At 71.6% G+C, this 55,025-nt stretch carries 55 protein-coding genes and 1 tRNA gene (2 of these 56 running past the window's edge); 32 read left to right on the forward strand and 24 right to left on the reverse strand.

Annotation, left to right across the window (positions count from 1 at the left end; all coding sequences use genetic code 11):
- Together K8F61_RS17910 and K8F61_RS17915 are read left to right on the forward strand one after the other, a co-directional pair.
- Positions 1–700: the end of a bifunctional metallophosphatase/5'-nucleotidase gene (locus K8F61_RS17910; RefSeq protein WP_231820147.1), read on the forward strand. Its footprint begins 1,400 nt before the window's first position; 700 of the gene's 2,100 nt are visible here — the last part of the coding sequence; its start codon lies off the left edge, out of view; its stop codon occupies positions 698–700.
- 233 nt (positions 701–933) lie between these two features.
- Entirely contained in the window at positions 934–5,577 is a 4,644-nt protein-coding gene (locus K8F61_RS17915) for an ExeM/NucH family extracellular endonuclease (protein WP_231820148.1), read from the forward strand.
- 111 nt (positions 5,578–5,688) lie between these two features.
- Here K8F61_RS17915 and K8F61_RS17920 read toward each other — a convergent pair whose 3' ends face one another.
- Together K8F61_RS17920 and K8F61_RS17925 are read right to left on the reverse strand one after the other, a co-directional pair.
- Positions 5,689–6,084 (reverse strand): type II toxin-antitoxin system VapC family toxin, encoded by a 396-nt coding sequence (locus tag K8F61_RS17920; RefSeq protein ID WP_231820149.1) that lies wholly within the window; start codon positions 6,082–6,084, stop codon positions 5,689–5,691.
- The gene (locus K8F61_RS17925; RefSeq protein WP_231820150.1) at positions 6,081–6,356 is read right to left on the reverse strand and encodes a type II toxin-antitoxin system Phd/YefM family antitoxin; all 276 of its coding nucleotides are present in this window, start codon (positions 6,354–6,356) and stop codon (positions 6,081–6,083) included. Before K8F61_RS17925 ends, K8F61_RS17920 begins: the two co-directional genes overlap by 4 nt.
- Positions 6,357–6,443: 87 nt before the next feature.
- Here K8F61_RS17925 and K8F61_RS17930 point away from each other — a divergent pair, with 87 nt between their 5' ends.
- The 5 genes from K8F61_RS17930 to vapC all read left to right on the forward strand — a co-directional run bounded on the left by K8F61_RS17930 (position 6,444) and on the right by vapC (position 10,421).
- Positions 6,444–7,010: a DUF3817 domain-containing protein gene (locus tag K8F61_RS17930; protein ID WP_067242267.1), complete on the forward strand. Its 567-nt coding sequence runs from the start codon at positions 6,444–6,446 to the stop codon at positions 7,008–7,010.
- Positions 7,007–8,611, forward strand: coding sequence for a glutamine-hydrolyzing GMP synthase (gene guaA, locus K8F61_RS17935; protein WP_067242270.1), 1,605 nt, complete (start codon positions 7,007–7,009; stop codon positions 8,609–8,611). The genes K8F61_RS17930 and guaA overlap by 4 nt, the downstream gene beginning before the upstream one ends.
- Before the next feature lie 135 nt (positions 8,612–8,746).
- On the forward strand, positions 8,747–9,691 hold the full coding sequence (locus K8F61_RS17940) for an L-lactate dehydrogenase (RefSeq protein ID WP_418888055.1): 945 nt from the start codon (positions 8,747–8,749) through the stop codon (positions 9,689–9,691).
- A gap of 107 nt (positions 9,692–9,798) precedes the next feature.
- On the forward strand, positions 9,799–10,017 hold the full coding sequence (locus K8F61_RS17945; RefSeq protein WP_067242273.1) for a type II toxin-antitoxin system VapB family antitoxin: 219 nt from the start codon (positions 9,799–9,801) through the stop codon (positions 10,015–10,017).
- On the forward strand, positions 10,014–10,421 hold the full coding sequence (gene vapC, locus K8F61_RS17950; protein ID WP_231820152.1) for a type II toxin-antitoxin system VapC family toxin: 408 nt from the start codon (positions 10,014–10,016) through the stop codon (positions 10,419–10,421). The genes K8F61_RS17945 and vapC overlap by 4 nt, the downstream gene beginning before the upstream one ends.
- A 36-nt stretch (positions 10,422–10,457) precedes the next feature.
- On the opposite strand, the gene K8F61_RS17955 is transcribed toward vapC, so the two are convergent.
- Positions 10,458–11,129, reverse strand: coding sequence for a DNA alkylation repair protein (locus tag K8F61_RS17955; RefSeq protein ID WP_231820153.1), 672 nt, complete (start codon positions 11,127–11,129; stop codon positions 10,458–10,460).
- Between the two features lie 209 nt (positions 11,130–11,338).
- Between K8F61_RS17955 and K8F61_RS17960 the strand changes: the two genes are divergently transcribed.
- Positions 11,339–11,764: a YciI family protein gene (locus K8F61_RS17960; RefSeq protein ID WP_067242282.1), complete on the forward strand. Its 426-nt coding sequence runs from the start codon at positions 11,339–11,341 to the stop codon at positions 11,762–11,764.
- Between the two features lie 10 nt (positions 11,765–11,774).
- A complete protein-coding gene (locus K8F61_RS17965) occupies positions 11,775–13,067 on the forward strand; it encodes an RNA polymerase sigma factor (protein ID WP_231820154.1) in 1,293 nt (430 codons plus the stop codon).
- Between the two features lie 69 nt (positions 13,068–13,136).
- On the opposite strand, the gene K8F61_RS17970 is transcribed toward K8F61_RS17965, so the two are convergent.
- Positions 13,137–14,060, reverse strand: coding sequence for a Bax inhibitor-1/YccA family protein (locus K8F61_RS17970; RefSeq protein ID WP_067242288.1), 924 nt, complete (start codon positions 14,058–14,060; stop codon positions 13,137–13,139).
- Positions 14,061–14,118: 58 nt separating this feature from the next.
- On the opposite strand from K8F61_RS17970, the gene K8F61_RS17975 reads away from it, so the two are divergent.
- The 3 genes from K8F61_RS17975 (at position 14,119) to K8F61_RS17985 (ending at position 18,934) form a co-directional block, all read left to right on the forward strand.
- On the forward strand, positions 14,119–15,156 hold the full coding sequence (locus tag K8F61_RS17975) for a glycerophosphodiester phosphodiesterase family protein (RefSeq protein WP_231820155.1): 1,038 nt from the start codon (positions 14,119–14,121) through the stop codon (positions 15,154–15,156).
- Between the two features lie 135 nt (positions 15,157–15,291).
- Complete coding sequence (locus tag K8F61_RS17980) at positions 15,292–17,736, forward strand: ATP-dependent helicase (protein WP_231820156.1); 2,445 nt, start codon at positions 15,292–15,294, stop codon at positions 17,734–17,736.
- Positions 17,737–17,758: 22 nt separating this feature from the next.
- Positions 17,759–18,934, forward strand: coding sequence for an SseB family protein (locus K8F61_RS17985; protein ID WP_067242299.1), 1,176 nt, complete (start codon positions 17,759–17,761; stop codon positions 18,932–18,934).
- Positions 18,935–18,962: 28 nt separating this feature from the next.
- Here the strand turns inward: K8F61_RS17985 and K8F61_RS17990 are convergent, their stop codons facing one another.
- Both K8F61_RS17990 and K8F61_RS17995 read right to left on the reverse strand, forming a co-directional pair.
- Complete coding sequence (locus K8F61_RS17990) at positions 18,963–19,427, reverse strand: MarR family winged helix-turn-helix transcriptional regulator (RefSeq protein ID WP_231820157.1); 465 nt, start codon at positions 19,425–19,427, stop codon at positions 18,963–18,965.
- Positions 19,420–21,075: an MDR family MFS transporter gene (locus tag K8F61_RS17995; RefSeq protein ID WP_231820158.1), complete on the reverse strand. Its 1,656-nt coding sequence runs from the start codon at positions 21,073–21,075 to the stop codon at positions 19,420–19,422. Before K8F61_RS17995 ends, K8F61_RS17990 begins: the two co-directional genes overlap by 8 nt.
- Positions 21,076–21,247: 172 nt before the next feature.
- Between K8F61_RS17995 and K8F61_RS18000 the strand changes: the two genes are divergently transcribed.
- From K8F61_RS18000 to K8F61_RS18020, 5 genes are read left to right on the forward strand one after another with little or no spacing between them, the layout of a single operon-like run.
- Positions 21,248–21,865, forward strand: coding sequence for a SipW-dependent-type signal peptide-containing protein (locus K8F61_RS18000; RefSeq protein ID WP_231820159.1), 618 nt, complete (start codon positions 21,248–21,250; stop codon positions 21,863–21,865).
- 7 nt (positions 21,866–21,872) lie between these two features.
- Positions 21,873–22,538 (forward strand): SipW-dependent-type signal peptide-containing protein, encoded by a 666-nt coding sequence (locus K8F61_RS18005; RefSeq protein ID WP_067242312.1) that lies wholly within the window; start codon positions 21,873–21,875, stop codon positions 22,536–22,538.
- A 10-nt stretch (positions 22,539–22,548) separates the two neighbouring features.
- On the forward strand, positions 22,549–23,175 hold the full coding sequence (locus K8F61_RS18010; RefSeq protein ID WP_231820160.1) for a S24/S26 family peptidase: 627 nt from the start codon (positions 22,549–22,551) through the stop codon (positions 23,173–23,175).
- On the forward strand, positions 23,172–23,876 hold the full coding sequence (locus K8F61_RS18015; RefSeq protein ID WP_231820161.1) for a hypothetical protein: 705 nt from the start codon (positions 23,172–23,174) through the stop codon (positions 23,874–23,876). Before K8F61_RS18010 ends, K8F61_RS18015 begins: the two co-directional genes overlap by 4 nt.
- On the forward strand, positions 23,873–24,394 hold the full coding sequence (locus tag K8F61_RS18020) for a hypothetical protein (RefSeq protein WP_231820162.1): 522 nt from the start codon (positions 23,873–23,875) through the stop codon (positions 24,392–24,394). The genes K8F61_RS18015 and K8F61_RS18020 overlap by 4 nt, the downstream gene beginning before the upstream one ends.
- 11 nt (positions 24,395–24,405) lie before the next feature.
- On the opposite strand, the gene K8F61_RS18025 is transcribed toward K8F61_RS18020, so the two are convergent.
- Together K8F61_RS18025 and K8F61_RS18030 are read right to left on the reverse strand one after the other, a co-directional pair.
- The gene (locus K8F61_RS18025; RefSeq protein ID WP_231820163.1) at positions 24,406–25,050 is read right to left on the reverse strand and encodes a hypothetical protein; all 645 of its coding nucleotides are present in this window, start codon (positions 25,048–25,050) and stop codon (positions 24,406–24,408) included.
- A 56-nt stretch (positions 25,051–25,106) separates the two neighbouring features.
- Positions 25,107–25,787 carry a YqaJ viral recombinase family protein gene (locus tag K8F61_RS18030; protein WP_231820164.1) on the reverse strand — a complete coding sequence of 227 codons (681 nt, stop codon included), beginning with the start codon at positions 25,785–25,787 and terminating at the stop codon, positions 25,107–25,109.
- 323 nt (positions 25,788–26,110) lie between these two features.
- On the opposite strand from K8F61_RS18030, the gene rplJ reads away from it, so the two are divergent.
- Together rplJ and rplL are read left to right on the forward strand one after the other, a co-directional pair.
- Entirely contained in the window at positions 26,111–26,626 is a 516-nt protein-coding gene (rplJ, locus tag K8F61_RS18035) for a 50S ribosomal protein L10 (protein WP_067242328.1), read from the forward strand.
- 44 nt (positions 26,627–26,670) lie between these two features.
- Complete coding sequence (gene rplL / locus K8F61_RS18040) at positions 26,671–27,060, forward strand: 50S ribosomal protein L7/L12 (protein ID WP_067242331.1); 390 nt, start codon at positions 26,671–26,673, stop codon at positions 27,058–27,060.
- Between the two features lie 158 nt (positions 27,061–27,218).
- Here the strand turns inward: rplL and K8F61_RS18045 are convergent, their stop codons facing one another.
- Positions 27,219–28,244 (reverse strand): LacI family DNA-binding transcriptional regulator, encoded by a 1,026-nt coding sequence (locus K8F61_RS18045; protein ID WP_067242334.1) that lies wholly within the window; start codon positions 28,242–28,244, stop codon positions 27,219–27,221.
- Between the two features lie 285 nt (positions 28,245–28,529).
- On the opposite strand from K8F61_RS18045, the gene K8F61_RS18050 reads away from it, so the two are divergent.
- From K8F61_RS18050 to K8F61_RS18075, 6 genes are all read left to right on the forward strand, one after another.
- Positions 28,530–29,852, forward strand: coding sequence for an ABC transporter substrate-binding protein (locus K8F61_RS18050; protein WP_067242337.1), 1,323 nt, complete (start codon positions 28,530–28,532; stop codon positions 29,850–29,852).
- A gap of 73 nt (positions 29,853–29,925) precedes the next feature.
- Positions 29,926–31,059: a carbohydrate ABC transporter permease gene (locus K8F61_RS18055; RefSeq protein ID WP_067242340.1), complete on the forward strand. Its 1,134-nt coding sequence runs from the start codon at positions 29,926–29,928 to the stop codon at positions 31,057–31,059.
- Entirely contained in the window at positions 31,056–32,024 is a 969-nt protein-coding gene (locus K8F61_RS18060) for a carbohydrate ABC transporter permease (protein WP_219085467.1), read from the forward strand. The genes K8F61_RS18055 and K8F61_RS18060 overlap by 4 nt, the downstream gene beginning before the upstream one ends.
- A 186-nt stretch (positions 32,025–32,210) precedes the next feature.
- Positions 32,211–32,861, forward strand: a complete 651-nt coding sequence (locus tag K8F61_RS18065; RefSeq protein ID WP_084344248.1) for a phosphatase PAP2 family protein — start codon at positions 32,211–32,213, stop codon at positions 32,859–32,861.
- Positions 32,862–32,900: 39 nt separating this feature from the next.
- Positions 32,901–33,509 (forward strand): GNAT family N-acetyltransferase, encoded by a 609-nt coding sequence (locus K8F61_RS18070; protein ID WP_231820165.1) that lies wholly within the window; start codon positions 32,901–32,903, stop codon positions 33,507–33,509.
- Between the two features lie 35 nt (positions 33,510–33,544).
- Positions 33,545–34,396: an alpha/beta fold hydrolase gene (locus K8F61_RS18075; protein ID WP_231820166.1), complete on the forward strand. Its 852-nt coding sequence runs from the start codon at positions 33,545–33,547 to the stop codon at positions 34,394–34,396.
- Between the two features lie 125 nt (positions 34,397–34,521).
- Here K8F61_RS18075 and K8F61_RS18080 read toward each other — a convergent pair.
- Positions 34,522–34,609, reverse strand: a tRNA-Ser gene (locus K8F61_RS18080).
- 133 nt (positions 34,610–34,742) lie between these two features.
- On the opposite strand from K8F61_RS18080, the gene K8F61_RS18085 reads away from it, so the two are divergent.
- Together K8F61_RS18085 and K8F61_RS18090 are read left to right on the forward strand one after the other, a co-directional pair.
- Positions 34,743–35,531, forward strand: coding sequence for a tyrosine-protein phosphatase (locus K8F61_RS18085; protein WP_067242355.1), 789 nt, complete (start codon positions 34,743–34,745; stop codon positions 35,529–35,531).
- Between the two features lie 41 nt (positions 35,532–35,572).
- Positions 35,573–36,892, forward strand: coding sequence for an LssY C-terminal domain-containing protein (locus tag K8F61_RS18090; protein ID WP_231820167.1), 1,320 nt, complete (start codon positions 35,573–35,575; stop codon positions 36,890–36,892).
- A 12-nt stretch (positions 36,893–36,904) separates the two neighbouring features.
- Here K8F61_RS18090 and moaC read toward each other — a convergent pair whose 3' ends face one another.
- Positions 36,905–37,381 carry a cyclic pyranopterin monophosphate synthase MoaC gene (moaC, locus tag K8F61_RS18095; RefSeq protein WP_231820168.1) on the reverse strand — a complete coding sequence of 159 codons (477 nt, stop codon included), beginning with the start codon at positions 37,379–37,381 and terminating at the stop codon, positions 36,905–36,907.
- A 55-nt stretch (positions 37,382–37,436) separates the two neighbouring features.
- Positions 37,437–37,685 (reverse strand): MoaD/ThiS family protein, encoded by a 249-nt coding sequence (locus tag K8F61_RS18100; protein ID WP_067242365.1) that lies wholly within the window; start codon positions 37,683–37,685, stop codon positions 37,437–37,439.
- Positions 37,686–37,774: 89 nt separating this feature from the next.
- Between K8F61_RS18100 and K8F61_RS18105 the strand changes: the two genes are divergently transcribed.
- Both K8F61_RS18105 and K8F61_RS18110 read left to right on the forward strand, forming a co-directional pair.
- Positions 37,775–38,965 carry a ThiF family adenylyltransferase gene (locus K8F61_RS18105; protein WP_231820169.1) on the forward strand — a complete coding sequence of 397 codons (1,191 nt, stop codon included), beginning with the start codon at positions 37,775–37,777 and terminating at the stop codon, positions 38,963–38,965.
- Positions 38,962–39,375, forward strand: coding sequence for a molybdenum cofactor biosynthesis protein MoaE (locus K8F61_RS18110; protein ID WP_067242367.1), 414 nt, complete (start codon positions 38,962–38,964; stop codon positions 39,373–39,375). The genes K8F61_RS18105 and K8F61_RS18110 overlap by 4 nt, the downstream gene beginning before the upstream one ends.
- Before the next feature lie 29 nt (positions 39,376–39,404).
- On the opposite strand, the gene moaA is transcribed toward K8F61_RS18110, so the two are convergent.
- From moaA to K8F61_RS18135, 5 genes are read right to left on the reverse strand one after another with little or no spacing between them, the layout of a single operon-like run.
- Entirely contained in the window at positions 39,405–40,502 is a 1,098-nt protein-coding gene (gene moaA / locus K8F61_RS18115) for a GTP 3',8-cyclase MoaA (protein ID WP_269456630.1), read from the reverse strand.
- Between the two features lie 37 nt (positions 40,503–40,539).
- On the reverse strand, positions 40,540–41,610 hold the full coding sequence (locus K8F61_RS18120; RefSeq protein ID WP_231820170.1) for a sulfate/molybdate ABC transporter ATP-binding protein: 1,071 nt from the start codon (positions 41,608–41,610) through the stop codon (positions 40,540–40,542).
- The gene (locus K8F61_RS18125; RefSeq protein ID WP_418888091.1) at positions 41,607–42,452 is read right to left on the reverse strand and encodes an ABC transporter permease; all 846 of its coding nucleotides are present in this window, start codon (positions 42,450–42,452) and stop codon (positions 41,607–41,609) included. Before K8F61_RS18125 ends, K8F61_RS18120 begins: the two co-directional genes overlap by 4 nt.
- Positions 42,452–43,282: a molybdate ABC transporter substrate-binding protein gene (gene modA / locus K8F61_RS18130; RefSeq protein ID WP_231820171.1), complete on the reverse strand. Its 831-nt coding sequence runs from the start codon at positions 43,280–43,282 to the stop codon at positions 42,452–42,454. Before modA ends, K8F61_RS18125 begins: the two co-directional genes overlap by 1 nt.
- Positions 43,279–43,686, reverse strand: a complete 408-nt coding sequence (locus K8F61_RS18135) for a TOBE domain-containing protein (RefSeq protein ID WP_231820172.1) — start codon at positions 43,684–43,686, stop codon at positions 43,279–43,281. The genes modA and K8F61_RS18135 overlap by 4 nt, the downstream gene beginning before the upstream one ends.
- 229 nt (positions 43,687–43,915) lie before the next feature.
- On the opposite strand from K8F61_RS18135, the gene K8F61_RS18140 reads away from it, so the two are divergent.
- From K8F61_RS18140 to K8F61_RS18150, 3 genes are all read left to right on the forward strand, one after another.
- Positions 43,916–44,455 (forward strand): nucleoside deaminase, encoded by a 540-nt coding sequence (locus K8F61_RS18140; protein ID WP_231820173.1) that lies wholly within the window; start codon positions 43,916–43,918, stop codon positions 44,453–44,455.
- 111 nt (positions 44,456–44,566) lie between these two features.
- Positions 44,567–46,042: an NCS2 family permease gene (locus K8F61_RS18145; protein ID WP_219085458.1), complete on the forward strand. Its 1,476-nt coding sequence runs from the start codon at positions 44,567–44,569 to the stop codon at positions 46,040–46,042.
- A gap of 136 nt (positions 46,043–46,178) precedes the next feature.
- Positions 46,179–47,357, forward strand: a complete 1,179-nt coding sequence (locus K8F61_RS18150) for an MFS transporter (protein WP_231820174.1) — start codon at positions 46,179–46,181, stop codon at positions 47,355–47,357.
- A 287-nt stretch (positions 47,358–47,644) separates the two neighbouring features.
- On the opposite strand, the gene K8F61_RS18155 is transcribed toward K8F61_RS18150, so the two are convergent.
- The 7 genes from K8F61_RS18155 to allB all read right to left on the reverse strand — a co-directional run.
- Positions 47,645–48,400: an SDR family oxidoreductase gene (locus K8F61_RS18155; protein ID WP_231820175.1), complete on the reverse strand. Its 756-nt coding sequence runs from the start codon at positions 48,398–48,400 to the stop codon at positions 47,645–47,647.
- The gene (gene xdhC, locus K8F61_RS18160) at positions 48,397–49,386 is read right to left on the reverse strand and encodes a xanthine dehydrogenase accessory protein XdhC (RefSeq protein ID WP_231820176.1); all 990 of its coding nucleotides are present in this window, start codon (positions 49,384–49,386) and stop codon (positions 48,397–48,399) included. Before xdhC ends, K8F61_RS18155 begins: the two co-directional genes overlap by 4 nt.
- A gap of 12 nt (positions 49,387–49,398) precedes the next feature.
- Entirely contained in the window at positions 49,399–51,780 is a 2,382-nt protein-coding gene (gene xdhB / locus K8F61_RS18165) for a xanthine dehydrogenase molybdopterin binding subunit (RefSeq protein ID WP_231820177.1), read from the reverse strand.
- On the reverse strand, positions 51,777–53,279 hold the full coding sequence (locus tag K8F61_RS18170) for a xanthine dehydrogenase small subunit (RefSeq protein ID WP_067248601.1): 1,503 nt from the start codon (positions 53,277–53,279) through the stop codon (positions 51,777–51,779). Before K8F61_RS18170 ends, xdhB begins: the two co-directional genes overlap by 4 nt.
- A 123-nt stretch (positions 53,280–53,402) precedes the next feature.
- Positions 53,403–53,561, reverse strand: a complete 159-nt coding sequence (locus K8F61_RS18175) for a hypothetical protein (protein ID WP_157518267.1) — start codon at positions 53,559–53,561, stop codon at positions 53,403–53,405.
- 241 nt (positions 53,562–53,802) lie between these two features.
- Positions 53,803–54,555, reverse strand: a complete 753-nt coding sequence (locus tag K8F61_RS18180; protein ID WP_067248604.1) for an IclR family transcriptional regulator — start codon at positions 54,553–54,555, stop codon at positions 53,803–53,805.
- A gap of 120 nt (positions 54,556–54,675) precedes the next feature.
- Positions 54,676–55,025, reverse strand: the end of a protein-coding gene (allB, locus tag K8F61_RS18185) for an allantoinase AllB (RefSeq protein ID WP_231820178.1). It continues 1,045 nt past the right edge of the window; 350 of the gene's 1,395 nt are visible here — the last part of the coding sequence; the start codon falls outside the window, past its right edge — the gene reads right to left on this strand; it ends in the stop codon at positions 54,676–54,678.

Raw genomic sequence — 55,025 nt, forward strand, 5'->3', positions numbered from 1 at the left:
GCTGCAGTACACCTACGACCCCGCCGCCGCGGCAGGAGCGCACATCCGCACGGCGACGCTCGACGGCGCACCGCTGGATCCCGCCGCCGTCTACACCGTCGCGGCGAACTCCTTCCTCGCGGCGGGAGGCGACAACTTCGTCACCTTCGCCGAGGGCGCCGACCGGAAGGACACCGGGCAGATCGATCTGGAACTGCTCGTGAACTGGTTCCGCGACAACGGCACCGCCGAGCCCGACCTCGCTCAGCGCGCCGTCGGCGTGGTCCTGGGCGGCGCCGGTGAGAGCGGCTTCGCGGAGGGCGGGCCCGCCACTGTCGACCTGTCCTCGCTCGCGTTCAGTGCGGGCGAGCCCGCGCCGGGGCCGGTCACGGTCTCGCTGGGAGACACGCTGCTCGCGACCGCGGAGATCGACACCGCGATCGTCGACACGACCGACGAGGTCGGCCGGGCGAGCCTCGCGCTGACGCTGCCGGCGGGCGTGTCCGGGGAGCAGGCGCTGACGATCCGGGTGGAGAGCACGGGCACGGAGGTGCAGGTGCCGATCACGATCGTCCCCGCCGCACCGGTCGTCCCGCCGGCGCCGCCGGCTCCTCCGGTGGACGTGCTGCCGCCGACCGGCGCGGACCCGGTTCCGTTCGTCCTGCTCGCTGCGGCCCTGCTCGGTCTCGGCGGCCTCGTGCGGCTCCGCCGGCGGGCCTGACCCGACCGATCCGACGACGGCGACCGGAGCGATCCGGTCGCCGTCGTCGTGTCCGCGGGCGTCACGGCGGCGCGCAGATGAGCAGCAGATGACGAGTTGGCCAACATCCTTGAGCGGTGTCGGAGACCGCCTCTAGTGTCAGGGTCGTGCGCCGTCGCGCCCGTCGAAGTGCGCGATCCGTCACCGGGGGGTTCACCGGAATCCGCCGTCCCGTATCCGAGGAGACAGCCCTGATGATGTCCGTCCCCGACGAGAACCGCGACGTTCCCGTCTCGCAGCACCGGCTTCGCGCCCCGTCCCGCGCGCACGCCGCCCGTCTCGGCGTCCTCGCCGCGAGCACCGTCTTCGCCCTCGGGGCCGGCGCCCTGGTCGCCGCCCCGGCCTATGCCGACACCGCGGGCACCGGCGTCGTGATCAACGAGGCGTACCTGTCCGGCGGCAGCGCCGGCGCCGCCTTCACGAACAAGTTCGTCGAGCTGTACAATCCCACCGGAGCCGCCGTCTCCCTGGACGGCCTGTCGCTCCAGTACCGGTCCGCCACCGGGACGGGCAACGCCAACGGCGTGGTGGCGCTGACGGGGGAGATCCCGGCGGGCGGGCACTACCTGGTCCAGGGCGGCAGCAACGGCGCGAACGGCGCGGCCCTGCCGGCTCCCGACGCGACCGGCAACCTCAATCCCTCCGGAACGACGGGAACGCTGGCCCTGGTCGAGGGCACGACCGCCGTCGCACTCCCGACGGGCTCGGTCGTCGGGGCTCCCGGCGTCATCGACCTGCTCGGCTACGGCACCTCGAACACCTTCGAGGGCGCGGCGGCGACGCCCCCGGCGGGCAACACCGACGTGAAGTCGCTGAACCGGACGGACGGCACCGACACGGACGACAACCGTGCGGACTTCTCGCTCTCGGCGACGATCACCCCGGAGAACTCCGGTGGCACCGATCCCGGCCCGGGCACGGATCCGACGGAGGCGACGATCGCCGAGGTGCAGGGCGCCGGAGACGTCTCGCCGTTCGACGGCCAGGCGGTGACCGTGCAGGGCATCGTCACGGGCGACTACCGCACGGGCGGCTACCGCGGGATCGTCATCCAGACCGAGGGCACCGGCGGCGAGGTGAAGACCGAGGGCGCCTCGGACGGGATCTTCGTCTTCCTCGACGCGCTCGCCCCCGAGCTCGCGATGGGCGATCTCGTCTCGGTCACCGGCTCCGTCTCGGAGTACTTCGGCCAGACCCAGATCACGCCCGCGGCCGTCTCGGACGTCGCTGTGGTGACCGCGGGCGTCGGCACCCCGGCACCGGTGGTCCTGCCCGACACGGTGCTCGGCGCCGACCGCGAGGCGTACGAGAACATGCTCGTGGCCCCGGCCGGCGCGTACCGGCTCGCGTCCAGCCACCAGCTCTACAACTACGGGACCCTGTGGCTGAGCGCGGGTGAGGCGCCCCTCGTCAAGAGCACGGAGACCACGCGTCCCGGCGACGAGGCGAACGCGATCGCGGCGGCCAACCGTGCGCACCGGATCCTCCTCGACGACGGATGGTCGCTGCAGGTCACGAACCAGGGGCACCCGGGCGACCAGCCGTACTTCACGGCCGACACCGTGGTGCGAAACGGCGACGCCGTGACGTTCCCCGCCGAGGGCAGCATCCTCCAGTACGGGTTCGACGACTGGCGGCTCCAGCCGGTCGTGCCGATCGACGACGCGAGCGACGCGAGCCACAAGCCGACCTTCACAACGCTCAACCCACGCCCCGAGGCGGCGCCGGAGGTGGGCGGCGACCTGCAGGTCGCGTCGTTCAACGTCTACAACTACTTCACGACGCTGACGAGCGAGAACCCGGACGCGCGCGGCGCCGCCACGGCGGAGCAGTTCGCGATCCAGAAGTCGAAGATCGTCTCCGCCATCAACGGCCTGGACGCCGAGATCGTGGCGCTCATGGAGATCGAGAACGGCCCGAAGCTCGGCAAGCCGCTCGACGCGGCTCTCGCCGACCTCGTCGCCGGGCTCAACGCGGACGCGGGCTCCGAGGTGTGGGACTACGTGCGCACCCCCGCCGCGCTCGACAATCCGGCGATCACGGACTACATCTCCAGCGCCATCATCTACAAGAAGGCTGCGGCGACCCCCCAGGGGGACAGCGCCACGGTCGTGGACGAGACCGTGTGGGGCAACGCCCGCGAGCCCATCGCGCAGGCCTTCGACGTGGACGGGCGGATCGTGACGGTCGTCGCCAACCACTTCAAGTCGAAGTCGCCGCCGAAGAACGCCGGACCCGAGCCGGCCGACGGTCAGGGCTTCTTCAACGCCGACCGGGTCGCGCAGGCGCAGTCGCTGCTGGCCTTCACGGAGGACCTGAAGGCCCGTGCGGGCAGCGAGGACATGCTGCTCATCGGCGACTTCAACGCCTACGGCAAGGAGGACCCGATCGACGTGTTCGCCCAGGCGGGCTGGACCGACCTCGTCCCCGCACAGGCGCCGGGGCAGTTCACGTACACGTACGACGGCGAGCTGGGGTCGCTCGACCATGTGATCGCCTCGCCGTCGCTCGCTCCGTCCATCACGGGCACAGCGGTCTGGAGCATCAACTCGCCGGAGTGGGGCGACCGCGGGTACGCATACCCGGCCACGGAGGCCGGCACGCCCTTCCGCTCCAGCGACCACGACCCGATCCTCGTGGGAGTGTCCACCGAGATCCCTCCCATCGACATCGATGTGGTGACGGTGAATGACTTCCATGGTCGGATCGAGGCGGATGGTGCGTCGGCGGGGGCTGCGGTGTTGGCGGGGGCTGTGCAGCAGTTCCGGTCGGAGAATCCGAATACGATCTTCGCTGCGGCGGGGGATCTGATCGGGGCGTCGACGTTCACGTCGTTCATTCAGGATGACAATCCGACGATCGATGCGTTGAATGCGGCGGGTCTGGATGTGAGTGCGGCGGGCAATCACGAGTTCGATCAGGGGTGGGCTGATCTGCGTGATCGGGTGCAGGATCGTGCGGAGTGGGAGTATTTGAGCGCGAACGTGTTCCTGACGGAGACGGGTGAGCCCGCTCTGGCACCCAGCTGGGTCAAGGACGTGCAGGGCGTGAAGGTCGGGTTCGTCGGTGCGGTGACCGAGGACCTCGACACGCTGGTGTCGCCCGACGGCATCGCCGAGCTCGAGGTGCGCAGCATCGTCGACTCCGTCAACGACGCCGCGGCGGACCTGAAGGACGGAGACCCCGCCAACGGGGAGGCGGATGTCATCATCCTCCTCGTGCACGAGGGGGCGACCACGGTCGAAGCCTCGAGCATCACGCCGGACTCCCGCCTCGGGGAGATCGTGTACGGGGTCGGCCCGGACGTGAACGCGATCGTCTCGGCGCACACGCACCTCGCGTACAACCACGTGATCGACGGTCGTCCCGTCGTGTCCGCGGGCCAGTACGGCGAGAACGTCGGCCTGATGGACATCAAGGTCGACGCGACCACCAAGGAGCTGATCTCGATCACCAACGAGGTGAAGCCGCTCACCAAGGACAAGCAGCCGCTGTACCCGGCCGTGCCGGAGGTCCAGGCCATCGTCGACGAGGCGAAGGCCATGGCCGACGAGCTCGGCGCGGTCAAGGTCGGCGACATCACGGCGGACTTCAACCGCGCACGCCAGAGCGACGGCAAGACGGAGAATCGCGGCGGGGAGTCGACGATCGGCAACTTCGTGGCGGACGTGCAGAAGGAGGCGACCGGAGCGCAGATCGCGCTGATGAACCCGGGCGGCGTCCGCGCGAACCTGTCCTACGCCTCGTCGGGCGACGGGGATCCGGATGGCAACGTCACCTACCGCGAGGCGGCCACGGTGCAGCCGTTCGCCAACACCCTCGTGACCCTGTCCCTCACAGGCGCGCAGCTCAAGAGCGTGCTGGAGGAGCAGTGGCAGCCGGAAGGGGCCGCGCGTCCGTTCCTGAAGCTCGGGATCTCGAAGGGGCTGACATACACCTACGACCCCGCGGCCGCGGCCGGGTCCCGGATCACGGGCATCACGCTCGACGGGGCGCCGATCGACCCCGAGGCGTCGTACACCGTGGCGGCGAACTCGTTCCTCGCGGCGGGCGGCGACAGCTTCTTCACGCTCGCCCAGGGCACGGACAAGAAGGACACCGGAAAGGTGGACCTGGCCTCGATGGTCGACTGGTTCGCGACGAACGGCACCGCGTCTCCGGACCTCGCCCAGCGCGCGGTCGGCTTCGCGGTCAGCCCCGCGGACGAGGACGGCTACACGGCCGGCGACCAGGTCACGGTCTCGCTGTCGTCGCTCGCCTTCAGCGCGGGGGAGCCGGCGCCCGGCGAGGTGTCGCTGTCCCTCGCCGAATCCGTCGTCGCGACCGCTCCGGTGGACACGACGGTGGTGGACGCGTCGGATGAGGCGGGCCGCGCCACGCTGACGTTCACGGTGCCCGAGGGCGTGACGGGGGCGCAGTCGCTCTCGATCGCCGTCGCGGGGACCGGGACGACCGCCTCCGTGCCGATCACCATCGCCGACACGCAGCCGGAGGAGTTCGCCGGCACCATCGCGCTCGACTCCTCGAAGGTCGGCGCGGGCAAGGCGGTGACCGTGCGCGGCTCCGGCTACGCGGCGGGGGAGACCGTCACGGCGACGCTGCGGGGCAAGAAGGGCACCACGGTCGACCTCGGCACGATCGAGGTCGGCGCCGACGGCTCCTTCACGGCCCGGCTCACCGTGCCGGCCTCCACGCACCCCGGCCCGTACACCCTCGCGGTGGCGCAGGCCGACGGCGACGAGGCGACGGCGACCCTGCACGTGAACCGCGGCAAGGGCGGATCCGTCGTCCGCGACATCCTCGACTGGCTGTGGGACCTGCTCGACGGCTGGTGGTGATCGCGGCCGCATGAGACGACGGAGGCCGTCGGGAGCGATCCCGGCGGCCTTCGTCGTGTCGGCGCGGGGGCGTGAGAGTCCGCCCGAGACGCGGACGCCGCGGCGTCGTCCTCAGGCCCAGGGCAGGCAGGTGACCTCGGGGAACGAGAGGATCCGTTCGTCTTTGGTGACGAGAAGGAGCCCCTCCTGCTGCGCCTGAGCGACGAGCATCCGGTCGAACGGGTCGCGATGCTCCCAGTCGAGCTCGCCGGCCGCCCTCGTGTGGTCGACGCTCAGCGGCAGCTCCGCGGCGAGCAGCGCGCTCAGGAGATGGTTCCACCGGGTGAGGATCCGGTTGCCGTGCGGAAGCCGGCCGCTGCGGGCCTTCTGCGCGATCTCGAACGCACTGGCCGCGGAGACGAAGAGCGCGGCGGCCCGGGTCATCTCGTCCCGCACGGCGACCGGGATCCGGTCCGGGTCGGTGGCGAGCCAGACGAGGACGTGGGTGTCCAGCAGATACGTCGTCATGGCGCGGTCTCGCCGAGCGGATCCCCGGCGCCCCCGCCTTCCCAGGCGGCGAGCTCGCTGTCGGGCAGGTCGCCGAACAGCGAGTCTGTGGGGATCGGGGGCAGCTCGGGGAGCAGCGGTCGATCGAGCTGCCGCTTCGGCGGCGAGGCGGCCTCGATCCGAGCGATCGGCGTTCCTGCGCGGGCGATGACGATCTGTTCGCCCGCCTCGACGCGGCGGAGCAGCTCCGACAGACGCGTCTTGGCATCCTGGACGTTGACGATCGTGGTCATGCCCCGATTCTACCTGGTCTGGTCTGCCTGACCAGACCAGGTCGATGCTCGATCGGAGGGCCGCGGCACCGCGACTAGACTGGAGGCATGCCCGAACCGAAAGTCGCCAGCTTTCCGGCGATCCGCGGTGCGCTGAAGTTCTACCAGATCGCGTCGATCATCACCGGTGTGATGCTCATCCTGCTGCTGGCCGAGATGATCGCGAAGTACAGCCCGATCCACGTCGAGCTGTTCTCCGGCGGATCCGGCGGGCTGCTCTGGTTCGCGCCTGTGATCGCGGGAGAAGGATGCCAGTGGTACTCGCTGTTCGTCCCCGGAGGGATGGGGTGCGAGATGACCTCGGCCGGCGACGGCTTCAACCTGTCGCTGTTGATCCTCATCGCCCACGGATGGTTCTACGTCGTCTACCTCTTCGCCTGCTTCCGGGTGTGGAGCCTGATGCGCTGGCCGTTCCTGCGGTTCATCACGCTGGCGCTCGGCGGCGTCGTCCCCCTGCTGTCCTTCTTCATGGAGGCGATCGTCGCCCGCGAGGTGAAGGCGTACCTCGCCCGTCGCGAGCAGGACGAGGCCGCCCGCGCGGACGCGTCCTCTGAGACCCCCTCCCCGTCGGATCCCGCCTCCGACGCCCGTCCCACCACGGAAGGTGCCCGGTGACCGAGACAACCCCCACCGACGGCGCGGCCAACGCGACCGTCCAGCGCCCCGCGCTGGTCGTCGACTTCGGCGCCCAGTACGCGCAGCTGATCGCGCGCCGCGTGCGCGAGGCCGGCGTCTACAGCGAGATCGTGCCGCACACCGCGACGGCCGAGGAGATCGCGGCCCGCAATCCGGTCGCGCTCATCCTCTCGGGCGGCCCGTCGTCCGTCTACGAGGACGGCGCGCCGCAGCTGGACCCCGCCGTGCTCGAGCTCGGCGTGCCGACGCTCGGCATCTGCTACGGATTCCAGTACATGGCCCAGGTGCTCGGCGGCGAGGTCGCGAACACGGGGCTGCGCGAGTACGGGGCCACGGATGCGATGATCCCCGTCAACGACAGCTCCCTGCTCGGCGGCGAGCCCACGGAGCAGAACGTCTGGATGAGCCACGGCGACCAGGTCTCCCGGGCGCCCGAGGGCTTCGAGGTCCTCGCGACCACGCCGTCCACGAAGGTCGCCGCCTTCGCGGACGAGCAGCGTCGGCTGTACGGCGTGCAGTGGCACCCCGAGGTCAAGCACTCCGACCACGGCCAGGCCGTGATCGAGAACTTCCTGCACAAGGGCGCGGGCCTGCCCGCCGACTGGAACAGCGACAACGTGATCGCGGAGCAGATCGAGCGGATCCGCGCGCAGGTCGGCGACGCCCGCGTCATCTCGGCGCTGTCCGGCGGGGTCGATTCCGCGGTCTCGACGGCGCTCGTGCACAAGGCCATCGGCGACCAGCTCACCGCCGTCTTCGTCGATCACGGGCTGCTGCGCAAGGGCGAGCGCGAGCAGGTCGAGAAGGACTACGTCGCCTCCACCGGGGTGCGCCTGATCACCGTGGACGCCGCCGACACGTTCCTCGGCCACCTCGCCGGGGTCACCGACCCCGAGGAGAAGCGCAAGATCATCGGCCGCGAGTTCATCCGCGCGTTCGAGAAGGTGCAGCGCGAGCTCGTCGACGAGGCCAAAGCCGAGGGCGCGCCGATCAAGTTCCTCGTCCAGGGCACGCTGTACCCGGACGTCGTGGAGTCCGGCGGCGGCGCGGGCACCGCGAACATCAAGTCGCACCACAACGTGGGCGGGCTTCCGGAGGACCTCGACTTCGAGCTCATCGAGCCGCTGCGCACCCTGTTCAAGGACGAGGTCCGTGCGATCGGCCGGGAGCTCGGGATCCCCGAGGCGATCGTCGGTCGCCAGCCGTTCCCCGGCCCGGGTCTCGGCATCCGCATCATCGGCGAGGTGACGCGCGAGCGGCTCGACGTGCTCCGGGAGGCGGACGCAATCGCGCGTGAGGAGCTGACCCTCGCCGGTCTCGACCAGGAGATCTGGCAGTGCCCGGTGGTGCTGCTCGCGGATGTCCGCTCCGTCGGCGTGCAGGGCGACGGCCGCACGTACGGTCACCCGATCGTGCTGCGCCCCGTCTCCAGCGAGGACGCGATGACGGCGGACTGGACACGCCTGCCGTACGAGGTGCTCGCGCGGATCTCGAACCGCATCACGAACGAGGTCCGCGAGGTCAACCGGGTGGTGCTCGACGTCACGTCGAAGCCGCCGGCCACCATCGAATGGGAGTGAGCTCCCGATGACGCGGAGGGGCGCGGACCGTCGAGGTCCGCGCCCCTCCGCGTTCTGCGCGTCACGGGCGCCGGGTCCGGACCGGGGGGCCCGTCGGGTCGACTGCGCGAGAGTGGGTCGGGCAGGATGAAGAGCATGGCGAACGGACGCACGAAGCTCACGGTGGTCGGCGCGGGGAGCGTGGGGGTGAGCGTCGCGTACGCGGCGCTGATCCGAGGCAGCGCCGCCGAGGTCGCGCTCTACGACATCGCGACCGAGAAGGTCGACGCCGAGGTTCTGGATCTCGCCCACGGCACCCAGTTCACCCGGTCGTCGGTCAGCGGAGGGTCCGACCTCGCCGTGGTGGACGGCAGCGATGTCGTCGTGGTGACCGCGGGGGCCAAGCAGCAGCCGGAGCAGACGCGGATGGAGCTCGCGGGGACGAACGCCCGGATCCTCTCCTCGCTCCTGCCCGCGCTCGTCGAGCGCGCGCCGGAGGCGGTGTTCGTGATCGTGACCAACCCGGCCGACGTCATGACGGTCGTCGGCCAACGGGTCACCGGACTGCCCCCTCAGCGGATCTTCGGGTCGGGCACCGTGCTGGACACCTCGCGGCTGCGGTGGCGCCTCGCGCAGCGGGCCGGGGTCAGCACGGCGAGCGTGCACGCGGACATCGTCGGCGAGCACGGCGACACCGAGTTCCCGCTGTGGTCGACGGCGACGATCGGTCCGGTCCCGATCCTGGACTGGCCGGGCGAGGAACCGTTCACGTCGCAGGAGCTGGACCGGATCGCGGTGGAGGTCCGCGATGCGGCGTACGCCGTGATCCGGGGGAAGGGCGCCACGAACCTCGCGATCGGAGTGAGCTGCGCCCGGATCGCGGAGGCGGTGCTGCATGACGAGCGCGCGGTGCTCCCGGTGTCGACGGTGCTCGACGGCGTCCACGGGATCAGCGGCGTCGCGCTGTCCGTGCCGTCCGTCGTGGGCGCGGACGGCGCGGTGCCGCTCGCTCGGACGCCGATGACGACCGCCGAGGAGGAGCGGCTGCACGCCTCCGCGGACGCGATCCGCGCCGCCGTCGACGCCCTCGCCCTCGGGTGAGGCCGGCTGCGGACGAGGGTGTCACGGGCCAACGAGCCGGCGTGAGGGGCCCCCACGACGACCCGGTGGGCCTCGTCGCTGGTGTATGCGAGGTGTATCCTTGGTGTATGACGCGCACGAACATCGACATCGACGATGACCTGGTGAAGGAGGTCATGGGGCGGTATAACCTGTCGACGAAGAAGGAAGCGGTGAACTTCGCGCTTCGTCGTCTCGTCGGCGTGCCGTTGACTAAGGACTTTCTGCTGAGCCTTCGCGGCACAGGATGGGACGGCGACCTCGATGAGATGCGCGACGATCCTCCGGTGATCTGGGACAAGGCGTGATCCTCGTCGACTCCTCGGTCTGGATCGACTACCTCAGGGACGCTCCGGTCCCCGTCGTGGACGAGCTGGAAGACCTGATCCGCTCCGGGGCCGATATCCGTATCACGGAGCCGGTGATCATGGAACTGCTCGCAGGCTCTTCGCGCAACGGGGACGCCGTCGAGTCACTGGTCAACGGTCTGCCCCTGCTCCGGACCGATTCGATGGTGGACTTCCGAGCGGCCGGTGAGCTGTTCCGCGCGTCCCGCCGGAACGGTCGTCCGATCCGCAGCCTGGTCGATTGCCTGATTGCCGCGATCGCTATCCGGCACGACGCCGCGCTTCTGCACAAGGATCGTGACTTCGCGTTCCTCGCAGAGATCAGCCCGCTGCGTCTGCATCCGTCGGTACCGCCGCCCGACTGAGTCCTCCGCCGCGAAGCGACTCCTCCCACGGGGCGGTCAGCCGAGGTGCTTCAGCGCTTCCCGACGCGACAGGGGAGAGAGCCCGGGATGGCTCGCGACGAAGGCGCGGACCCACTCCGGATCCGTCCGCGCGTACTCCCGCAGCGCCCACCCGATGGCCTTGCGGAGGAAGAACCCGGCATCGGGGATGTTGGGCTCGATGACCGCGGTGAGCAGCGCGCGGTCCGTGCGCTCCCTCCGGCCGAGCTGGGAGATGATCGAGGCGCGGCGGATCCACGGGTCCGGGTCCCGTGCCCAGGACCGCAGCAGAGCGGTCGCCGCCTCGGGGTGTGCGTCGAGCAGTTCGGCCAGCCGGTGCGCGACCTCGTCGACGTGGTCCCACCACGCGCCGGAGCGGATCATCTCCTCGTGCACGTCGAGCATGTCGGGGCGTCCCCTGACCGGTCGCAGGCCCATGAGCTCGGTCGCCGCGTAACGCTCCTCGCGGTGCCCGGCCTCGCGCCAGAGCGTCAACGCCGCGGCGCGGAGCGCCTCGGGGTCGGTCGTCCCCCGAGCGGCCCGCCGGGTGAGCGCGCGCACCGCCGGGACCCGCACGCCGAGGAAGGGCATCTCCGATTTCATGTAGGCCTGCTGTCCCGAAGCGAGTGCGGGGTCGGCGGCCCGGCGCAGGGCATCCCGGATGTCGCTCACGAGCAGGTTCGGCTCCACGCGCCGATTCTAGGCCGGGAACGAAGGGCGGTGACGTCGCTCCGAGGCGGCCGAGAACCGGGCGAGAAAATTACTCGAGAAATTTCGTCGCGGATGTCGATCCGGCGTCTTCTCGTTCGACGTCTGGAATGAGAGGGTCGAGAAGCGGCCCTCCGACCAGCACCGCGGACCCCGATCGGGGCCCGGTATCCCCAGAAGGAGAAGAGACGATGAAGTTCATGCTGATCATGCGCGCCACTGACGAGGCCGTGGAGGCGTACGAGGACACGCCCTTCGAGCAGGTCATCGAGGCGATGGGCAGGTACAACGAGTCGATGATGAAGGCCGGCGTGCTGCTGGCCGGCGAAGGGCTGACCGACGCGGCCGAGGGCTTCGTCGTGGACTTCAGCGCGGAGAAGCCCCTGATCACGGACGGCCCCTACGGCGAGACCAAAGAACTGTTCAACGGCTTCTGGATCATCGAGACCGCCACCCGGGAGGAGGCCGCGGAGTGGGCCTCGCGCGCCCCGCTCGGCCCGGGCGCCTTCCTCGAGGTGCGTCGCGTCACCGAGTTCTCGGACTTCCCCGAGGACAACGAGTGGATCCAGAAGGAGGCCGGCTGGCGCGAGGAGCAGGCCCAGAAGGCGCAGGACTGAGCAGGATCCCGTGAGCGATTCCGCAGAGGCGACGGCGCACCCCACCGGATCCGGTCCGGCGGAGCGCGCCGTCGCCGCGGTCTGGCGCATCGAGTCCGCCAAGATCGTCGCCACCCTGACCCGCTACGTGGGCGACTTCGGCCTGGCCGAGGACCTCGCCCAGGAGGCGCTCGTCGACGCGCTCGCCCAGTGGCCGCGCGACGGAGTCCCCACCAACCCCGCGGCGTGGCTGACCGCCGTCGCCAAGCGCAAGGCCGTCGACGGATGGCGGCGACGGGAGAGGTACGACGACCGGGTCGCCACGATGGCCCACGACCTGGAGCGGGAGCAGGCGGAGGCGGCGGACGCGCCGCCGTGGGACCCGGACGCGATCGACGACGACGTGCTGCGCCTCGTGTTCGTCGCGTGTCACCCTGTGCTGTCGCGCGACGCGCAGGTCGCGCTGACGCTGCGCGTCGTCGGCGGACTGTCCAGCGAGGAGATCGCGCGGGCCTTCCTCGTCCCGACCGCGACCGTGCAGCAGCGGATCGTGCGCGCGAAGAAGACGCTCGGTGCCGCGCACGTGCCGTTCGAGGTGCCCGCCCGTGAGGAGTTCGCCGCCCGTCTGGGGGGAGTGCTCGGGGTCCTCTACCTGATCTTCAACGAGGGCCACGCGGCCACCGGCGGATCCGAGTGGATGCGCCCTGACCTCGCACGTGAGGCCACCCGACTGGCCCGCGGGCTCGCCGAGCTCGTTCCCGCCGAGCCCGACGCGCACGCGCTCGTCGCGCTCATGGAGCTCACCGCCGCGCGCTTCCCGGCACGGGTCGACGCGCACGGGGATCCCGTCCTCCTCGCCGATCAGAACCGGGCGCTGTGGGACCGCGGACGCATCGCGCGGGGCCGGGCGGCGCTGGCCCGCGCGGACGCACAGGGACGTGGCCGCGGCGCCTACGCGCTGCAGGCGGCGATCGCGGAGACGCACGCCGTGGCGTCGTCGGTCGAGGAGACGGACTGGGATCGCATCGTGCTCCTCTACGAGGCGCTCGGGCGACTCGCGCCCTCTCCGGTGATCGAACTCAACCGTGCCGCCGCCGTCGCGATGGCGACCGGGCCCGCATCAGCCTTGCGCATCATCGACGCGCTGGTGGAGAGCGGGGCGCTGCGCGGATACCACCTCCTGCCCGCGACGCGCGGGGAGATGCTGCTCAGACTCGGACGCGAGGACGAGGCGCGCTCGGAGTTCGCCGTCGCCGCGGGGCTCGCCGGGAACGACCGCGAACGGGCGCTGCTGGAGGCGAAGTCCCGCGGCGAGCACGACTGACCCGCGCCCGCGGGACGACGAAGGGGCCGTCCTCCGTGGAGGACGGCCCCTTCGCGGGAGCGGGTCGCGTCAGTTGTTGCCGCGAGCGATCGCGATGATGCGCAGGATCTCGACGTACAGCCAGACGACGGTGACCATGATGCCGAAGCCGCCGAGCCAGCCGTAGACGCGGGGAGCGCCGTTGCGGACGCCCTGCTGGATCTGGTCGAAGTCCAGAACGAGCGAGTACGCGGCCATGAGAACGACCAGGACGCCGATGATGAGGCCCCACGGGATGCCGAACGGACCGGGGGCGCTGTGCATCCCGAAGCCGTCCTTCACGACGCCCGTGAGCATCAGGATCAGGTTCAGCACCGAGAACGCCAGGTAGCCGAACATGGCGACCATGAAGATCTTGGTGGCGCGCTTGGAGGCGCGGATCTTGCCGCTCGCGAAGAGCGCGAGGGTGACGCCGACGACGGCCACCGTGGCGACGGTGGCCTGCATGACGATGCCCGGCCACAGGACCTCGAAGTACGCCGAGATGCCGCCGACGAAGAGGCCCTCGAAGGCCGCGTAGGCGAAGATCAGCGCGGGGCGGACCTTCTTGCGCGACGTGAACGTGACCACCATGGCGAGCACGAAGCCGCCGAGGCCGCCGATGACCCACGGCAGCAGGTTCACGGCGGGGCGGTTGTACGGGTCCGGCACGGGGGCGGCGATGCCGCCGAGGGTCAGGAACCACCCGACCGCGGCCGTCACCAGCAGGATGCCGAACAGGCCCGCGGTCTTCCAGACGGTGTCCTCGACCGTCATGCGGCCGGTCTCCAGCGCACCGGCCGGCGGTGCCGCGTACATCCCGTCGAGCTGGGCGTTCACGGCAGCGTCCATGGTGGCGTGCGACATCGACGCCGTCTGCGCGCCCTGCGTCGCACCCGGAGCACCGGGATAGGTCGCGACGTTGCGCGGATCCGGCTCCTTGAACGCCGGGTTGTTGAACGCGAAATTGCTCATGACTGGCCTCACTCCCAGGGGTTAGTCAACGCTTTCCTCAACGATACCGGAGCAGGCTATGAACAGGGTGTCCTACGCTGAGAGCGTGATCCGATCCGCGCCGCAGGGCCCGCTCGTCATCGGCCATCGCGGTGCGCCGGGCTACCGGCCGGAGCACTCCCGCTCCTCGTACGAGCTGGCGCTGGCGCTCGGCGTCGACGCGGTCGAGCCGGATGTCGTGGCGACCGCGGACGGCGTTCTCGTGGTCCGCCACGAGAACGAGATCTCCGGCACCACCGACGTGGCCGATCACCCGGAGTTCATGGACCGTCGCACGACCAAGACGATCGACGGAGTCGCCCAGACGGGGTGGTTCACGGAGGACTTCACCTGGGCGGAGCTGGCCACGCTGCGCTGCCGCGAGCGGCTGCCGAAGGTGCGTGCCGCGAGCGCCTCGTTCGACGGGCGCCAGCCGATCCTCCGGCTCTCCGACGTGCTGGACCTCGTGCGCGCCGCCGCTGAGGAGCAGGGCCGACGGATCGGCGTCGTGCTGGAGATCAAGCACGCGACCTACTTCGCCGGGATCGGCCTGGACCTCGCCCCGCTCGTCGCGCGCGATCTCGTCGCGGCGGGGTGGACCGGGGGAGACCTCCCGCTGTGGATCGAGGCGTTCGAGCGGACCGTCCTGGACGAGCTCCGCGCGGCCCTGCCCGCTGCGGGGGTCGCGGCGGACTACGTCTACCTGATCGAAGCCGCCGGCAAGCCGTACGACCTCGTCGCCCGCGACGGCCGGCTGGCCGCGAGCTATGCGGACGCCCTCACGCCGGCGGGGCTGGACGCCCTCGTCGGCGCGGTCGACGGGATCAGCGTGGACAAGAAGGTGCTGCTGGCCGCTCAGGGACCCGCGACGGTGGGCGAGGCGCACGACCGCGGGCTGGTCGTCTTCACCTGGACGTGCCGGCCGGAGAACGCCTTCCTCGACCGGCGCTTCCGCGGTCCCGGCGGCAAGCCGGCGTTCGGCGACTACGAGGGCGAGTGGCTGCGGATCGCGGCGTCGGGCGTCGACGGCGTCTTCGTCGACCATCCGGACCTCGGTCTGGAGGTCTTCCGGTCCTGAGGCTGCTCAGGCCTTCAGGACGCGGATCACCTCGCCGACGACCTGAAAGTCCTTGATGTTGCTGGCCGGTGCCGGGGCAGGGGCCGGTGCCGGGGCGGGGCCGGTGTCGGACGCGGCGCCTAGACTCGTTAGGTCATGACCGAAGCCCCTCTCATCGTGCCCGGAACCGGCTCGCAGGCGCCGGGATCCGCTCCCGCCGACGACCTGCTCGCCGGCCTCAACCCGCAGCAGCTCGACGCCGTCACCTACCGCGGCCCCGCGCTGCTCATCGTGGCCGGTGCGGGTTCCGGGAAGACCAGCGTGCTCACCCGCCGGATCGCGCTCCTGCTGCGCCAGCGGGAGGCCTGGCCCAGCCAGATCCTGGCGATCACCTTCACCAACAAGGCGGCGGGGGAGATGCGCGAGCGCGTGCAGCAGCTCGTCGGCGACGCGGCGCGGGGGATGTGGATCTCCACCTTCCACTCCGCGTGCGTGCGCATCCTGCGGCGCGAGGCGCAGCAGTTCGGCTTCACGTCCGCCTTCACCATCTACGACTCCGGCGACTCCCGCGCCCTCATCAAGCGTCTCGTCAAGGAGCACGAGGCCGACGCCTACGGATACACCCCGGCGGCGGTCCAGTCGCGGATCTCGAAGCTGAAGAACGAGCTGCAGGACGCGGAGTCCTTCGCCCGGCAGGCGAACCTCGCCGATCCCGCGGAACGGGTCTTCAGCGAGGTGTTCGCCGACTATCAGCGTCAGCTCCAGAAGGCCAACGCCTTCGACTTCGACGACCTCATCGGCCAGACCGTCTTCCTGTTCCGCGCCTTCCCGCACGTGGCGGACACGTACCGCCGCCGGTTCCGGCACATCCTCGTGGACGAGTACCAGGACACCAACCACGCCCAGTACGCCCTCATCCACGAGCTGACACGGCCCGTCCAGGGCGACGCTCCGGACCCGTATGCCTCGAACGGCATGATGATCTTCGAGCCGGAGACGACTCCCGCCGAGCCGGGGGCGTCGCTCACGGTGGTGGGCGACTCCGACCAGTCGATCTATGCGTTCCGCGGCGCCGACATCCGCAACATCAGCGAGTTCGAGCGTGACTTCCCGGGCGCGAAGGTGATCCTGCTGGAGCAGAACTACCGCTCGACCCAGAACATCCTCTCCGCCGCGAACGCGGTCATCAGCAACAACTTCGACCGCAAGGAGAAGAAGCTGTGGAGTGATCGGGGAGCGGGGGAGCGGATCGTCGGCTTCACCGGCTACTCGCAGCACGACGAGGCGCAGTTCGTCGCGGACGAGATCGAGGCGATCCATCGCGCCGGCACGCCCTACTCCGAGATCGCGGTGTTCTACCGCACCAACTCGCAGTCGCGCGCGCTGGAGGAGATCTTCATCCGCTCGGCGCTGCCCTACAAGATCATGGGCGGCACGAAGTTCTACGAGCGGGCGGAGATCAAGGACGCGCTCGCCTACCTCGTCGCCGTGGCCAATCCGGCCGACGAGATGGCGGTCCGCCGCATCCTCAACAAGCCCCGTCGCGGGATCGGCGAGGTGTCCGAGACCGCGATCGCCCGTTTCGCGGAGGAGCACGGCCTCACCTTCCGGGACGCCCTCGCGCATCCCGCGCAGCTCGGCTTCGGTCCCAAGATCCAGGCCGCGATCGCCCAGCTGGACGCGGTGCTCCGGGAGGCGACGGAGATCATGATCCCCGCCTCGGGCGAGGTCGCGGCGCCGACGTCGGTCGCCGAGGGGCTGACGCTGCTGCTGTCGAAGAGCGGGTACATGGACGCGCTGCGCGCGAGCAGGGACCCGCAGGACGAGGCCCGGCTGGAGAACCTCGACGAGCTCATCGCCGTGACGAGGGAGTTCGCCCGCAACAACCCCGAGGGCACGATCGCCGACTTCCTCACCGAGGTCGCTCTCGTGTCCGACGCCGACGACCTGGACGACTCCAGCGGCGTGGTCTCGCTCATGACGATGCACACCGCCAAGGGGCTCGAGTACGACGCGGTGTTCGTCACCGGCGTCGAGGAGGACCTGATCCCGCACCGGATCTCGGCCGGCGAGCCGGGCGGTCCGCAGGAGGAGCGCCGCCTGTTCTACGTCGGCATCACCCGTGCCCGCAAGCGCCTGCATCTGTCCCTCGCGATGACGAGGGCGCAGTTCGGCGAGGTGTCGGTGGCGATGCCCAGCCGCTTCCTCCAGGAGATCCCGGCCGAGCTCATCGACTGGCGGCAGTCGCCCGGGGACGTGAACTCCCGCGGCGGGACCCAGTCGCGCGCGCTGAACGCCCGGCGTCCCGCGGGCCGCGGCGGCGACCGGTTCGGGGCGCGGGAGCTGCCCCGTCGTGACACCGACGGGCTGAAGCCCCTCTCGACCGCCATGGACAAGTTCCCGAACCGCGTCACGGGCAAGGTGCGCGACAACGGCGACCTCGAACTGGCGGCGGGAGACCGGATCCGTCACGACGACTTTGGTGAGGGGCGGGTGGACCAGGTCACGGGCGAGGGCGCGAAGCGCGTCGCCCACGTCCGGTTCGACACCGCGGGAGCCAAGAAGCTGCTGATCAAGATCGCCCCGATCGAGAAGCTCTAGGCGCGGCGGCTAGGCTGGCCCGATGGGTCTTTTCTCGCGCCGCAAGAAGCAGGACGACGTCGTCAGCACCGCCGCCGAGGCACCCGCGGAGGAGACGCCCGCGGGCGTCGCTCCCGGGGACGGGACGGTGGCCGGATCCACGGACGCTTCCGAGGCCACCGACGCCCCGACGCCGGACGCGGTCCCGGAGGTCACGGTGTCGGTGCAGGCGTTCCGGGGGCTCGGGTCGCCTGCCGGGCACGACGTGTCCGGGCTCATCGCCGAGGAGGGAACGGGCTCCGGTGCGCCGGGCGAGGCCGCGGCACCGAGCGTGTCCGCAGCACCCGCTCCGGCGGCGCCTGCGGTTCCCGCGCAGCGCCGACTGCCGCTCGCTCCCGTGGACCCGCCGGCCCAGACGGAGTCGATCCCGGGGATGAAGGACAACGTCCTCCTGCGCGAAGCGCTCGCCGAACTGGAGGAGGGTGCGTCGAACGAGGTCCTGCTGGGGGTGCTGCGACAGACGCTTCAGGGGCATCTCTTCCTGCGCGTCCAGGGCGACGCGGGCGAGCAGCTCCAGGCGGGCAAGCCGCTCTCGGTCGGGATCGTCAAGGACGGCGAGAACACGTTCATGCTGGCCTTCAGCTCGGCGGCGGCCGTGCGCGACTCCGTACAGCTCGAGCAGGATCCCGCCGCCACCAGCGCGGTCGTCCAGCCGGTGCAGGCCGTGCTCCAGCAGGTCGTGAACGGACCGTTCGCGGGCCTCATCATCGACAACGCGTCGGCGCCGCATCGCGTGGTGCTCCCGCGGGAGGTCCTCGCGAAGGCTCTGGAGCAGGCGGATCCGAACCTCACCTTGAAGACGCTGCTGGCCGCGCCGCGCGAGGCGGACTCCGAGGCGAAGGTCGGCGAGGCGCTGGCCACGGCCCGCTTCTGGGTCGCGGTGAGCGCTCCGGGGGAGGACGGCCAGTTCGGCGTCGCGGAGGCCCGGGCGGCGGACGGCTCGCGCTTCCTCCAGGTCTTCTCGCACCCGCTCGAAGTGGTGGCGCTCGCGCGAGGCGACCAGCCGATGCCCTTCTCCGGTGAGCAGATCGGCAAGGTGCTCGCCGGCCACCCCGAGCTGACCGGCGTGATCGTGGACCCGGCCGGCCCGACCATCGCCGTGCGCCGCGACGCTCTCGGCGCCGTCCTCGCGCTCGCCGAGGCTCCCGCCGCGGACTGACGCGGGTCCGGCCGGGCCGGGCGAGCGTTCAGTCCGTGGACGGCACGTCGCCCTGTGACAGGGCGCGCAGCAGGCGGGTGAGCTGGCGGATGTCGGCGAGCTCCCAGTCCTCGAGGGCTCGGACGAGGCGTTCGTCGTCGTGGCGTCGGGCCGCCGTGAGCCGGTCCAAGCCCTCCGGAGTCGCCGAGAGGAGGCTGGAGCGCTTGTCGCGCGGGTCGGGGATCCGGCGGATCAGTCCCTGCCCCTCCAGTTCCCGCACCATCCGGCTGACCAGCGACTTGTCGGACAGCGTCCGCTCCGCCAGCTCGGAGGCGGTCATCTCGCCGCGGCGCGCGATCAGGGAGAACATCTTGTACGCGCCGGGGGACAGCCCGGGGGCCACCCGTTCCGCACCGGCGAGGTAGAGGCGCCGGACCCGCGAGAACAGCTCGCCGAACTCGGCTTCGAGCGCGTGCAGGGCCTCGGTGCGCTCGTCGGCGGCGGGGTCACTCATCGCGGGTCCTCGTGGTCGGGACCGGACCGGTCGCGGGGATCGCGTCCATGGCCTGCGGGGCGCTGACCGTGGCGAGATCGGCCTCGGCGGCCGCCATCCGCTCGCGCGTGGTCAGACGGGTCAGCGGCGTGTTCGGCAGGAAGACCACGGCGATGAGGCTGACGACGGCGAGCGGCACGCCGATGAGGAACGAGGTCGCGATGCCCTGGGCGTAGATGTCCTCGACGATGACCCGGACCGCCTCCGGGAGCGCGTGCACCTCGGGCAGCGCTCCGGAGGCGAGCTGCTGCGCCACCTCGGCGCCCTTCTTCCCCAGCGACGCGATCGCCGCCTGGAGATCCGCCGCCCGGTCGCTGAACAGCTGAGACACGGTCGTCGCCAGCGCCGCGCCCATCACGGACACTCCGACCGTGCCCCCGAGGCTCCGGAAGAACGTCACCCCGGAGCTTGCGGCGCCGAGGTCCTCGGGACGCGAGGTGTTCTGGACGATGAGGACCAGGTTCTGCATGGTCATGCCGACACCGGCGCCGAGCACGAACATGTACACCGAGACGAGCACGAAGTTCGTGTCGTAGTGCAGCGTCGCCAGCAGCGCCGACCCGGCGATCAGCAGGACCGACCCGGCCACCAGGTAGCCCTTCCAGCGGCCGTAGCGCGTGATCAGCTGGCCGACGATGATGGACGCCCCGAGGAGTCCCGCGATCATCGGCAGGGTCATCAGACCGGCCTGGGTCGGGGTGGCGCCGCGCGCCATCTGCATGTACTGGCTGAGGAAGACCGAGGTGCCGAACATCGCGATGCCGATGGCGATGGAGGCGACCACCGACAGGGTGAACGTGCGGTTGCGGAACATCCGCAGCGGCACCAGGGGCTCGGAGACCTTGAGCTCGACGATCACGAACAGCACCGCGCCGACGATCGATCCGCCCACCATGAGGACGGTCTCGGTGCTCCACCAGTCGAAGCTCTGCCCGGCGCTGGTGACCCAGATCAGCAGCAGCGCGACCGAGGCGGACAACAGGACGATGCCGAGGTAGTCGATCCGGGCCCGTCGTGTGGCGGCGGGCGTCTTGAGGGTGAGCTGGAGGATGATCAGCGCCGCGATCGCGAACGGCACGGACACGTAGAAGTTCCACCGCCAGCCGGCGACGTCGGTGAGGAATCCGCCGAGCAGCGGGCCTCCGACCGTCGCGACGGCCATGACCGCGCCGAACAGGCCCATGTAGCGTCCGCGCTCTCGGGGGCTGATGATGTCCGCCATGATGATCTGGCTCAGCGCGGCGAGGCCGCCGGCGCCCAGTCCCTGGACCGCACGGAAGGTGATGAGCATCCCGGCGTCCTGGGAGAAGCCCGCCGCAGCGGTGGCACCCACGAAGATGACCAGGGCGATCTGGATGAGCAGCTTGCGGTTGAACAGGTCCGCGAGCTTGCCCCAGATCGGCGTCGCGATGGCCGTCGTGAGCAGCGTCGAGGTGACGACCCAGGTGAAGGCGTTCTGGTCGCCGCCGAGGTCGTGCACGATCACCGGCAGCGAGGTGGACACGACGGTGCCGGCGATCATCGAGACGAACATGCCCAGCAGCAGGCCGGAGAGGGCTTCGAGCACCTGACGGTGGGACATCGTGGCGGGGGTGTGGGCGGCGGTCATCGAACTCCTGAAAGTGGTTGAGAGAAGTCAACTATATGACGATGGTGGATAGAAGTCAACCATTCGGTCCGACGAGGGATCGGTATCCCGATATTGCGGTTCCGGATCCCGGCGTCCAGGATGGCGATGAGGGGCGCGAGGGCGCTGACCCGATTCCCGAGGGGAGACACGCATGTCGAAGAAGACCGATCGCCGCAAGGTGATGGCGGTGCTGGCCGGAGGGCTCGTGCTCGGCGTCGGCGCGGCCGTCACGCTGGCCGCCTGGAACGACTCCGAGTTCGCGACCGGCACGTTCGGCGCCGGGCAGTTCAACCTGGAGGGCTCGACGACGTCGGCGACCACCGGGTACGACGACCACAACGTCGACGAGGGGGATGCGGCGGCGTCGCTGGCGTTCACCCTGCCGCTGGCCGACAACCTGACGCCGGGCGATGTCGTCTACGCGCCGTTCTGGGTGCGTCTCGCCGCCGGCACGACGACGCCCGCCTCCCTGACCGCCACCGCCGTCGCCGCCGGGACCGGCGGGAACGAGGCGAACCTCTCGTACTCGGTCTACGCGATCGCCGCCGGCGCCGCGTGCAACGCATCGGCGACGACCGGCTCCCTGGTGGCGTCCGGCAGCTCGCTGTCCGCCTTCACGGACGGTGCGGACCTCGCCCTCGCCCAGGGAGCCGACGCGGCCACCCCGGGCGCGGCCCAGCAGCTCTGTTTCGTGGTGACGGCGGGCACCGGGCTGGTCCAGGGCGCGAACGCGACGGCGACCTGGTCCTTCACGGCCACGTCGAGCTGAGTCCGTCGTGAGCCGACGCGAAACGACGCGACGCCGGCGACGGGAACGGACGAGGGCCCGCTCCCGTCGGCTGCGGGCGCTGCTCGCGGGCGGTCTCGTGCTCGGCGTCGGCGCGTCTCTGACGTTCGCCGCCTGGACGGACCAGGAGGCGGCGACCTCGACGATCACCGCCGGCACCTTCGCGATCGAGGCGCGCACCGACCTGGGGGCGTTCGTCGACTCGCCGCGCACGCCGGTCGTGCAGCTCCCGCTCGCGGCCACGGGTCTCTACCCCGCGCAGAAGCGCGCCGCGTGGATCCAGATCCGGAACAAGGGGACGGTTCCCGGCACCGTGAGCCTGTCCGCCGTGACGGTGACGGGCGCCGACGGGACGAGTGCGCCGACCGGAGCCAGTGCGGCGCTGCAGAACGCGCTCAAGGTCGGTGTCGCGGTCTCGACCACCACGGATCCGTCCGCCGCGCCGTCGTGCACGACGAGCACGCCCACGACGGCCGTGGCGACCGGGGTGCAGAACATCCCGCTCCCCACGGCGACGGGCGCGCTGCAAGCCGGCGGGACGAACATCGTGACGTTCTGCGTCGTGCTGGAGCTTCCCGTCCAAGCCGACAACGCCTCCCAGGGCGGGGATGTGCGGCCGACCTGGACGTTCACGGCGACGACGCCGACGGCGTGAGGAGGCGGGAATGAGGTTCGGACGCGCCCTGCGCGCCGTCGGACGCGCCACCCGGGAGGCGGCGCTGACCCTGGCTGCGATCGGCGGGGCCGCGTGCATCCTCCTCGTGATCCTCGCCGTCACGGGCGGGTTCTCCCTGATGATGTTCAAGACCGGATCCATGAGCCCGGCGATCCCGGCCGGATCCGTGGCCCTCGTGCAGCAGATCCCCGCCGCGGACGCCCATGTGGGGGACGTGGTCACGGTCGACCGGCCCGGGGAGCTGCCGGTCACGCACCGGGTCACCGCGACGGCACCCGGTCCGACCGAGGGATCCCGGGTGCTCACGCTCAAGGGGGACGCGAACGACGTCGAGGATCCCGCCCCCTACACGGTGGAGACCGTGCGGATCGTGCGCGGCTCCGTCCCTGCCGTGGCGCACGTCATCGTCGCGCTCGGCTCGCCGTGGGTCATGGGCGGGATCACGGTGGCGGCCGCGCTGCTCGTGGTGTGGGCCTTCTGGCCGCGCGAGGGCGGCCGCGATCACCCGGACGCGGCCGGCGAGGCGACGGGTGCGGGTGAGACATCGCCCGCGGGTGCGGCGGGCGCGGTCGCCGCGGTCGCCGGCGGCACCCTGCGGAGGGACCGGCGGACATGAGCATCGCGTCGCGTCCCCGCCGGCTCCGTGGCGCCGGTGCGGTGCTCCTCGCGATCGGCCTCGTCTTCGGGGTCGCGGCGCCGGCGCTCGCCGCCACGACGACGGAGGTCGTGCAGGGGCGCTATCTGCGACTCGAGTCGACCGCGGACTGGGAGGCGGCCTCGCGGCTGTCGGCGGGGGACGCCCTGCGCTGGGATGTCCGGATCAGCGCCGACGCCCCGGATCCGGGACGAATCGCGGTCGGCCTCGTCGCGACGGGCGGCGTCGGACTGACCGTGGACGCGCGACTGTGTCTGCACGACTGGCAGGGCGAGGTGTGCCCGGGCGGCGAGACGGTGCTCCTGCGCGACGTCGAGGTGCGCCGAGACGGAGCGCGGGTGCCGCTCGGCGAGTTCGATGCGGACGCCGTCGGCGCCGTGAGACTCGACGTGTCGCTGGCGCCGTCCGCGGACGCGTCCGCCGCCGCGGCGTCGACCGAGCTGCGGGTCCGCGCCGACGGGTTCGGCGAGGGTGCGGGCATCGGCCCTCCGTCCGATCTTCCCCCGACCGGCGCCGACGTCCCGGTCGCCGTGATCGTGGTCGGAGCGGTGCTGCTCGTGGGCGGCGCGCTGGCGGTGATCCTCGGCGCGGTCCGTCGGGGGCGCCGCGACCGGGACGCGGACGCCTCCGCCGACGGCGGGGACGGGGAGGGGAAGCGATGAGGGCGGCCCGGCGTCTGCTGGCCGGCGTCCTCGGTCTCGCGCTGCTCGGCATCGGAGCCGGGATCGGCACGCCGATGCCGGTGCAGGAGACGATGGCGGCGTACACGGACACCGAGCGGGCGACGGCGGTCGCGACGACGATCGTGCTCCAGCCCCCGACGATCACCGGGGTGCCGCTGTGCCGGAGTGTGCTGCTCGGGGGCGACGTGGTGCAGATCACGTGGACCTGGCCGTCCGCGACCCCGCCCTACAATGCCTTCCCGGTCTCCAACGCGCAGTGGAAGATCGGCACGGGGGAGTGGCAGAGCATGCCGACGACGGGGCCGGTCAACGGCGTCTACACCACGACGTTCACGAACTCCCTGCTCAGCGGTCTGCTGGGAAGCCTCCTCGGGCAGAGCTTCACGGCCAAGTTCCGCACGGGCATCGGGGCGTGGACGTCGGCGACCGAGCGGACGTTCACTTATACGCAGGGACTGCTCGGCCCGCTGACCCAGCCCACCTGCACCTACAGCTGACCCCCGGAGGCTCAGCGCCTGGTCGGTCGGGTCCGCAATGTGCGGTCCTCAGGGAGGACCTGGTCGCCGGTACTCACACGGAACGCCTCGAGCGCGGGGTCGGCCAGGAGGCCTGAGATGAGGGTTTCCGGGCCGCTGACGAACAGGCTTCGGGCGTAGATGTCGTTGCCCGCCATCCAGGTGCGTCCCGGATCCCACCAACGCATCGGTCTCCTTCGCGCCCGGAGAAGGTCATCGGCGTGGACGGCGCTCACCGTGCACGGTCGCTCCGGCGGGAACTCGACGTGGAGCGCGTCGCCGCGCGCGTCGACGTCGGCGTCCGCGTATCCCTCCCACTGTGCGACGAGAATGGGGCCGAGTGGGGCGAGATGTGCGAGCAGAGCGACGGCGACCGTGTCGTCGACGGTGCCCATGAGGGGTTCCTCGATGTCGGTCCGGTCGCTGCGCGATTGCACGTCCGTCCACTGCACGTCGCTGCGGAGTCGAAACGGCGCGCTGCCGACCGATGCCCATGTCACCGGGTTCCCGGCCCGGTCGTGCGCCGGGTTGAGGACCCGCACAGTCGCCGCATGGGAACGCAAGGTGTAGGACGCCACCGTCGTGCCGGTCGGATCGAGGTCGGCGATCCAGGAGAGGTCCATGCGGCGGGCGTTCATCGCTCCACTCTTCCACCTCGGCGTGGCCCGGGCTTCGCCCGCGCGTGCGCGACGGGTCAGTCGGCGAGGGCGAGGGCGCGGAACATGTCCCGCTCGCGCAGCGCCTCGCGCCGGCTCTCCGCCGGCACCGCGGTCCGGCTCGGCGGCGTGCGGCCGGTCGTGCGGCGGTACAGCTCGTCGATGAGGTCCGTCGCCAGCCCGACGAGCCGGGAGATCTCCCGCTCGTCCCGGTCGATCCACACGCAGTGCGGCTCGTCGTGGACGGGGGAGAAGTCCTCGTGCTCCTCCCAGACGAACAGGGTGCGCTCGGCGCCCAGGACGTGCTGCTGCCACCAGACCTGCCGCAGGTACGTGCGCGGGATCGCCCGCCAGGACTTGTTGGTGGTCTTGATCTCGGCCAGGAGGATCCGGCCCTCGGCATCGACCATGATCCCGTCGGGCGTCGCGAGGTGGCGCGCCTCTCCCGCGGAGCGGAAGAGGGCCGAGGAGGGGAGGATCCCGTGCGTGGCGGCGACCCAGGCCGCGATCTCGGGCTCGCGGCGGCGTCCGTGGTCCGTATAGGCGTTGCCGGCGAAGCGGGGCCCTGCGCCGAGCTTGGCGTCGGCGGCGCGGGCGATCGAGCGCTCGCTGGTGAGCCCGGCGACGTCCGTGGCGGTGATCCCTCGCGCCCGCGCCCGCAGCCACGCGACCCGGTCGCGCGAGTCCGCGACGATGCGCGCTTCGAGTTCCGGGGTCACCCTCCGAGCGTACGCCGCCCCGCCGACGCGTCCCGCCGTACACGCCGCCGCGTCGCTGCCCGGCCGCACGATTTGGCGGGGGACGCCGGGATCGCGTACAGTGGAGCCAACCGAAGACCGCCGGTCATCGTCGTGCGCGAGTATGACGATCGAAGCACTGCTCAGCAGGGGCCCGCGCAGGGGACATGATCGTTTCGCCGGATGACCGGCCACGCTCCGTCGCTTGCGCGGAGCGTTTTTTCTTGCCCGCAGCGCCCGGAACCACCGGAGTCGAGGTCGATGCCCCACCTCCGTGAGGCATCTCGTAAACACAAGGAGTGGCCATGGCGCAGAAGGAAGCATCGGTCGCCGAGCTCACGAAGAACTTCGAGGACTCGACCGCCGTTCTGCTCACCGAGTACCGCGGTCTGACGGTTGCCGAGCTCAAGGAGCTCCGCAACAGCATCCGTCAGGACGCGGAGTACGCCGTGGTGAAGAACACGCTGACCAAGATCGCCGCGAACAACGCGGGGATCTCGTCGCTGGACGAGGACCTCAAGGGTCCCTCGGCCATCGCGTTCGTGCACGGCGACCCGGTCGCCGTCGCGAAGGGCCTGCGTGCCTTCGCCAAGGCACACCCTCTTCTCGTGATCAAGGGCGGCTATTTCGATGGCAACCCGCTGAGCGCGGATGAGGTCAACAAGCTCGCCGACCTCGAGAGCCGTGAAGTCCTGCTGGCGAAGCTCGCCGGCGCGATGAAGGCCTCGATGACGAAGGCGGCATTCGTCTTCAACGCTCTGCCGTCGAAGGCCGTCCGCACGGTCGACGCGCTGCGCGAGAAGCAGGAGTCCGCGGCCTGATCCAGGCCCCGGCGTCGTAGAACCCCAAATCAAGGAGAAACATCATGGCAAAGCTCAGCACCGAGGAGCTGCTCGACGCGTTCAAGGAGCTCACCCTCATCGAGCTCTCCGAGTTCGTTAAGGCCTTCGAGGAGACCTTCGACGTGACCGCTGCCGCTCCGGTCGCGGTTGCCGCTGCGGGTGCCCCCGCCGCGGGCGACGGTGGCGCCGCCGTTGAGGAGAAGGACTCGTTCGACGTGGTCCTCGAGGCCGCCGGCGACAAGAAGATCCAGGTCATCAAGGTCGTCCGCGAGCTCACCTCGCTCGGCCTCGGCGAGGCGAAGGCTCTCGTCGACGGTGCCCCCAAGGCCGTCCTGGAGGGCGCCAACAAGGAGGCCGCCGACAAGGCCAAGGCCGCTCTGGAGGAGGCCGGCGCTTCGGTCACCCTCAAGTGAGCCCCGCCGGGTCGCCACCGCCTCGCGGTGTCGCCCCGGCACCGGCCGCACGGCCGACAGTTTCTGCGAAGGCCCCGGGTTCGCCCGGGGCCTTCGTGCGTTCCAGGGCCGTGCCGCCGATCCCTCAGGAACGCCGATCCCTCAGGAACGCCGGTCCCTCAGGAGCGCGGCGCGGCGGTGGAGGAACGCACCACCAGCGTCGCCGGGGCGATCACGCGCTCCGCACGCGCCTCGGGTGACTCCAGACGCATCCGCAGCAGCCGCACGGCGTCGGCGCCCTGCGCGCGGGGACTCTGCCGAATGGTGGTGAGGGCGAACATCTCCGCGAAGCCGTGGTCGTCGATGCCGATGACGCTGAGCTCCGACGGCACCGCGATCCCCAGCCGCCGTGCCGCGATGATGGCCCCGACCGCGGCCTCGTCGCACACGCCCACGATCGCGGTCGGGCGCCGGCGGCGGTCGCCGAGCAGGTCCGCAGCGGCGACGAAGGCGTCGGGCATCGTGGACGCCGAGCGCACGACCCTCACCCGCTCCGCCAGGCCCGCCGCCGTCATGGCCGACCGGTAGCCCTCGGCGCGGATCTCGTCCCCGAGCCCGGAGCGGACGGTGTCCGGGATGCCGCCGACGAAGGCGATGTCCTCGTGGCCGAGGTCGATCAGATGCTCGGTGACGACCCGCGCGGCGGCGGCGTCGTCGATCGAGACCATGCTCATGCCGCCCCTGCCGGTGAGGCCCGGCTCCACGGGGCCGACGGTGACGAGCGGAAGGCCCATCGCCGCCAGGCGCTCCAGCTCGTGCGCCGCCGGCTGGATGCAGACCGCGATGAGGCCGTCGAAGCGGCGACGCGACAGCGCGTGATCGAGCATGCGCGCCCGGTCGCTGCTGCCCTCGACGGCGCTGTAGAGCACCAGGTCGAGACCGTTCTCGATGAGGGCGTGCTGGATGCCCGCGAGCAGCTCCGCGAAGTACCAGCGCGCGACGGAGGGCATCACCACGCCCACGGCGCGGGTACGGCCGGTCGCGAGGCTCGTCGCGCTGGAGTGGGCCACATACGACAGCTCCTCCGCGGCGCGTCGCACCCGCTCGCGCGTCGCCTCGGCCACGTATCCCGTGCCGCTGAGCGCGCGGCTCGCCGTCGCCTTGGCGACGCCGGCGCGCGCGGCGACGTCCGCGATCGTGCTCATGGGGCCCTCCTCGGCCGCGCTGCGCGGCTCTGCCAGGGTAGCGCCGCGCGGCCGCGATGCGGAACCGGTTCCATCACGATTCCCGCATGATTCCGCGGGAGCGCTCCCACGCCCGGCCGGATCGAGCGTTCGGGGAGGCCGGAAACTTTGCCGGCTTGTGATGTTGCCGGGATTGTGCGGGTGAGTGAAAGGCCAGTAGTTTGGCCTGGAATCGGTTCCTGATTACGACGTCGCGGGCGCTGGGCCCGGCGACGGGGATCGTGAGACTCGAAGAGGAGAGATCACATGGCTCTGTCACAGCGCTATCGGCGGCTCGCACCGCTGGCCCTGCTCGGTGCGGCCGGAGTCGCGCTCGCCGGATGCGGAGCCCCCGGGGCGGCCCCCGGAGGCGGCGGAGGCGGAGGCGGCAGCGATGACAACACCGTCACCGTCTACGGCACGATCGTCGATGACGAGGCGAAGCTGCTCCAGGAGTCCTGGAAGGAGTGGGCCGACAAAGAGGGCATCACGATCAAGTACGAGGGCAGCCAGGACTTCGAGACGCAGGTGGGCACGCGCGCGCAGGGCGGCAACCCGCCGGACATCGGCATCTTCCCGCAGCCGGGCCTGTTCGCCGACTTCGCCTCGCGCGACTTCCTGAAGCCGGCGCCGGAAGAGGTCGAGAAGAACGCCAACGAGTACTGGACCGAGGACTGGGTCAACTACGGCACGGTCGACGGCACGTTCTACGGGGCGCCGCTGATGGCGAACGTCAAGGGCTGGATCTGGTACTCGCCGGCGAAGTTCACCGAGTGGGGCGTGACCCCGCCGAAGACCCTCGACGAGCTCGTCGCCCTCACACAGACGATCCAGTCCAAGACCGGCTCGGCGCCCTGGTGCGCCGGGTTCGAGTCCGGCACCGCCACCGGCTGGCCGGGAACGGACTGGATCGAGGACTACGTGCTCCGCGAAGGCGGCACCGAGGTCTACGACAAGTGGATCACCAACGACGTGAAGTTCACGGACCCGGAGATCAAGGACGCGTTCGACAAGGTGGGCGAGATCCTGCTCAACCCCGCCTACGTGAACGCCGGCTTCGGCGACGTGCGCTCCATCAACTCCACGGCGTTCGGCGACGTCGCCGCGAAGGTCGCGGACGGCTCCTGCGCGCTGACGCACCAGGCGTCGTTCCTCTCCGGCTTCTTCCCGGAGGGCACCACCATCGCCGAGGACGGCGACGTCTGGGCGTTCATGCTCCCCGGCGTGGACGAGGCGCAGAAGTCGGTGACCGGCGCGGGCGAGATCGTCGGCGCGTTCAGCGACAAGCCGGCCGTGCAGAAGGTGCTGGCCTACCTGTCCAGCCCCGAGTGGGCCAACAGCCGGGTGAGCCTGGGCGGCGTCACCTCCGCGAACAACGGGCTCGACCCGGAGAACGCCAAGGACCCGATCCTGCAGGAGACCATCAAGATCCTGCAGGACCCGGACACCACGTTCCGCTTCGACGCGTCCGACCTGATGCCGGGCGCCGTGGGTGCGGGCACGTTCTGGAAGGGCATGGTGGCCTGGATCAACGGGACGGCGACGGACGAGGTCCTGAGCCAGATCGAGTCGGGCTGGCCGCAGGGCTGATCGATCGCGAAGGCGGGTCGCTCCACGGGGGCGGCCCGCCTTCCGGTCCTCGCACCATGGGGAAGGGACACCTGTGACCGCGTTCTTCCAATGGATCGGGACGATGCACCCGATCCTGCAGGCCGTCGTCGTCGTCATCGCGTTCGCGCTGGTGGTGGCGATCATCCTGCTCCTTGTCGACATCGCGCCCCGATCGGGCGCGCTCTACACCGGCATCCGCCTGGCGATGTGCCTGCTCATCCCGCTGATCGTGATGTGGGTGTTCAACTCCTACTACTGGGCGATGGGCGTCGCCGTGGCCGTCGGAGGGCTCTTCTTCCTCCTCGACTATCGATCGCGCGAGGGCAAGGGCTATCTGATCCAGCTCGTGGCCTTCATGGCGCCCGCGATGCTGCTGCTCATGGTCGGACTGATCCTTCCGACGCTGCAGACGTTCGTGGCCTCGTTCATGAACTCGTCGGGCAAGGACTTCGTCGGCCTCAACAACTACCTGTGGATCTTCGGACAGCCGGACGGGCTCCGCGTCGTGCTCAACACGGTGGTGTGGGTGCTGCTCGTGCCGACGGTCTCCACGATCGTCGGACTCGCCTACGCCGTCTTCATCGACCGCACCCGCGGCGAGAAGATCTACAAGGTGCTCGTGTTCATGCCGATGGCGATCTCGTTCGTCGGCGCCGGCATCATCTGGCGGTTCATGTACGAGTACCGCGGCAAGGAGTTCGACCAGATCGGCCTCCTGAACCAGATCCTCGTCTGGTTCGGCGGAGAGCCGCAGCAGTGGCTGCTGAACCCGCCGTGGAACACGCTCTTCCTCATCGTCGTGCTGATCTGGGTGCAGACCGGTTTCGCGATGGTCGTGCTCTCCGCGTCCATCAAGGGCGTGCCGGCGGAGCTGCTCGAAGCCGCCGAGCTCGACGGCGCCAACCCCTGGCAGCGGTTCATCTCGGTGACCGTGCCGGCGATCCGGCCGGCGCTGATCGTGGTCCTCACGACGATCTCGATCGCCTCCCTGAAGGTCTTCGACATCGTCCGCACCATGACGGGCGGCAACTACGAGACCTCGGTGCTGGCGAACGAGATGTACACCCAGTTCACCAAGTTCGAGGGCGGGCGCAGCGCCGCGCTGGCCGTGATCCTCTTCATCCTGGTGCTGCCGATCGTGATCTACAACGCGCGCCAGATCCAGAAGCAGCGGGAGATCCGATGAGCGCCCCGACGAGTTCCTCCACCGCGCCGGAGACGACGACGCGCGCGATCACCACCGGTCGGGGGCTGGAGGCCTCCGCCGGTCGCGCCCGCAAGCGCCTGTCCCGGCCATGGGCGTCGGTGGCGTCCATCCTGATCGCGATCCTGTGGACGATCCCGACCCTGGGCCTGTTCATCTCGTCGTTCCGCCCGCGGGACGACATCCAGAGCAGCGGGTGGTGGGAGTTCTTCCTGAACCCGCGGGTGACCGGCGAGAACTACGTGGACGTGCTGCAGTCGGGGACGACGCAGCTGACCATGATCGAGTCGTTCGTCAACTCGATCGCGATCACGATCCCGGCCACGATCGTGCCGCTCATGATCGCCTCGATGGCGGCGTACGCGTTCGCGTGGATCGACTTCAAGGGACGCAACGCGCTGTTCATCTTCGTGTTCGCCCTGCAGATCGTGCCGATCCAGATGGCCCTCGTGCCGCTGCTCAGCTCGTTCTCGCGCGGGCTCACCCTGTTCGGACTGCCGGTGACGCTCCCGCTGGGGGCTGCCGGCGGATACGCGCAGGTGTGGCTGGCGCACACGATGTTCGCCCTGCCGCTGGCGATCTACCTGCTGCACAACTTCATGTCCGAGATCCCGGGGGAGATCATCGAGGCCGCGCGCGTGGACGGAGCGTCGCGGGGCCAGATCTTCTTCCGGATCGTGCTGCCGCTGACGATGCCGGCGATCGCGTCCGTGGCGATCTTCCAGTTCCTCTGGGTCTGGAACGACCTGCTCGTCGCGCTCGTGTTCGCCGACGGAGCCGCGGCGCCGATCACGAAGCTGCTGGCGGAGATCACGGGGACGAGGGGCAACGACTGGCATCTGCTCACCGCAGGGGCCTTCGTGTCGATCATCGTCCCGCTCATCGTGTTCTTCGCTCTCCAGCGGTACTTCGTGCGCGGACTGCTGGCGGGGTCGACGAAGGGCTGAGGACATCGGGACCGAGGCGTCCGTCGCGACCGCGCGGCGGACGCCTCGGCACGCCCGGCGGGCCCTTCCTGGTCGCCGAGCGAGGAGCCCAGCGACGAGACGAAGCGCCCCCGCATCGGGTCACCGCGTGTCGTCTCGCCTCGCTCGCTCAACGACTGTCACGGCGTTGGACGGCAGAATGGGCGGATGACCAGACGCGCCGCCCTCATCGCGGGACTCTCGTGCCTCGGACTCGCCGCCGTCCTGGCCGTCCTCGTCGGGCTGTCCGCGCCGTTCCCGGAAGCCCTGGACGAGGCGTGGAACGGCGCGATGGGCGGGCTGCGACTGCCGGGGCTCGTCGGCTTCGCCCTCGCGATGAACGTGATCGGCGGCGGCTGGGTGGCGACGTTCCTGATCCCCCTGGCGATCGCGGGTCTCGCGCTGTGGCGGCGCGGATGGCGTCACGCGCTCTTCGCGCTCGTCGCCTTCGCGGGCAGCGCCGTGGCGGTGCAGGGCATCAAGCACCTGTTGGGCCGCGCGCGACCGGAGGACCTGCTCGTCGCCTCCGACTTCGGCTCGTTCCCGTCCGGCCACACCGCCAACGCCGCCACGATCGCGGTCGTGCTGTGGATCCTCTTCCCCGGCCGTGGCGCGGTGCTCGGCGGCATGGTCTGGATCGTCGCGATGGCCTTCTCCCGGACGGTGCTCAGCGTGCACTGGTTCAGCGACACCGTCGGCGGCGCCCTCGTCGGCGTCGGGGTCGGGCTGGTGCTCGCCGCGGCCTTCTGGGCGTGGGTCGACCCGGCTCGTCGCCGGGAGGTCGCAGGGCCGCCGACGCCCTCGGCGCCGGGTCGATAGGCTGATCGCACCCCGCCTTCTTCGCCCCGAGGAGCCCCCGTGCCGCACATCCGTCCGTATCGTCCCGCCGACCGCGACGCCCTGGTCGAGGTGTGCCTGAAGACGGCGGACTCGGGCGGGGACGCGACCGGCATGCTCGCGGACGACGCCCTGTGGGGCGACCTGTTCGCGGTGCCGTACGCCGTGCACGATCCCGGCCTGTGCTGGGTCGTCGAGTCCGACGACGCACGGACGATCGGCTACATCGTGTCCACGGCGGACACGGACGAGTTCGAACGGTGGTTCCGCGACGAGTGGTGGCCGAGCCGTCGGGATCGCTACCGCCGCTCCGGCGAGGCCGAGCCCACGCGCCAGGACCGGCTGCTCGACTACGCCGACGGCCGTGGTCCCGGCAGGGAGCCGAACGCGGCGGAGTACCCCGCACACCTGCACATCGACCTGCTCCCCGAGACGCAGGGCCTCGGCCTCGGGCGTCAGCTCGTGCAGACCCTGCTGGCCGAGCTCGGCCGTCGAGGCGTGCCGGCGCTGCATCTCGGGATGAACCCGGAGAACACCGCCGCCGCCGCGTTCTACGAGCGCCTCGGCTTCTTCCCTCTGCCGTCCCCCGAGGGCACGACGATCCTCGGGATCCGGACGCCCCTGGGCTGAGGGAGCGTGTCGGCGGCCGCGCGTAGGGTGCGGTCATGGTCGTCACGATCCCGTCGCTGCCCGATCCGGTCCTCGTCGAGCTCGACGGCGCGACGATCGCGACGTACCGCCTGGGCGACGGCCCGGTGTCCGACACGGTTGTGTTCTGCCACGGCACGCCGTGGTCGGCCCGGGTCTGGGCGGCGGCGGCCATCGACATCGCGAGGCACCGGCCGGTCCTGCTCTGGGACATGCCCGGATACGGCCGGTCGACGAAGGATCCCTCCGTTCCGCTGGGACTCGGGGCGCAGGGCGCCCGGCTCGCCGCGCTCCTGGATCGCTTCGGACTCGCGCGACCGCACGTGGTCGCCCATGACGTCGGGGGAGCGGTGGCGCTCGGCGCTCACCTGCGGCAGGGCAGGGACTACGCGAGCCTCGCGCTCTGGGACGTGGTGACCCTCGATCCGTGGGGCTCCCCGTTCTTCCGGCTGGTCGCCGAGCACGCGGACGTCTTCGCCGCTCTGCCGCCGCGGCTGCACGCCGCGCTGGTGACGGAGTACATCGCGGGCGCCGGGAACGGGACGCTGCCCGCCGCCGCGCTCGCCGTCCTCCGCGAACCGTGGACGGATGCCGAGGGCCAGTCGGGGTTCTACCGACAGATCGCCGCGCTCCGCCCGGCCGACACGAGACCGCTCGTCGAACGTCTCGCGGACATCCGCTGCCCGGTGAGGATCGGGTGGGGTGGGGAGGACCCGTGGATCCCGGTGGAGCAGGCGCACCGGCTCCGCGCGGCGATCCCAGGGGCGTCGGAACCCCTGATCCTCGACGGCGTCGGCCACCTCGCCCCCGTGGAGGCCGCGGATCGGGTCGCCGACGCGATCCGCGGCGGGCTCGCCGTGACCGGATGAGCGGACAGTCTGGCGGTGACGGAGGGACTCCGATGCTCGCCTTCGGCGTGCTTCTCCCCGAATCCCGCGGGTATCGGGAGAAAGCAAGACGGGCCCCCGCTGACGCGGAGACCCGTCTTGCTTTCTGGCGGTGACGGAGGGATTCGAACCCTCGGTTGCTTGCACAACACACGCTTTCCAAGCGTGCTCCTTCGGCCGCTCGGACACGTCACCAGGAAGGAACAACCTGACCATCTTATCCGATCGGGAGTGGTCGCGATGACGCGGGCGCCGGCGGGCGGCGGTCGCTACGCTCGGGGGAGCGGCGTCGCGTCCGCGTCGCCCGCCGCCGAGCCGAGGAGTGCCCATGTCGTCGTCCGCCGCCCCGCTCATCGACGGAACGTACAACTCCCGCGACACCGGCGGCACCCCGCTGCGCTCGGGCGGCGAGACCCGGTCGGGCGTGCTCTACCGATCCGACGCGCTGTCCTCCCTGACGGACGCGGGGCGGGATGACCTCGCGGCGACGGGTGTCGGCACGATCGTCGACTTCCGCACAGAGGCCGAGCGCGGCGACGCGCCGAACCTGCTGCCCGAGAGCCCGGCGCTGCGCACCGTCACGCTGTCGATCCTCGAGGGGGCCATGTCGATGCCGGCCGGCGCCGGGGCGGCGCTCGCCGATCCCGCGGCACTTCGCGCTCTGCTGGAGCGGATCCCGACGCTGGACCGGCTCTACGTCGGGATGCTGGAGAGCGGGGCGGCCTCCTTCGCCGAGGTCGCTCGGATCGTCGCCCGCTCCGCCGACGAGCGCTCCGGCGTCCTCATCCACTGCACCGCGGGCAAGGACCGCACCGGGGTCGCGACCGCGCTCCTGCTGGACGCCGTCGGAGCCGAGCGCGACGCCGTGGTGGCGGACTACGCCGTCAGCGCGTCGAACCTCGCCGGCCCCTGGGCCGAGCGGATGCTCGCACGCGCGGAGTCGTGGGGCGTTCCGCGCGTGCCGCAGATCGAGGCGCTCGTGACCGCGACGCCCCCGGCGGCGATCGAAGCGGCGCTCGCGTGGACCGACGAGCGCGGCGGCGCCGCCGCGTATCTGCGGGCCGGCGGGCTGGAGGACGCCGACCTGGCGCTCCTGCGCGAGCGCCTGGCGGGCTGAGCCGAGCGGCACGGCGACGGGAGCCACCGGGGGAGAGGCGGATGAGCGCGACGGACGACCACCACACGCGCCGCCGGTGGGCGGTGCAGATGCAGCAGCCGCTGCCTCCGGCGACGGTGTTCGATCGCGTCGCGTTCCTGATCGGCACCGCCTCCGCCGTCTGGCTCGCCGTCGTGATCGCGGTGCAGGGGTTCCGGACGCCCTGGGCGTGGCTGCTCTTCATCCCGGTCTGGGCGATCCTCGCGTATCTCGCCCTTCCCCGGCTCCACCGGATGCTGTCGGACCTGTATGTCCCGGACTACTTCTTCGGCCGGACCCGGACGGCCGACGGCCTGCTCGGGGATCCGGTGAACCTCGGCGCGGACGGTTCGGCCGCGCAGCTCGACGCGGCGATGTCCGCGGCCGGCTGGCACCGCGCCGACGAGATCACGGCCGCCTCGACCTGGGGGATCATCGCCTCCACGCTCACCCGGCGCAGTTATCCGACGGCGCCGGTCTCACCGCTCATGCTCTTCGGTCGCCGCCACGACGTGGCGTACCAGCAGGAGGTGGCCGGCAACCCCAAGCAGCGCCACCACGTCCGGTTCTGGCACACCCCGGAGGGGTGGCTGCTGCCCGGCGGGGCCCGCACGGACTGGCTGGGGGCCGGGACCTACGACACGGACGTCGGGCTGTCGTTCTTCACGCTCCAGGTCACCCATCGCATCGATGAGAACACCGACGTCGAGCGCGATCACGTCGTGTCCTCGTTGCAGGAGGCCGACCCGGCGGTGCGGGTGCGACTGCTGCACGACTTCACCACGGGCTATCACGCCCGCAACGGCGGAGGAGACCGCTTCGTCACGGACGGGAACCTCCCGATCGTGGACCTGACCGGGGTCGCCGCCCCGACCCCACCCGCGGACGCCCCGCGTCCCGCGCACGAGACCCCTACGCCGGAGGACGTCGTCCGTCGCATGCCGCTGGCGGTGGCGGCCGGCGCCGTGATCGTGATGGTGCTCGGCGTGATCCAGCTTCTGACGATCCTGCTCGACCCGGACCTGTGGGAGGCGCTCGCCGGGTCGCCGGGAGACGTCCGTGTCGTCACAGCGGGGATCGTGCTCGTTCTGGCCGGGATCGTCGCGGCCCAGGTGGTCATGGCGGTGCTCGTGCTGCGGCGGGGACGACGGGCGCGGGCGATCCTCATCGTGCTGCTCACGCTCGGGATCCTCACCGTCGCGATCGACTACCTCGACGGGTCGATGGTCCCGGGGCTCGACGGCACCCTCCTCATCGCCACGCTGCAGTGCGTCGCGCTGCTGGCGCTGTCGTCGGACTCGGCGGGGGCGTGGGTGCGCCGCACGCGCCGCCGGGCACGATGAGCGGGGCTCGGCTCACTCGGCCTCGCGGGTCCAGTCGCCGCTCTTGCCGCCGGACTTCGCGAGGACGCACACGTCGGTGATGACGGCGCGGTTGTCGACGGCCTTGATCATGTCGTAGAGGGTGAGCGCGGCGATGCTCGCCGCCGTGAGCGCCTCCATCTCCACGCCGGTGACCCCGGTGGTGACGGCGGTCGCGACGATCCGCACGCGGTCGCCGCTCGGCTCGAGGTCGACGGCGAGCTTGGTCAGGGGGAGCGGGTGGCACAGCGGGATCAGCGCGGAGGTCTGCTTCGCGCCCATGATCCCGGCCAGCCGCGCGGTGCCGAGCGCCTCGCCCTTCGGCAGCGAGCCGTCGGCGATCTTCGCCACGACCTCCTCGGTGGTGACCAGCACGGCCTGGGCGTGGGCCTCGCGACGCGTGACGGCCTTGTCGGTCACGTCGACCATGTGCGCGGATCCGTCCTCGCGCAGGTGGGTCAGCTCGCTCATGGGGTCTCCGCTCGTGTCGTCGCCCGGCGTCGGGGCGGGGGTTGCCGCCGTGGCGTCATCCTCCGGCGAAAGGGGGCAGGATGTCGACGGTACCGTGTGCGGGGTGGTCGAGGCGACGGCGGACGACGCCGTCGACGAGGAACGAACCGGATCGCAGGACGGCGCCCATGGCGTCGCCGTAGCGCTCCAGGAGCACGTCGCGCAGAGCGGCGAGCGTCGGCTGCTCCGGCAGCGCGATGTCCTCCTGCTCCCGGCCCGCGGCCTCGGCAGCCGCCGCGAAGTACCGGACCGTCACGTTCACCATTCCCCCATCCTACCCCGCACGTGGAAACTTATGTTCGCATGGCGGAAGAACTCTGCCGCAGAGTGGAGAAGCCCGCGTAGACTTCCGGCATGCTCCCGCTCGTCGAGCCGGGTCCTGCCCTGGACCCCGCGCGCATCACCCGCTACAGCCGTCAGCTCATGCTCCCCGGGTTCGGGGAGGAGGCGCAACGTCGGCTGCGGGCCGCGCGCGTCCTCGTCATCGGGGCCGGCGGACTCGGGAGCGCCGTCGTGCCCATCCTGGCCGCGGCCGGGGTCGGCACGATCGGCGTCGTGGACGACGACGTCGTCGAGCTGTCGAACCTCCACCGCCAGCTCAGTCACGGCGTGGCGGATCTCGGGCGTGCCAAGGTCGACTCGCTCGCCGACGCGGTGCGGGCCATCGATCCGGACACCGTCGTGCATGCTCACCGCGAGCGGCTCGGAGCGCACAACCTCCCCGCCCTCCTCGAGGACTACGACCTGCTCGTGGACGGCAGCGACAACTTCCCGACGCGCTTCCTCGCCAACGACGCGGCGGATCTCGCGGGCAAGCCGCTGGTGTGGGGCGCCATTCTACGATTCCACGGCCAGGTCGGCGTCGCGTGGCGCGGCCACGGCCCGACCTACCGCGATCTCTTCCCGGAACCACCCTCCGGCGACGCGGCGCTGTCCTGCGAGCTCGGCGGCGTCCTCCCGACGCTGTGCCCGGCGATCGGCTCCCTCCTGGCGACGGAGGCGATCAAGCTGGTGACGGGGATCGGGGAGCCGCTGCTCGGGCGTGTGCTCGTGTACGACGCGCTCACCGCGCGCACCCGGGAGATCGCCTACCGTGCGGACGAGGACGCGCCTCGGGTCACGGCTCTCGAGCCGGAGTCGCCGGCCGGCGAGCGCGATGAGCGCGACGCCGTCTCCGCGGCCGAGGTGCTGCGCGCGATCCGCGCCGGAGAGCCCGTGCGGCTCGTGGACGTCCGGGAGCCGGACGAGGCCGCGCTGCGCCGGATCCCCGGAGCCCGCCTGCTGCCGCTGGGTCGCCTCGACGCGGGCGAGGATCCGGAGGGACCCGCGCCCGTCGTGGTCTACTGCGAGCGCGATCCACGGTCCCGTCGTGCCGTGCGGACGCTGCGGGAGCGCGGGATCGATGCCCGCTACCTCGCCGGGGGGATCCGCGCGTTCGTCGCGATCGGCGGCGAGGTGGAGGCCGGGCAGGGCGGCGCCGATCCGGCTCCGCCCGCGGTCGAGGACGTCGCGGGGGCCGCGGCCGGAGAAGGGGTTCGAGCATGACCGAGACAGCGCCGGCGATCGCCGAGGGGCCGATCGACGAGGCCGCGGTGGACGCCGCCGTGGGCTCGGACGCGCACGGCGCGATCGTGACGTTCCGCGGGGTCGTCCGCGATCACGACGGCGGTCGCCCGGTGCGCGCGCTCGACTACCGCGCGCATCCCGAGGCGGCCCGCTTCCTCACGGAGATCGTCGAGCGGGTCGCCGCCGAGACGGGCCTGCGGGTCGCGGCGACGCATCGCGTGGGCGATCTCCGGATCGGCGATGTCGCCCTCTACGCCGCCGCGTCCGCCGGGCACCGCGCCGAGGCCTTCGCCGCGTGCGAGCGGCTCGTCGAGGAGATCAAGCGCGGGGTCCCCATCTGGAAGCGCCAGCACTACGACGACGGCGTCTCGGAGTGGGTGGGGCTCTGAACCCGCTCGAGAACCGATGAGGACCGGGATCAGCCGCCGATATAGCTCATCTCGATCCGCTGGCGGGCGGCGCGCAGCTCCGGCGTGAGGCTGGAGCGGATCTCCGAGTAGCGGTCGTCCCGCGCGCCCCAGATCCCGGCCATCGCCGCCGACAGCTGCTCGTCGTCGGCCCCGCCCCGCAGCAGGGCGCGCAGGTCGTGCCCCTCGTCGGCGAACAGGCATGTGTAGAGCTTGCCGTCCGTGGAGATCCTGGCCCGGTTGCACGTCCCGCAGAAGGCCTGCGTGACCGACGAGATCACGCCGATCTCGCCCTCTCCGTCCCGGTAGCGCCAGCGTTGGGCGGTCTCGCCCGGGGCCGTCGCCTCCGCCGGCTCCAGCGGGAAGACCGCCGAGATGCGGTCCACGACCTCGGCGGACGGAACGACGGCGTCGAGGGACCAGCCGTTGGAGGTGCCGACGTCCATGAACTCGATGAACCGCAGCGTGCACCGGGTCCCCTTGAAGCGGGCCGCCATGTCCACGATCTCGCCGTCGTTCAGGCCGCGCTTGACCACCATGTTCAGCTTGACGGTCGGGAATCCGGCGGACAGGGCCGCGTCGATCCCGTCCAGGACCCTGGCGACGGGGAAGCGGACGTCGTTGATCTCCTGGAACAGCGCGTCGTCGAGCGAGTCCAGGGACACCGTCACGCGGTCGAGACCTGCTTCGCGCAGCGCCGCGGCCTTCACGGGCAGGGCGGAGCCGTTCGTCGTGAGCGCGATCTCCGGCCCGTCGCCCTCGGGCGTGCGCAGCGCCGCGAGGCGGGCCACGAGCTCCTCGATGCCCTTGCGCAGCAGCGGCTCGCCGCCGGTGAGGCGGAGCTTGCGGACCCCGTGGGCGACGGCGATCCGCGCGATCCGCTCGATCTCGTCGAAGGTCAGCAGCTCGTCGCGGTCCAGGAACGCGTAGTCACGCCCGAACACGGTCTTCGGCATGCAGTAGCCGCAGCGGAAGTTGCAGCGGTCGGTGACGGAGATCCGCAGATCCCGCATCGGGCGGTCGAGACGGTCTGCGAGCAGGCCGGTCGACGGCAGCCGCCGCGCGCCCACGCCGCCCTCTGCGGTGCGGGGAATCGGTGGGATCGTCATCGTCCACCCCCTTACGAGTCGATAACCGTACCACCGCTCAGGCGGAGGAGCGCACGGAGATGTCGGTCTCGGCGATCGTGAACCCCAGCCGCAGGCCGGGCCGGAGCCCGAGCGTCGCGGCGGCGGGGGCCGGGCAGTCGACGGCGATGTCGGGGTGCTCCGCGGTGCGGATCCGGACGCCGCCCGGAACGGGTTCGAGGAGCGCAGCGGTGCCGGCCCAGGCGTTCGGCCGCGCCTCCTCCGCGGCGTCGCCCACCGCGCGGACCCGGACCGCGGACGGCGCGAACACGGCGGATGCGGGCGCGCCGTCGATCACAGACCGCCCGTCGGAGAGCACGATCGGCGCCCCGTCCGTGCCCCGCGCCAGGACGCCGCCGCCGGCGCCGACGCCCGTGACGAGGTTCACCCCGGCCACTGCCGCGACGAACGCGGATCCGGGATGCCCCAGCACCTCGGCCGTGGCGCCCTGCTGGACGATCCGGCCCTCCTGAAGCACGACGGTCCGCGCGGCGAGGACCACCGCATCCATCGGATCGTGCGTGACCAGCACCAGCGGGACGCCGGAGCGGTCTCGCTGGTCGGCGACGAGGCGACGGGCCTGGCCGGCGGTCTGTGCGTCGAGGCCGGAGAAGGGCTCGTCCAGCAGGAGCGCGCCGGGCCGGGCCGCGAGCGCGCGGGCCAGCGCCACTCGCTGCTGCTGCCCGCCGGAGAGCTGTGCGGGGCGACGTGAGGCGTACCCGGCCATGCCGACCTCGTCCAGCCACCGCCGTGCCTCGGCGCGGGAACGCGCGCGCGGCGTCCCCTGCGCCCGCGGGCCGAAGGCGACGTTCTCGAGCGCGCTGAGATGCGGGAACAGCAGGGCCTGCTGTCCGAGCAGACCCACCCGGCGCCGCTCGGCGGGGACGGCGCGTCCGGGGCCGAGGAGCTCCCGGTCTCCCAGACGGATCGAGCCGGTCGCCGGCCGCTGCCCCGCGATGGCGGCGAGCAGGGTGGACTTCCCCGATCCGTTCGGCCCGAGGATCGCGAGCACCTCGCCGGGCTCGGCGCGGATCCCGGCCTCCAGGACGAAGGCCCCGGCCCGGACGCGCACGTCGGCATGGAGGGTCATCGGATCGCGTCCGCCCGCCAGCCGCGCATGAGCACGAGCACGCCGACCGCCACGAGGATGAGCATCAGCGACAGCGCGATCGCGGTGTCCTGACGGACGCCGGCGCCGTTGAACGCCGTGTAGATCGCGAGCGGCATGGTGCGGGTCACCCCGGGGGCGTTGCCGGCGAACAGCGCCGTGGCGCCGAACTCGCCGAGCGCCCGGGCGAAGCACAGGACCGTCCCCGCGACGAGACCCGGGGCCGCCAGCGGCAGGATCACCCGGCGGAACACGGTGAAGCGCCCGGCGCCGAGGCTCGCCGCCACGCGCTCGTGACCGGTGCCGACGGCCCGGAGCGTCCCCTCGATCGAGATCACCAGGAAGGGCAGCGCCACGAACGTCTGCGCGATCACCACGGCCGCCGTCGTGAACGGGATGCGGACCCCGAGGAGATCGAGCGCCCCGCCCAGCAGCCCGTTGCGCCCCAGCAGCGAGAGCAGGGCGATGCCCCCGACGAGCGGGGGCAGCACGAGCGGCAGCGTCGCGAGCGTCCGCAGGACGGCGGCGAGCCACGACGGGCTCCGCGCGATCACGAGGGCGAGGGGCACGCCCAGCAGGACGCACAGCATGGTCGCGGCGGTCGCGGTGGCCAGGGAGAGGCCCAGGGCCTGGAGGGCCTCGGGAGCGGTCACCGCGGCGGGAACCCCTGCCCAGTCGAGGCGGACGAGGAGGCCGATGAACGGCAGCAGGAGCAGGAGGACGCCCAGGCCCGCAGGCACCGCGAGCCAGATCGGGATGCGGGCGTCGCGGAGCCCGGAGCGCCGCGGCGGCCCCGGTGCCTCCGTCGGGAGGGACTCGGCGATCACGGGGCTCCGAAGCCGAAGTCCGCGAGCACCGCCCGGCCGTCGGGGGAGAGCACGAAGTCGACGAACGCGGTCGCGGCCGGCGAGTTCGCGGCGCCGTCGAGGACCGTGAGCGGATAGACGTTCGTGGCCTGATCCGCCCCGTCGATGTCGATGCCGTCCACCTCGCTCGCGGCCGCGGCGACGTCGGTGCGGTAGACGAGACCCGCATCCGCCTCGCCCGAACGCACCTTGGCGAGCACGGCCGTCACGTTCTGCTCCTCGCTGGCGGGCGTCACCGTCACGCCCGCCGCATCGAGCAACGTGTGCGCGGCGTTCCCGCACGGCACCTCCGCCGCGCACGTCACCACCGTGAGCGTGGGGTCGGCGAGGTCGACCAGCCCCTGAACATCCCCGGGGTTGCCCGCCGGGACGGCGATCTGCAGGACGTTCGTGGCGAAGGGGACGGTCGTCGTGGCGAGTCCTGCGTCGGTGATCTTCGCCATGTTCTTCTCGTCCGCGGAGGCGAACACGTCCACGGCGGCGCCCTCGATGATCTGCGTGGCGAGCACCGAGGAACCGTCGTAGGAGATCGGCCGCACGTCGACGCCGGGGTGGGCCTGTTCGAACGCGGCAGCGAGCTCGTCGAACGCCCCGGACAGCGAGGCCGCCGCGAAGATCGTGAGCTCGCCGTCGAGCGTCTCCTCCCCCGGCGCGGACGACGTGCCGGGGGAGGGGGTCTGGGGGGCCGCGTCGGTCGGCGCCCCGGCCGGAGCGCAGGCGCCGAGCCCGAGGGCGGCGGTCAGGAGCGCGGCGGCCAGGCCGGCGCGGCGGGGGAGGGAAGCGTTCATCGGAGGGGGTCCTTGTCCGTCTCGAGGATGACCATGGTCGCCTTGACCACGGCGACGCCCTTGGATCCGACCTCCAGCCGCATCTCGCGCGCGGCCTCGGCGGACATCAGGGACACGACACGGTGCGGTCCGCACTGCAGCTCGACCTGCGCCATCAGGCCGTCGATCTCCACGCGGGTCACGAGCCCGACGAAGCGGTTGCGGGCGCTGCGGCGGACATCGCCGACATCCGTGACGTCCGCCGCCATCGCCTTGGCCCGTTCGGCCAGCTCGGCCCCGGGCACGACCTGCCTGCCCGACGCGTCCTGCGACACGGTGAGGGTCCCGTCGTGGACCCACCGCCGGACGGTGTCGTCGCTCACGCCGACGAGCGCTGCGGCCTCGCTGATCCGAAAATGCGTCATGATGGCGACGATATCTCCGCACATGCGGAACAGCAAGAAGGTATACCACATTGTGGAAGCTTTTTTCCGAATAGCCGTGGACGAGCGCGATCTTCGTTGCTAGCCTCGAAGCGCCCGGGAGGATCCCCTCTGAAACTCGTCCAGGGCATCAGATTCCCCACCGCGGATCGACGAGGATCCCTCACCCGATCGGTCCTCACCGCGACAGCGACAGCAAGGAAGCTCTCTGATGCACACGATCGGCCTCAGCACCTCTGGCACCCCCGTCGACGGGGCCGCCGATGCCACCACGCCCAGCCCCGCCGAGTACCTCGCCCGCGCGGTCGACCTCGCCACCGACAACGTTCGCAACTCCGGAGGCCCGTTCGGCGCGATCGTCGTCACCGCTGACGGCCGGGTCTTCGAGGGCGTGAACCGCGTGACCGCCAACAACGACCCGTCCGCGCACGCCGAGGTGACGGCGATCCGCAACGCCTGCGCAGGGCTGTCCACGTTCGATCTCACCGGCGCCGTCCTCTACACCAGCTGCGAGCCGTGCCCGATGTGCCTGGCGACGTCGCTGTGGGCGCGCATCGACCGCGTGTACTTCGCCGCGGACCGCGACGACGCGGCCGACGCGGGCTTCGACGACGCACTGTTCTACCGCTACTTCGAGGGCGACGCCCAGGACCGGGAGATCATGCCCGTGGCCCAGGAGGCGCTGCCCGCCGACCAGCGCGTCGCCCCGTTCACCGAGTGGACGCACACGGCGAACCGCACCGACTACTGACACACCGCGCGATCCGCGCACCCTATCCCCGCACACGACGCGAGCACGTCACCAATACACCGTCGTGCCCGGACGAGGACGTCCGGGCACGCCTTTCGAGCAGGAGAGCACATGTCTCAGACCGCCGAAGTCCGCGATGGCGCGGACGCCATCGAACCCCCCGAGCCCAAGGGCGCCCTCGACCGGTTCTTCGACATCACCCGGCGAGGATCCAGCATCCCGCAGGAGATCCGCGGAGGACTCGTCACCTTCTTCGCGATGGCGTACATCGTCATCCTCAACCCGATCATCCTGTCCGGGGGCACGGACGTCACGGGCAACTCCCTCGACTTCGCGCAGGTCGGGGCCGCGACCGGTCTGACCGCCGGAGTGATGACCCTCCTCATGGGCCTGGTCGCCCGGGTGCCGTTCGCGCTCGCCGCCGGGCTCGGGATCAACTCCTTCCTCGCCGTCTCGGTCGTGGGCGACGTGAGCTGGCCCGAGGCCATGGGGCTCGTGATGATCAACGGCATCCTGATCGTCCTGCTCGGGGCGACCGGGATCCGGACGGCGATCTTCCACGCCGTGCCGCAGGCGCTCAAGGCGGCCATCACGGTCGGCATCGGCCTGTTCATCGCCTTCATCGGATTCGTCGACGCCGGCTTCGTCAACCGGACCCCGGCCGGCCCGCCCGTGCAGCTGGGCGACGGCGGTTCGCTGACCTCGATCCCGACCCTCATCTTCGTCGGCACGCTGGTGCTGATGGGCATCCTGATCGCGCGGAAGGTGCCGGGGGCCATCCTCATCGGCATCATCGCGGGCACCATCGTCTCGGTGATCGTCGAGGCGACGATGAAGCTCGGCCCGCTCGATCCCGCAGGGAAGAACCCCGGGGGCTGGCACATGTCCGTGCCGGCGATGCCCGCGCAGTGGGTCAGCATGCCGGACTTCTCCCTCGTCGGGCAGTTCGACCTCCTGGGATCCTTCGGCCGCATCGGCATCCTGTCCGCGGTCATGCTCGTCTTCACTCTGCTGTTCACGAACTTCTTCGACGCCATGGGCGCCATGACCGGGCTCGCGCGGGAGGCGGGGATCGCGCGCAAGGACGCCACCTTCCCGCGCCTGCGCAGCGCGTTCGTCGTCGAGGGCGCCGGCGCCGTCATGGGCGGTGGCACCTCCAGCTCCTCGGCGACGGTCTTCATCGACAGTGCGGCCGGCATCGCGGAGGGGGCAAGGACCGGGCTCGCGGCGCTGGTCACCGGCGGGCTGTTCCTGCTGTCGATGTTCGTCACTCCGCTCACGGCCATCGTGCCGATCGAGGTGGCCGCGGCCGCCCTCGTGATCGTGGGCGCGCTGATGATGGCGCAGATCCGGGAGATCAAGTTCGACAAGTTCGCCGTGGCGATGCCCGCGTTCCTCACGATCGTCACCATGCCGCTGACCTACTCGATCGCGAACGGGATCGGCGCCGGGTTCATCGCCTGGGCGGTCGTGAACACGCTCGCCGGCCGGGCGCGCAAGGTGCACTGGCTGCTGTGGGTCGTCGCCGCCGGCTTCGCCGTGTACTTCGCCCGCGGTCCGATCGAGGCGCTCCTCGCGGGCGGCTGATCCCCCTCCCCGGTAGCCGAGTGGTCAGTTTCTGCGGGTTCGCGCCGGTGCAACCCACAGAAGCTGACCACTCGGCGTGAGGGGCGGGGCGCCGGGGCGGGCGGCGAGGGCGGACGCGGTGGGAGGATGGAGCACGATGACGACGCAGACGCAGAGCGCCCGGTCCGTCTGGCGCGAGCCCGGAATGCCCGCGCTCCTCGCGATGATCGTGTCGGGGTTCACCGGCTACGCGCTCCTCTTCCCCGTGGCGCCGCTGTGGGCGGCGCGGGGCGGCGCCGACGAGTTCGGCGTCGGTCTCGTCACCGGGATCTTCATGCTCTGCACGGTCCTCGCGCAGCTCGCGGTGCCGCGCCTCCTCCGTCGCTGGGGGTGGAAGCGGGTGCTGATCGCCGGGCTCGTGTTCCTCGGCCTCCCTGCTCCGCTCCATCTGCTGTCCGACGGGCTGGTGCCCATCCTCGCCATCGCGGCACTGCGCGGCGTGGGGTTCGCGATCCTCACCGTCTGCGGATCGAGCGCCGTCGCCGAGCTCATCGAGCCCGCACGGCGAGGCCGCGCGATCGGCGCCTTCGGACTCGGGATCGCCGGGCCGCAGGTGCTCGTGCTGCCGCTCGCCCCCTGGATCGCCGAGACCTTCGGGTTCGCGGCGGTGTTCGTCGCGGCCGCGGTTCCCCTGGCGGGCGTGGTCGCCGCCGCGCGCCTCGGGGCGCGGCTGGAGGCGATCCCGCCCCATCCCGTGCCCGCCCACGCGCATCGGGGCCTGCGTCGTTTCGTGGGTCTGGTGCCGCCCGTGCTGCTGCTGCTCGGGGTGACGCTCGCCGGCGGTGCGCTCATCACCTTCGTCCCGCAGCTCACCGCGAACGCGGCGACCACGACCCTCGCCCTGCTCGCGCTCACCGGACTCGCCGCGCTGACCCGCTGGGGGATCGGGCACGTGGCCGACCGGGTGGGGATGCGACGGCTGCTGTGGCCGTTCGTGCTCACCACCGTCGGCGGGCTCGGGCTCGCCGCGTTCGCCGCCGCGGAGCCCGGGCGCGACGGGGCGCTGGCGGCGGGCATGGCCCTCGTCGGGATCGGATACGGCGCACTGCAGAACCTGACGATGGGCGCGGCCTTCGCCGCCGTCGCCCCGCGCGATCAGGTCGTCGCGAGCGCCGCGTGGAACATCGGCTTCGACGCAGGCACCGGTCTCGGGGCGGTCGTCGTCGGGGCGCTCGCCGCCGCCTTCGCGTTCCCCGCGGCTCTGCTCGCCGCCGCGGCGTTCGCCCTCCTCACCCTGCCCTGCGCCTTCCTCCTCTCCCGTCCTCCCGCGGCCTGATCCGGCGTCTCCACCCGCGCGCCGTCCCGCCCCGCGCGGCGCCGGGTTCGGGGCCCGTCCCGCCCGTTCGGGGCACAGTCCGGAGCCAGCAGACCCCGCCGTGGACCCCAACTCCCCGGAGCGGGCCCCACCCCCCCCGGCCTCATCCCCGGCCCGTGTCGCGGGCTCCGGGGGATCTGTCGGGGGTTTCGGGGCGCGATCCGGGGCGAAACGGCCCCGCGGCGGACCCCGAACCCCTGGAATGGGCCCCAAACCCGAGGATGGGGAGTGGGAGACGGGGAGGGGGGTCAGCCGCGGCCGATGAACGGCATGCCGGCGGCGGTCACGGTGAGCTGCGGGACGCTCACATCGAGCGGCAGGCGAGCGACGCGGACCACGAGATCCGCCACATGCGCGGCATCCATCGTGGGCTCGATGCGACGGGAGCCGTCGGCCTGGAGCGCTCCGTCCCCGACGATCCCCGAGACGATGCCCGTGCGGGCGTTGCCGATGTCGAGCTGCGTCGCCGTGATGCCGTGATCCCGGCCGTCGAGCTCGATCGACTTCGTCAGCCCCGCGATCGCATGCTTCGTCGTCGTGTAGGCGACCGACAGCGGCCGCGGCGTCTGCGCCGAGATCGAACCGTTGTTCACGATGCGACCGCCCGCCGGACGCTGCGCGCGCATCTGCCGGAAAGCCGCACCGGCGCACAGGACGGCGCCGGTGACGTTGACCGCCCAGGTCGCGTCCCATTCGTCCGGATCCAGGGAGCCGACGTCGGCGACCGGTCCGAAGACCCCGGCGTTGTTGATCAGGACGTCGAGCCGACCGAACCGCTCGACGTGGCGGCGGACGAGCTCATCGACCTGCGCCGCGTCCGTGACGTCCGTCGGGACGACGAGCGCCCCCTCTGCCCGGATTCCCGCCGACGACGCCGTCTCCTCCAGCGCTTCACCGCGGCGCCCCGCGAGCGTGACCCCGAAGCCGTCCGCGAGGAGGGCGCGGGCGACAGCGCGGCCGATGCCGCTGCCGGCACCGGTGACGATCACGGAGGGGGCGCTCATCCGGGGCGCTGCGTTTCGTCTCGCTGCGCTCGCTCGACGACCGGGGGCTGGGGCGTTTCGTCTCGCTGCGCTCGCTCAACGGCCGGGGGCGGGGGCGTTTCGTCTCGCTGCGCTCGCTCAACGGCCGGGGGCGGGGGCGTTTCGTCTCGCTGCGCTCGCTCAACGACCGGGGCCTGGTCGTCGATCAGCTGCAGGATCCGGGCCGCGACGCTCACTGCGATCACCGCGGGCTGCTTCCCGGTCACCTCGGGAATGCCGATCGGCGTCGTCACCCGGGCGAGCGCCGCCTCGTCCTGGCCCAGTTCGCGGAGCTTCTTCCGGAACCGCGCCCACTTCGACGCCGATCCGATCAGCCCGACGGACCCGAGCCCGGGCGTGCGCAGCGCCTGGTCCACCACGGCCAGATCCTCGACGTGGTCGTGGGTCATGACGAGCACGTGCGCGCCCCCGGGAAGTTCCGCCAGCGCAGACTCGGGGACGGGAGCATGCATGACGCGGACCCGCGCGACGGCGTCGCCCAGGACCCCGGCGGAGCCCGGATCCCCGATCCGCTCGGGCGCGAGCATCTCCGCTCGCGAGTCGACGAGCGTCAACTCCAGCTCGTGCCGCGACAGGATGCGGGCCAGCTCCAGTCCGACGTGGCCGAGCCCGAAGACGGCGACGGACGGGACGACCCGGATCGGCTCGAGCATCATCGTGACCTCTCCTCCGCAGCACTGCACGCCGTACTCGGTCGTCGCCTTATCGCTCAGCGTGAGCGTCAGCAGCTCCGGCTCTGCGGTGCCCTGGGCGAGCATGGCGCGCGCACGGTCGATCGCGGTGGCCTCGAGGTTGCCGCCGCCGACGGTGCCGAAGACGTCGCCGGGGGAGACGACCATCTTCGCCCCGCCGTTGCGCGGCGAGTGCCCGCGCACCATGGCCAGGGTCACGACGACCGCCGGCGTGCGCTGTGCGCGCAGCCGCTGCAGGGCGTCGAGCCAGTCCACGGGATCCTCGGATCAGACGGTGGACAGCGTCCGCTCGGCGGGCGCCGCTGCGGCGTCCCGGGAGGCGCCCGCCTCCTGCGCACGGCGGACCGCCCAGAACACCGCCTCGGGCGTCGCCGGCGAGCCGAGGTCCACGGAGTGACCGGTGGGCCCGAACTCCGCGACGGCCTGGCGGAGCGCCTCACGGGCACTGAAGGCGAGCATGAACGGCGGCTCGCCGACGGCCTTGGATCCGTAGACGGCACCCTCCTCCCGCGCGTTCTCGAAGAGGCGCACGTGGAACTGCTCGGGCATCTCGGAGAAGCTCGGCAGCTTGTACGTGGACGCGGACTGCGTCTGCAGCCGGCCGCGGTGCGGGCCGTCGCTCTGGTCCCAGCGCAGCTCCTCCAGCGTCAGCCAGCCCACGCCCTGGACGTAGGCGCCCTCGATCTGGCCGATGTCGAGCATCGGGGAGAGGGAGTCGCCCACGTCGTGCACGATGTCGACGCGCGTCACCCGGTACGCGCCGGTGAACCCGTCAACCTCGACCTCGGTGGCGGCGCTGCCGTACGCGAAGTACTTGAACGGGGATCCGTGCATGGCCTCGGGATCCCAGTGCAGGCCCTCGGTGCGGTAGTAGCCGGCGGCGAACAGCTGGATGCGCTGGAAGTACGCCGCCGCGGCGACCTCGGCGAACGTCAGCCGCTGCACGGTGTTCCCGAGACCGGTGACGTAACCGCCGGAGAAGCGCACGTCGCGCTCGTCGACGCCGAGGAGGCGTCCCGCGACCTTCGCCATCCGCTCGCGGATCTGGTCGCACGCGTTCTTGACCGCCCCGCCGTTGAGGTCGGCGCCGCTGGACGCGGCCGTGGCCGAGGTGTTCGGGACCTTGTCGGTACGGGTCGGAGCCAGGCGCACCTGGTGCAGCTCCAGCCCGAGCGCCGTGGCGGCGACCTGCATCATCTTCGTGTGCAGGCCCTGGCCCATCTCGGTGCCGCCGTGGTTGATGAGCACGGAGCCGTCCTTGTAGACGTGCACGAGGGCGCCGGCCTGGTTGAACGCGGCGAAGTTGAAGGAGATGCCGAACTTGATCGGCGTCATCGCGATCGCGCGCTTCACGTGCGGGCTGGCCGCATTGAAGGCGGCGATCTCCGCCTGGCGCGACACCACGTCCGCTTCGGTGAGGAGCTGGTTCCAGATCGTCCCGAGCCGGTCGGCGTCCTTCACCGTCTGGCCGTAGGGCGTCGTCTGCCCCTGCCGGTAGAAGTTCTGCTCGCGCAGGCGCAGCGGGTCGATCCCCAGCTGCGGTGCGACGCGGCCGAGGATGTCCTCGATCAGGTAGACGCCCTGGGGGCCGCCGAAGCCGCGGTAGGCGGTGTTGGAGGTCTTGTTCGTCTTCGCGATCCTGCCGTGCGCGTGGACGTTGGGGATCCAGTAGGAGTTGTCCAGGTGACACAGGGCCCGCGCCAGGACCGGCTCGGACAGGTCCAGGCTCCACCCGCCGTCCGCCGTCAGCACGGCTTCGAGCGCCTGGATCATCCCGGACTCGTCGAAGCCGGCCTTCCACGTGATGTGGAAGGGGTGGCGCTTGCCGGTCATCGTCAGGTCCTGCGTCCGGTTCAGGCGCACGCGCACCGGACGTCCGGTGAGCTTCGCGCCCAGGGCCGCGATCGCGGCGAAGCCGTGGGGCTGCATCTCCTTGCCGCCGAACCCGCCGCCCATGCGCAGGCACTGCACGGTCACCTGGCTGGAGGTGACGCCGAGCACGTGCGCGACGATCTCCTGCGTCTCGGACGGGTGCTGCGTGGAGCACTGGATGAAGTACTGCCCCTCCGAGTCGCGCACGGCCAGCGACGCGTGCGTCTCCAGGTAGAAGTGCTCCTGCCCGCCGAACTCGCTCACCCCCTCGAAGACGTGCGCGCTCGCGGCCATGGCGGCCGCGGCGTCGCCGCGGACGACCGTGCGCGGGATCCCCTGGAAGGACCCGGCGTCGATGGCCTCCTGCACCGTGATGAAGGAGGGGAGGTCCTCGTACTCGACCTGCACGCGCTCGGCGCCGAGGCGCGCGGCCTCCTGCGTCTCGCCGAGCACCCAGACCAGGGCGTGCCCGTAGAACATCGCCTCGTCGGGGAAGAGCGGCTCGTCGTGCTTGATGCCGGCGTCGTTCACGCCCGGCACGTCGGCGGCCGTGAGCACGCGGACGACTCCGGGGACCTCGTAGGCGCCGGAGACGTCGACCGTCACCTTCGCGTGCGCGTGGGTGGACTGGACCGGCCAGGCGGTCAGGACGCCCGCGGTCTGCGCCGCGAGGTCGTCGGTGTACATCGCCGCCCCCGTCACGTGCAGGGCCGCGCTCTCGTGCGCGGCGCGGACGCCGACGACGGGGTTCTCGGGACGATCGGCCAGGGCGCTCATGCCGGGACCTCCTTCGAGTCGATGCCCTCGGCCTGAGGGCGCTGCGTGGTGCTGTAGAGCTTGAGCAGGGCCGAGCCCAGCATGAGCGAGCGGTAGTCGGCGCTCGCGCGGTGGTCCGACATCGGCGTCCCCTCGTTCTTGAGGATCTCCGACGCCGTGCGGACGGTGGCGACGTTCCACGGCTGGCCGATCAGGGCCTCCTCCGTCGCGCGGGCGCGCAGCGGCGTGGCGGCGACACCGCCGAGGCCGATCCGCGCGGCCGTCACGATCCCGTCGTCGTCGACGTCCAGGGCGAAGGCGACCGCGACGCTGGAGATGTCGTCGAAGCGCCGCTTCGCGATCTTGTGGAAGGCGGTGAGACCGGCCAGCGGGAGGGGGATCCGGATGGCCCGGATCAGCTCGTCCGCGGCGCGGACGGTCTGCCGGTATCCGGTGAAGTACTCGGCGAGGTCGACCTCGCGCTCGCCGGCGACGGACGCGAGCACGACCCGGGCTCCGAGCGCGAGCAGCGCCGGCGGGGTGTCGCCGATCGGGGACCCGGTGCCGAGGTTGCCGCCGAACGTGCCGCGGTTGCGGATCAGGCGGGAGGCGAACTGCGGGAACAGCTGGGCCAGCAGGGGGATGCGGCCGTCCAGGCGCTTCTCCACCTCGCTCAACGACAGTGCGGCTCCGATCTCGACGACGTCGTCCTCGATCGAGAGCGTGCGCAGCTCGTCGAGCTGCTCGATCGCGACGACGAGCGGTGCGCGGCGGCCGCGGATGTTGACCTCGACGCCCCAGTCGGTGGAGCCGGCGACGAGCAGCGCGTCCGGCTCGTCGTGGAGCAGGCGCAGGGTCTCGGCGAGGGTCGCCGGGCGGACGAAGCGCGCGCCGTCCACGACGGCGTCCGTGGGGATGGCGGAGGGGGCCGGCTCCTGCAGCCGCTGCCGCAGCGGATCGGAGTCCGCCGGCGAGCCCAGCGAGTAGGCGGCGTCGCGGATCGGCCGGTAGCCGGTGCAGCGGCAGAGGTTGCCGCTCAGCGCGTGCAGGTCGAACCCGTTGGGACCGTGCTCGGCGTCATGCGCGGGGCAGTCCTCGTCGTGCGCCGGGGCGGAGGCGTCGATCGGCGCGCGGTCGGCGCGGTAGTACTCGCCGGCCATGGAACACGCGAAGCCGGGCGTGCAGTAGCCGCACTGGGAGCCCCCGGCCTCGGCCAGCTTCTCCTGCACCGGGTGCAGGTCCTCGGGGGAGCCCAGGCCCTCGGCCGTCACGATCTCCTGGCCGTTGAGCGCGTAGACGGGAACGAGGCAGGCGTTGACGGGCGTCCAGGCGGTGCCGCCGTCCGGCGTCGGGGTGGCCAGCAGCATGGCGCAGGCGCCGCATTCCCCCTCCGCGCATCCCTCCTTGCTCCCGGAGAGGCCGGTGTCGCGGAGCCAGTCGAGGGCGGTCGTGTGCGCGGGGGTGCCGCCGAGCGGACGGGAGGTCCCGTTGACGGTGAGGGTGACGTCGGTGTCAGTCATGGAGGTGTTCTCCTCGTTCCGGCTCGTGCGCAGCGTCGGGCGGTGCGGGCGTTCGTCGCCGGTGCGGACGCTTGGCTGCGAGTCTAGGCGCCGCGTCGCCGCGGCGGCAGGGGCGGTCTCGGGTCAGGTGGTTCGGGGGATCAGGTGGCGCAGGGCGCGCAGGAACCGGCGGGCTCCGGACTCGCGCTGCGCCGGGAAATAGAAGTCCGGGTCGACGTGGATGAGCGGGTGAGCGGCCGCCCGTGCGGCGTCCTCTGTGCGCTGATCGTCCTGCGGCGTCATCGTCACCTCTCCTCTGTCTCGTCGTCGAGCGCTCCCCGGAAGCGAGGAACGGACCAGAATTCCATATCACGGAACCGAAGTTCTGGATAACGGAAAGCGTAACGGCGCCGCGCGACGGCGGTCAAGAGGATCGGCGGTATACCTTCCGCCCTCGGCGGTATACCTTCTGAGGGGTCGCGCCCGCCGGCTTCCGGGTTCTCGGGCGGGGCCGGCGACCCCGCCCGACGGAGGCGGACGGGGGTCAGGAGGCGGCGAGCGCGGCGATCTCCTCGACGATCTCCCGCAGGACGGGCACGGCGCGCTCGGCGAAGTCCTCGTCGACCCGCGCCACGGGCCCCGAGACCGACACCGCCGTCGGCACCGGCATGCCCGGCACCGGCATCGCGTAGCAGCGGACGCCGATCTCCTGCTCGCCGTCGTCGATGGCGAACCCGCGCTCGCGGGAGACGGCGAGGTCGGCGAGCAGGGCGTCGATCGTGGTGAGGGAGTGGGCCGTCGCGGGCGGCAGGCCGGTGCGGCCGATGATCTCGCGGACCTCGTCGTCGCCGAGCTGGGAGAGGATCGCCTTGCCCACTCCCGTCGAGTGCAGGTGCGAGCGGCGGCCGACCTCGGTGAACATCCGCATCGCGTGCGGCGACGGGGCCTGGGAGACGTAGATGACGCGGTCGCCGTCGATCGTGGCGAGGTTGGCGGTCTCGCCGAGGCGCTCCACGAGCTCCTTGAGCTGCGGCATGGCGATCTGCCCGAACTTCCGGTTCGCGACCTCGCCCAGGCGCACGAGGCGAGGACCGAGCGCGTACCGGCGGTTCGCCAGCTGACGGGCGTAGCCGAGGGACACGAGGGTGCGCAGCAGACGGTGGATCGTCGGCAGCGGCAGGTCGGCCGCGGCGGACAGCTCGCTGAGGGTGACGTCGCCGCCGGCGTCGGCGATGAGCTCGAGAAGGTCGAAGACGCGGGTGACGGACTTCACGCCGTCCGAGGGTCCAGCGGGCATGAGGGCCTTTCGTCGGGCGGGGATATCCGCATCGTGGAAGTCTTCTGTCGGACAGGCTATCCCATGTGCCGCGCGGGAATGCGAAGGCGGAGCGGCGCCGGGCCGCTCCGCCGGGGCGGGTCAGTCCGTCATGCCGCGCCGCAGCAGGCGGCCGCGGGGCGTCTCGCCGTCGACGACCTCGCCGTGCAGCCAGGTCCGCCGCACGACGCCCGCGAGCGCCTTGCCGTGGTACGGGGTGAGGGGGTTCTTGTGATGCAGCTTCGCGACGTCCACGACGAACGCGTCGTCCGCCGCGAAGATCGAGAAGTCGGCGTCGTAGCCCGGGGCGATGCGGCCTTTGCCGGTCAGTCCGGCGAACTGGGCGGGGCGGTCGCTCATCCACGACACCACCGTCTCCAGGGACAGACCGCGCTGGCGGGCCTCGGTCCAGATCAGGGACAGACCCAGCTGCAGCGACGCGACCCCGCCCC

The organism is Microbacterium resistens, assembly GCF_021172025.1.
In the GTDB taxonomy this organism is placed as follows: domain Bacteria; phylum Actinomycetota; class Actinomycetes; order Actinomycetales; family Microbacteriaceae; genus Microbacterium; species Microbacterium resistens.

Coding starts and splice junctions, on each gene's coding strand:
- K8F61_RS17925 (WP_231820150.1), bottom strand. CDS start 6,356: ATGACCACGATCGTCAACGTCCAGGATGCCAAGACGCGTCTGTCGGAG.
- K8F61_RS17930 (WP_067242267.1), top strand. CDS start 6,444: ATGCCCGAACCGAAAGTCGCCAGCTTTCCGGCGATCCGCGGTGCGCTG.
- moaC (WP_231820168.1), bottom strand. CDS start 37,381: ATGAGCGAGCTGACCCACCTGCGCGAGGACGGATCCGCGCACATGGTC.
- K8F61_RS18110 (WP_067242367.1), top strand. CDS start 38,962: ATGACCGAGACAGCGCCGGCGATCGCCGAGGGGCCGATCGACGAGGCC.
- K8F61_RS18050 (WP_067242337.1), top strand. CDS start 28,530: ATGGCTCTGTCACAGCGCTATCGGCGGCTCGCACCGCTGGCCCTGCTC.
- K8F61_RS18075 (WP_231820166.1), top strand. CDS start 33,545: ATGGTCGTCACGATCCCGTCGCTGCCCGATCCGGTCCTCGTCGAGCTC.
- K8F61_RS17920 (WP_231820149.1), bottom strand. CDS start 6,084: ATGACGACGTATCTGCTGGACACCCACGTCCTCGTCTGGCTCGCCACC.
- K8F61_RS18065 (WP_084344248.1), top strand. CDS start 32,211: ATGACCAGACGCGCCGCCCTCATCGCGGGACTCTCGTGCCTCGGACTC.
- K8F61_RS18145 (WP_219085458.1), top strand. CDS start 44,567: ATGTCTCAGACCGCCGAAGTCCGCGATGGCGCGGACGCCATCGAACCC.
- K8F61_RS17985 (WP_067242299.1), top strand. CDS start 17,759: ATGGGTCTTTTCTCGCGCCGCAAGAAGCAGGACGACGTCGTCAGCACC.
- K8F61_RS17940 (WP_418888055.1), top strand. CDS start 8,747: ATGGCGAACGGACGCACGAAGCTCACGGTGGTCGGCGCGGGGAGCGTG.
- K8F61_RS18155 (WP_231820175.1), bottom strand. CDS start 48,400: ATGAGCGCCCCCTCCGTGATCGTCACCGGTGCCGGCAGCGGCATCGGC.
- K8F61_RS18000 (WP_231820159.1), top strand. CDS start 21,248: ATGTCGAAGAAGACCGATCGCCGCAAGGTGATGGCGGTGCTGGCCGGA.
- K8F61_RS17945 (WP_067242273.1), top strand. CDS start 9,799: ATGACGCGCACGAACATCGACATCGACGATGACCTGGTGAAGGAGGTC.
- K8F61_RS18100 (WP_067242365.1), bottom strand. CDS start 37,685: ATGGTGAACGTGACGGTCCGGTACTTCGCGGCGGCTGCCGAGGCCGCG.
- K8F61_RS17995 (WP_231820158.1), bottom strand. CDS start 21,075: ATGACCGCCGCCCACACCCCCGCCACGATGTCCCACCGTCAGGTGCTC.
- K8F61_RS18025 (WP_231820163.1), bottom strand. CDS start 25,050: ATGAACGCCCGCCGCATGGACCTCTCCTGGATCGCCGACCTCGATCCG.
- modA (WP_231820171.1), bottom strand. CDS start 43,282: ATGAACGCTTCCCTCCCCCGCCGCGCCGGCCTGGCCGCCGCGCTCCTG.
- K8F61_RS17975 (WP_231820155.1), top strand. CDS start 14,119: ATGAACAGGGTGTCCTACGCTGAGAGCGTGATCCGATCCGCGCCGCAG.
- K8F61_RS18175 (WP_157518267.1), bottom strand. CDS start 53,561: ATGACGCCGCAGGACGATCAGCGCACAGAGGACGCCGCACGGGCGGCC.
- K8F61_RS18090 (WP_231820167.1), top strand. CDS start 35,573: ATGAGCGCGACGGACGACCACCACACGCGCCGCCGGTGGGCGGTGCAG.
- K8F61_RS17960 (WP_067242282.1), top strand. CDS start 11,339: ATGAAGTTCATGCTGATCATGCGCGCCACTGACGAGGCCGTGGAGGCG.
- K8F61_RS18135 (WP_231820172.1), bottom strand. CDS start 43,686: ATGACGCATTTTCGGATCAGCGAGGCCGCAGCGCTCGTCGGCGTGAGC.
- K8F61_RS18015 (WP_231820161.1), top strand. CDS start 23,172: ATGAGCATCGCGTCGCGTCCCCGCCGGCTCCGTGGCGCCGGTGCGGTG.
- rplL (WP_067242331.1), top strand. CDS start 26,671: ATGGCAAAGCTCAGCACCGAGGAGCTGCTCGACGCGTTCAAGGAGCTC.
- K8F61_RS18060 (WP_219085467.1), top strand. CDS start 31,056: ATGAGCGCCCCGACGAGTTCCTCCACCGCGCCGGAGACGACGACGCGC.
- K8F61_RS17980 (WP_231820156.1), top strand. CDS start 15,292: ATGACCGAAGCCCCTCTCATCGTGCCCGGAACCGGCTCGCAGGCGCCG.
- K8F61_RS17990 (WP_231820157.1), bottom strand. CDS start 19,427: ATGAGTGACCCCGCCGCCGACGAGCGCACCGAGGCCCTGCACGCGCTC.
- K8F61_RS18140 (WP_231820173.1), top strand. CDS start 43,916: ATGCACACGATCGGCCTCAGCACCTCTGGCACCCCCGTCGACGGGGCC.
- K8F61_RS18120 (WP_231820170.1), bottom strand. CDS start 41,610: ATGACCCTCCATGCCGACGTGCGCGTCCGGGCCGGGGCCTTCGTCCTG.
- K8F61_RS18045 (WP_067242334.1), bottom strand. CDS start 28,244: ATGAGCACGATCGCGGACGTCGCCGCGCGCGCCGGCGTCGCCAAGGCG.
- K8F61_RS18085 (WP_067242355.1), top strand. CDS start 34,743: ATGTCGTCGTCCGCCGCCCCGCTCATCGACGGAACGTACAACTCCCGC.
- K8F61_RS18010 (WP_231820160.1), top strand. CDS start 22,549: ATGAGGTTCGGACGCGCCCTGCGCGCCGTCGGACGCGCCACCCGGGAG.
- K8F61_RS17970 (WP_067242288.1), bottom strand. CDS start 14,060: ATGAGCAATTTCGCGTTCAACAACCCGGCGTTCAAGGAGCCGGATCCG.
- K8F61_RS18150 (WP_231820174.1), top strand. CDS start 46,179: ATGACGACGCAGACGCAGAGCGCCCGGTCCGTCTGGCGCGAGCCCGGA.
- moaA (WP_269456630.1), bottom strand. CDS start 40,502: ATGACGATCCCACCGATTCCCCGCACCGCAGAGGGCGGCGTGGGCGCG.
- K8F61_RS18170 (WP_067248601.1), bottom strand. CDS start 53,279: ATGACTGACACCGACGTCACCCTCACCGTCAACGGGACCTCCCGTCCG.
- K8F61_RS18105 (WP_231820169.1), top strand. CDS start 37,775: ATGCTCCCGCTCGTCGAGCCGGGTCCTGCCCTGGACCCCGCGCGCATC.
- K8F61_RS18020 (WP_231820162.1), top strand. CDS start 23,873: ATGAGGGCGGCCCGGCGTCTGCTGGCCGGCGTCCTCGGTCTCGCGCTG.
- rplJ (WP_067242328.1), top strand. CDS start 26,111: ATGGCGCAGAAGGAAGCATCGGTCGCCGAGCTCACGAAGAACTTCGAG.
- xdhB (WP_231820177.1), bottom strand. CDS start 51,780: ATGAGCGCCCTGGCCGATCGTCCCGAGAACCCCGTCGTCGGCGTCCGC.
- K8F61_RS18180 (WP_067248604.1), bottom strand. CDS start 54,555: ATGCCCGCTGGACCCTCGGACGGCGTGAAGTCCGTCACCCGCGTCTTC.
- K8F61_RS17915 (WP_231820148.1), top strand. CDS start 934: ATGATGTCCGTCCCCGACGAGAACCGCGACGTTCCCGTCTCGCAGCAC.